This window comes from Leclercia adecarboxylata, from assembly GCF_023639785.1.
Taxonomy (GTDB): Bacteria; Pseudomonadota; Gammaproteobacteria; order Enterobacterales; family Enterobacteriaceae; genus Enterobacter; species Enterobacter adecarboxylatus_D.
In genome coordinates, this window is record NZ_CP098325.1 from 3432548 (window position 1) to 3490218 (window position 57671).

Genomic DNA, 57671 nt, shown 5'->3' on the forward strand with positions numbered 1-57671 from the left:
AAGCGCATTTACCGTACCAATGACATCGAACTCCTGACGCGAACAGGTCGGGCAGGCGATAAAGTTGATGCCACGGGAACGAATACGCAGAGATTTCAGAATGTCAAAACCGACCTTAATCTCTTCCACCGGATCGGCAGCCAGGGAGACGCGCAGGGTATCGCCGATGCCTTCGTTCAGCAGCAGACCGAGGCCAATGGCTGATTTCACTGCCCCACTGCGTGCGCCACCGGCTTCGGTGATCCCGAGGTGCAGCGGCTGGTCGATCTGCTTCGCCAGCAGACGATAGGATTCGACGGCAAGGAAAACATCAGAGGCTTTCACGCTGACTTTGAACCGATCGAAGTTCAGACGATCGAGATGATCCACATGGCGCATCGCGGATTCGAGCAGCGCCTGCGGCGTCGGCTCGCCGTATTTTTCCTGCAGATCTTTTTCCAGAGAACCGGCGTTCACGCCGATGCGGATAGGGATGTTCTTGTCGCGGGCGCAATCCACCACCGCGCGGATACGCTCTTCACTGCCGATGTTGCCGGGGTTGATACGCAGGCAATCGACGCCGTATTCCGCCACCTTCAGCGCGATACGGTAATCGAAGTGAATATCGGCCACCAGCGGAACAGAGACCTGCTGCTTGATGAGCCTGAAGGCTTCTGCCGCATCCATCGTTGGCACGGAAACGCGAACAATGTCCGCGCCTACGCGTTCTAATGCTTTGATCTGATTGACCGTCGCTTCCACATCCGTGGTACGGGTGTTGGTCATCGACTGAACGGCGATGGGAGCACCATCGCCAATTGGCACATTCCCGACGTAAATACGTTTCGATTTTCTACGTGGAATAGGAGCCTGGTTATGCATGAAAAATCTCCCGCGTTGCCTGTCCGTTACTTACTGTGCTGCTGATTGTTCGGCATTTACGGTCAGACGCGCAACCTGGTTAGTTCTGATAAAACGGCTCAGATCGACAGGTTTACCCTGGAACTGGATCTGGACCGCAGCCGGTGCACCAATCTTGAGTTTATACGGCGCCTGGCCAGTCAGATTTAAATTACCGTCTTTACGCTGCAGGCCGCTGAACAGCTTTTTGCCCGTGGCATCGGTCACTTCCAGCCAGCAATCGGCGGTGAAGTTCATCACCAGCGCATTCGGGTCGGCAGGAGCCGCTGCAACGCCTGCCGGATCGGAAGGCAATGTCTGGGTGGCGTCTGCCGTCGCTGCAGGTGCGGTTGCAGGTGCAGCGTCAACGTTGGCCTGAGATGGCGAAACCACTGCGTTGTCTGCAGATGCCTGCGCCGATTGATCGGCGGCTGGCGCAGTAGTCTGCGCCGTTGCCGTATCCTGAGTGCCGGCTGCTGGCGCCTGCGTTTCGCTGGCGGTCGCAGACGCATCGGTATTCAGTGGGATGCTCTGAGCGCCATCGCCTGCTGAATTGTTCAGCTCGGCTGAGGTCTGATCGGCCATGGTGGTGATCTCTTCCTGCTGCGCCTTGTGGTTCTGCCACCACCATGCGCCCGTCAGGCCGATCACCACAAACAGCACCAGCCAGGTAAAGCTCATCAGCCAGCCATCACGTTTTTTACGGCGTTTGCCCAGTGAAAAACTCTGCATCGGCGCGACTTTCGCCGCTCTGACCGGTGCCTGTTTTTCCATCATTGGCAGCAGTTCATCTTCAGGGATATGCACCAGTTTCGCATATGAGCGGATATAACCACGCAGAAACGTTGAAGCAAGATCGGCAGGTGCCTTATCTTCTTCAATATCGCGGACCGTGGAAACTTTCAGACATAAGCGTTCCGCAACAACTTGCTGGCTTAGTCCGAGTTGTTCACGGGCGTTGCGAAGACGAACGCCAGTGGATAGTGCTGCATTTTGGTCGTGAGTGGCTTCAGTATTCATTCGCTACAACTACTGGTACGTGAAAAATGAGGATCCTGGCGCCGGTGAGTCACAATGCCACCCGCACCGCGAAACTTCTGGTCAGTTAACCTTAGTAAGACAGCACAAACCTGCCAGGTTTCATTGACAGAAGCGGCTTGTCAGTGAGGCTAAACTGTTGTTGCATCGTTACATACTGCCTCAAAGTCATATAAAACGCACCGTAATTATTACCCATATACCGGCGCAATGACTGTTTATTCGCATCCGTAGCCGCCACGGCGCAATTAACGCGCCGTGACTGCATAATAATTACACGGACTTGATGGCGATGGCGTCGCCCTGCATACGTTTACGCAGCGTACGCTTGGTACGGTCGATAACGTCGCCGGCCAGCTGACCGCAGGCGGCATCGATATCATCACCGCGGGTTTTACGCACGATAGTGGTAAAGCCATACTCCATCAGCACCTTGGAGAAACGGTCGATACGGCTGTTTGAGCTGCGGCCATACGGCGCACCCGGGAACGGGTTCCATGGGATCAGGTTGATCTTGCATGGCGTGTCTTTCAGCAGTGCAGCCAGCTCGTGAGCGTGCTCGGTACCGTCGTTGACGTGATCCAACATGACGTACTCAATGGTGACGCGTCCCTGGTTGGCGTTGGACTTCGAAATGTAGCCACGAACCGAGTTCAGGAAGGTCTCGATATTGTACTTCTTGTTGATTGGGACGATCTCATCGCGGATGGTGTCGTTTGGCGCGTGCAGCGAAATCGCCAGCGCAACGTCAATCATGTCGCCGAGCTTGTCCAGCGCAGGCACAACACCAGACGTGGAGAGCGTCACGCGACGTTTGGACAAGCCAAAACCGAAGTCGTCGAGCATGATTTCCATGGCCGGAACCACGTTAGTCAGGTTCAGCAGCGGCTCGCCCATCCCCATCATTACCACGTTGGTGATCGGGCGGGTACCGGTCACTTTTGCCGCACCGACGATTTTCGCCGCGCGCCAGACCTGGCCGATGATTTCCGAAACGCGCAGGTTACGGTTAAAGCCCTGCTGTGCCGTAGAGCAGAACTTGCACTCCAGCGCACAACCGACCTGGGAGGAGACGCACAGGGTCGCGCGATCGTCTTCCGGGATATAAACCGTTTCAACGCGCTGATCGCCAACCGCAATCGCCCACTTGATGGTGCCATCAGCTGAGCGCTGCTCTTCCACCACTTCCGGCGCACGGATTTCGGCCACTTCTTTCAGCTTGTTGCGCAGCACTTTATTGATGTCAGTCATGTCATCAAAGTTGTCGCTGCAATAGTGATACATCCATTTCATCACCTGGTCGGCACGAAACGGCTTCTCGCCCATCTCTTTGAAGAACTCGCGCATTTGCTGACGGTTCAGGTCCAGCAGGTTGATTTTTCCATTTTTATTGGGAACCGCAGGAATGACGACTTCGGAGGTGTTAACTAATTCAGACATAATATTTTCCGGCCTCGTTGTTACACGTTATGGCCCGTGGAGGGTTGAAAAGAAACGCCCCGGAAAGCGGTCTGCTCGTCCGGGGCGTTGTATTGTACAAAGTCTGGTGCAGGGATGCCACGTTTGCACGCGGCATTTACGAAAATAATGTGTAAACGAAACCGTTAGATTAACGGGTACGTGGACACACTTCGCCTTCTGCGAAGAAGTAAGCGATTTCACGTTTAGCAGACTCTACGGAGTCGGAACCGTGGGTGCCGTTCTCGGTGAAGCTGTCAGCGTAATCTGCGCGCAGGGTACCTGCCAGCGCGTTGTCCGGGTTGGTTGCACCCAGCAGGTCGCGGTGACGCTGAACGGCGTTTTCGCCTTCCAGTACGGAAACCACGATTGGGCCAGAGGTCATGAACTCAACCAGGCCGTCGAAGAATGGGCGACCTTCGTGCTCAGCATAGAAACCGCGAGCCTGCTCAACGGTCAGATGCAGCATTTTAGTACCAACAATTTTGAACCCTGCCGCTTCAAAGCGAGCAAAGATGCTGCCAATAACGTTTTTTGCCACCGCGTTTGGCTTGATGATGGAAAAAGTACGTTCAATAGCCATGATTACCTCTGTGATTTGTTCTGTTGTTTTGCATTCATGCGAAATATATGGCGCGGATTATAATGAGCATTGGCGCCATTGCCTATGGATGCATGTAACATTTTTTTAAAATAAGACGAGTTTTAACAACAGATCGTTGCCGAAACGCGTTTTATTCATTGCAGGATGAAATCCACGGTCGCCACCTGCCCCGCCTCATCCATCACCAGCAGCTGATAATCCCCTGCCTTTTCAAGACGCAGCGTGTACATCCGCCCCTGAACATTTAGCGGCTCGCCGTTGAGAAACCACCAGCGCGGTCCGTCACTGCCGCTGACCTGCACGGGCAGCGAGACCTGCGGCTCACCCGGCAGACGCTTAATCACCGCCCCCTGACGGATGCCCGATAGCAGCAGCGGCGCCGGAAAGGTTTGGTTCAGCGGTGGGCAGGCAGTTGATGCAGGCGGAATACGCGCAGCCCGCCGCTCCGCCTGGGGCAGCCACGGCTCCAGCGGCAGCGGCCAGACGTCCACGCTCTTTTCCTGCGCCTGCGGGCAGTCTGCCGCTACGCGTTTGCCGCTGTTATCGAGCCAGACCGGGAAACGAATGCCGCGAATCCCCTCCTGCTCCGGCAGTAACAGCGTTGGCGGCTGGCTTCCTTCAAGCAGCCACGTCGAAAGACGACGGCGACAGTTGCTGTCCCCGTCAGGCAGCGACTGCCCACCCGGCCAGCAGATCACCCCGCGGGACACCGAGGCCGGACGGGGATCGCGCGGCAGACGTGCCTCATCCAGCGCCGAGCGCGACTGCAGCAGATTATTAACCTGATTTAACACCGGTACGGCGCTGGCAAAACCAAACTGTCCGGCCACCGGGGTGCCGTCCGGCCTGCCGGTCCAGATGCCGATAACGTATCGCGCGTTCAGCCCTATCGCCCACGCATCACGATAGCCATAGCTGGTGCCGGTTTTTACCGCCAGCGGTACCACCTGCGCAAGGGCGCTGTCCGGCAGCGGCTGCGCCTCGTTCGCCAGAATGCGCCGGATGATCCACGCCGCGCCGGGCGACATTAAGGGCCGTTCGAGCAGCGGATCGCCAGGCTGTAAACGCAGTTTTCCTGCGCGGCCCTGCCGGGCAAAGGCGCTGTACGCTGCGGCGATATCCTCGAGACGCGCCCCGGCGCCCCCCAGGATCAGTGAAAGGTTAGGCTGCGCGCCAGCAGGGAGAAGAAGCGGTAATCCGGCGTTACGCAGCATTCCGGCAAATTTCTTCGGCCCGTAGGCCTCCAGCACCTGGACGGCGGGCAGGTTCAGGGATCGCACCAGCGCTTCGCTCATGCTGATTGGGCCGTGAAAGCCGCTGTCAAAGTTACCCGGACGATAGTCGCCGGTGCGTCGCGGCACGTCCTGCAGCAGCGAGGCCGGGTGGATCAGCCCGTCATCCATCGCCAGGCCATACACAAAGGGCTTCAGCACCGATCCCGGCGATCGGATCGCGCCGATCATATCCACATGGCTGAAACGGCTGTCGTCGTTGATGTCCACCGATCCTACCCAACCGCGCACCTTCATATTGGTATGATCCACGACGATCATCGCCAGCGAACTGCGGGGGGCCAGGCGTGACTTCCAGTTCAGCGCCAGCTCTTCCAGCTGGCGCTGTAGCGTGGCATCCAGGGTTGTCACCACTTTGCTGTCGCGGCTTTTGCCCAGCATCATGCGCGAGAACAGCGGCGCGAGCTGTGGCATCTGCCGGGGCGCCAGCCAGACGGGTTCTTCCTGCGACTCCTTCACCTGGCGAGCAGACCACACGCCCTGCGATGCCATGCGGTTGAGGACTTTGTTGCGCGCCGCCTCGGCACGCTGCGGCCAGCGGTCCGGGCGTAAACGGCTCGGCGCCTGGGGCAATACGGCAAGGAGTGCAGCTTCGGAGTAACTCAACTGCGCAGGGGATTTTCCCAGATAGACCCAGCTTGCGGCGCCCACGCCCTGGAGAGTGCCACCAAACGGGGCGCGATTGAGATAGAGCGTCAGTATTTCACGCTTTGAGAGGTGCCATTCCAGCTGGAACGCCCGCCAGAGTTGACGGACTTTCCCCCCCAACGTACGGGAATGGGGATCCAGCAGCCGCGCCACCTGCATGGTCAGCGTACTGCCACCGGAGATCACCTTCCCGGCAATGAGATCCTGCCAGGCCGCGCGCAGTACCGAAAAGGGATTTACGCCCGGATGATCCCAGAACCAGCGATCTTCATACTGGATCAACGCCTCAAGATAGCGGGGCGAAACCTCTTCGATGGTGACCGGATAACGCCAGATCCCCTCGCGATCGGCAAATCGCCACAGCGGGATGCCTTTCTCGTCCACCACCACGCGAGCCGGGTTGACCTCGTGTAACGGCAGCGGCCACAGGCGATCGGCGGCGATGACGCCGCCCCATAGCAGAAGAAGCACTCCCACCAGCCACAGCCAGCGGGAGCGTAACAGCGCGCGAACCTGCACTTTACGGAACGACAATCAGCGGGCCGCTGGCCGCACCCGTTGCCCGCCACTGCGGTACGTACATCGATTCCACCATCGGCACAGGGACCGCATAGGTTCCCGGGGTAACGGCGCGGGCCAGATAGACCAGCGTTACCGGCTGGCCTTCATTTACCGGCACGGCGGCAACAAAGCGGTCATCGCGGAACTCCATATGCTGGATATCGGCCTGCTGCATCTGGCTGAGCAGGTTTTGTACCTCGCTGCCGCTCTCCTGCAGGCTGGCGCTGCTGCTGGCGAGGTTCTGGTTTTCCAGTTCCAGCCCGGCGGGCAGGAGATCCACCACCAGCGCATCCGGCACGTTCTGGGTGGCGGTCACGTTCAGCCAGACCAGCACCAGCTCGCCGCTTTTCAGAGAAGAGAGCGACTTGCTGCTGCCGTCGGTGGCCAGGATCTGCCGTTCAATTTTCAGCACGTTCGAGGCGGGCTGCGGGGCGTATTGTGGATAGCCGCTGCTGTCCAGACGCACCCACAGCGGTGCGGTACCGGTGTTAGTCACCTGCAGTGACGCCAGCCGATCGGCGTCGAGATTTTGCACCTGCGGTTTATCACCCCGCATATCGCCCTCTTTAAGCGATGTCGTGGCCTGCCACGCTCCGGTCAGATTCTGCACGGAACGCCCCGCCAGGAACAGCGCGTTACTCTCCTGAGTCGAGAGCCAGCGCTGACTGAACGCCTGCTGAGACAGCGCGTTCAGCAGCGTGTTCTGGGCATCCGGCAGCAGTTTGTACTCTTCGAGCAGGCTGAGCATCATCGCGTTATCACGAAGCGGGCTGCCGTAATCGGCCAGCCAGTTTTGCGTCTCGCTACGCGGCGTTTTAATGGCCAGATCCAGCGCCTGCTGGCTGCGTGGTGCATCCCCCATCAGCTTCAGCGCCATTCCAAGCTGCATCAGCGGCAGGCCCGATTTGGCCTGGGCATGACGCTCCCAGATTTCGCGCAGCGCCCCCAGCGGGGCTTTCTGCTGGCGTGCCAGCACCAGCGCCGCATAAGCCTGAACGGCGAACTTGCTGCCCTGAGTATCTTCGCTGTAACGAATCGCCATCATGCCCGGATCCTGGAGGTAGCGCAGCAGGCGGTTGTTGGCGTTGGTGATGGCATCAGCCGGCACGCTGTAACCCTGCTCTCCCGCACGCACCAGAAAATCGGTGACGTAGGCAGTGAGCCAGTACTCTTCCGGCCCGTTTTTATCCCACAGCGCAAAACCGCCATCATCACGCTGCATCTGCAGCAGACGGGAAATGCCGATCTCAATTGCCGCCCGACGCTTATCATCACTGTCGCCCTTAATGCCCAGCGCATTCAACTGGGCGGCACTGGTATAGAGCGACGGGAACAGGCCGCTGGTGGTCTGCTCCAGGCAGCCATACGGATAGGCCTGCAGCTCCCGGATATAGCGGGCAAGGTTAAGCGGCGGCTTGCCGCTGAGTAAAAGCTGTCCCTGCAGGGTTAACGGTGAGAAATCAGCAAAGTGCTGAGCCGGTACCTGCCAGCTTTCGCCCGGATTGAGCATTGTGCCGGTATTGACCGTTTGCGCCGGGAACGCCGGACGCACGCCGATTTTCCAGCTCTTCTGCTGCGGGGCAATGTTTTCGCCGGGCAGCGTCAGGCCGCTCACCTGGGCGATGATTTCGCCCTCGCCGTAACCGTCCAGCGCCCGCACCGGGATATACAGCGTTACGCGTTCACCCGCGTCCAGCTGGACCGGCTGCGGCTGGGCCCCTTCCAGCGCCAGGTTGCCGCCCGCTGTCAGGGCTAAGTTCAGGGTTTGCTGACGATCGGTAAGGTTAGTCAGATCCAGCGTCAGCCTTGCGTTATCGCCGCTGGCCAGGAAGCGCGGCGTGTTCAGCTCGGTGATAACCGGCGCTGCGACAATAATTTTGCTTTCGCTGCTGCCAAAATCGTCATCCGTCCAGGCCTGCGCCATCAGACGCAGCTCGCCGTTGAAGTCGCCAATAGGTAACGAGACGGTGCCCTCCCCGTTGGCATCCAGCTCTACCGGCTGCGCCTGCTGAGCAATAATCGTGACATGGTTAACAGGTGGTTTGCCACCACGCTTGAGCTCATCGCCATCGCCGCCAAAGCGCAGCGAGGCCAGACGGCCCTGGCCCTCAATCACCTGGCCATAAATATCGTAGATGTCCGCGCCATAGCGCTTCTGACCGAAGAACGCCTGCCACGGATCGGGGGTGACGTAATCCGTAATATTGAGTACGCCGCTGTCCACCGCCGACACCAGCACGTTGACTTTCTGCGGGGCCGCCCCCTCCTTAACGCTGGCTTTAACCTTGACCGCCAGCGTCTGGTTCGGGCGCATTTTAGGCGGATTTTCCAGGACAATGCTCAGGCGACGGCTCTCGTCACCCATGGGCAGGTGCAGCAGCCCTACCGCACGTTTTGGCGTGGCCGATTTGGATTTATCGCCAGGGCGAACCACCAGCGTGGAGAGGTAGAGATCGTGGCGTTTCCAGGCGTTATCCACCGGGATCGTCATATCCAGCCCCTCGGCAGGAACGTCGATCTCTTTCCACCACAGCGGCCCTTCGCTGGATTCGATCATCGCGTAGCCTTTACCTGCCGCCGGAGCGGCAATGTGCAGCCTGATGGTATCCCCCGGCTGGTAGGCCGGTTTATCCAGCTTCATGGTAACGCGGTCCGGACGCGCGGCCCCGGAGCCGTCGCTGTTGTCCTGCCAGCTGTAGCCTGCCCAGAAGCGAACGCTGCTGACTGCATCATCAGGGGCTTTAACCTCCAGACGATAGGAGCCCCACTCTACCGGGAAGCTTACTTTCCCGGTTTCGTCCGCGGCCAGATCCAGCGCCTGCTCACCTTCAATCAGATCTTTTTGATTAAACTGCGACTGCCAGCCCTCGCTTTCCGACCAGTTCCAGGAGTAGTCCCGGCGCTCGCGGATCAGGCGAACCTGCAAACCGGAGACGGCCTTTTTCGCCCCGCTGGCATCAGCATAGACGATATCGAACCCGGCCTGGCTGTTCTCCTCGACAATCGGCTGGTTGACGGTGGTATCGGTGCGGTAGTCATAGACCGCTTTGCTGGCGAACTGCGGACGGATGCCCGGCAGGGTAGCCGCCGGCCAGACCGCCTGCTCCGCCCGGCGGGTCACCGGACGTCCGCCGGATTCCAGCAGGCTGGCCTGCAAAATAACCTGCAGCGGGGAGTGGGTCTCTTTCCACTGGCTTTCGCTGGTCACCTGCCCGCGCCCCTGTTCGTTCAGGGTCAGCTGCACTTCGTCCAGGCTACGGCTCAGGTTCTCTTCGGCGATATCGCCGAACTGGAAGCCCGGCAGTGCGGCCACGGCCTCACGCAGCGGACGTAAGTACATCTGCCCCTGCAGGCTGTTGCCGTTAGCAGGGGCGCCATACAGGTAATAACCCGTCACGTCGAAGGCGATATCATCCTGCGGTGCCACCGGGGCTTTTTGCCCGGCGATATTCAGCGCCATGCGCTCCGGCATAAAGTCTTCGACGTGGAAATCCCACATCCGCTGCTGGTTATCCCCGGTACTGGCGCGCACGTGCCACATCCCGGTTTGCGCCCCGCTATCGAGCTGATAGTTAAAGCGATAGAGGCCGTTTTCCGGCTGGCTGACCACCGTGCGGGCCACCTGTCCGTCCGGGCGCAGTACCTCCAGCTTGACGGGCTGGTCGGGGAGCGGCTTGCCGTCGCTGTCACGCAGCAGGCCGTTGAGGATCAGCGTTTCACCTGGTCGGTAGAGATCCCGCGGGCCAAACATAAAGAACTGTTTGCTGAAGCCCGGCGCGCCGGAGATGGCAAACTCCGCCAGATCCAGCGCCGGAAGCGTTAGATCCAGCATCGTGGTCTGCCCGTCTTTACGGGCGAGAAGCAGCGCGGCCTCTTTGTCGGTCTGCAGCGTCGCGTGGCCGTCGGCGTCGCTGGTCGCCTGGGCCAGCGTCTGCCCTTTATCGTTAAGCAGCTGCACCTCAATGGCCGACTGCGCCGCCCCGTTCTCCAGGCTCTGGGTAAAGATATCCAGCCGGTTATGGTAGCGGTGCGCGGAGAGGCCAATGTCGCTGAGGGTAAAGAGCGTGGCGGCGTTGCTGTAGTTATAGTGTCCAGCCTGATTCATTACCGCGATATAGACCCCCGCCTGCTGTAACGGCTTGATGTCCGCCAGCGGCAGCAGCAGTTTTTCGCGCGTGTTGCGCGCCGGGTTAAGGTCGAAGCGGCCGGTGTAGACCAGCTCGGCCATCTTCAGCAGATTGTCGGATTCCCAGTTGGTGAGCGAGCTGCGGTACTCCCACTGGCTGACAAAGGCGGCCAGAGATTCCGGTTTGATCCGGTAGAAATTCACATCGACGTTATTCACGTTCAGCGCCATTACCGGCAGCCCTTCTACCACCTTACCCGGCAGCAGCGAGCCGCGGCTGGCAAAGCCTACGCTGGGTTCAATATCGCGGGTAGTAAGGGTCTTTTCGATATCGCCGCTCAGGGTCGCTTTATTCAGCCCCAGCAGAGCGCTTTCGACGGTGACCACCAGGTTGCGATTCGGCTCCAGGTGACGCAGGCGCAACTCCTTCAGATTCGGTGCCAGCTCCCAGGCCCCATCGACCTTGCCACTTTTTTTGTCGACCACGTGAACCGTGCGGGCGAAATCCTGGGCGGGATCGAGGGGGACGGAGAAGGTCAGCACCAGGGCGGCTGCACCGTCCAGCTGAACTTCAGACGCATCCAGCAGGGACAAGGCTTTACCCTGGCTTTGTGCTGCCAGTTTTTCCAGCGTGGCGCCGTCAGGCTTCACCGGTACAGCCGGTTGCGTGGTGGAGGCGGCTGCGGCGGCGGGTGCCTGTGGTTTGGGCATATCGTCACTGTTATCACAGCCGACAAGCGCAAGTGAGGTGAGCAGCGCTAATGAAAGTGCGGCGAAGCGAAACGGTTTCATCCTTTATCCCTGGCCTCGCGGGCCTGTTGGTCGTCGTCGGGTTAATTATTATCCGCAAGTTTCATTAATACAAAAGCGTTCAGTTCAATTATGGATAGCGCCTCGCAACTTCATGACTGGCGAAAAAATCCAGCTGTTACGGCGATCACAGCGCCTAACGTTACATGTAACCTTTTACGTCATTTGTTTTTAAAACAATAAGATAGCTGGATAAACAAGCGTTTACCCTGCTAGTTTTATTATCAGACGCACCCTGAGTGCGCGGTTCAATAAGAGAGAACGTTATGAAACGAGCCGTGAACGCCCTACAAAATTTCGGAAAATCATTATACGGACCGGTACTCATCCTGCCGATTGTCGGCCTGTTTATCGCCTTTGGAAATGTGCTGGGTAACGGTGCCCTTGCCGGGTATCTGCCGTTCCTCGGCCATCCGCTGGTCCAGAGCATCGGCCAGCTGATCGCCAAATCCGCCGTCTCGGTGCTGGTTAACCTGGCCCTAGTGTTCGCCGTGGGGATCCCCATTGGGCTGGCGACCCGTGACAAAGGTTACGCGGCGTTGATCGGCCTTGTCACCTTTGTGGTGTTTATCAACGCCATGAACGTCACGCTGCAGCTGCAGGGAGCGCTGGCCCCCGCGGACCAGATGAAAGCCGCCGGGCAGAGCATGGTGCTGGGCGTGCAGGTGCTGGAGATGGGCGTGTTTGCCGGGATCCTGACCGGTGCGCTGTCGGGCTATCTCTATAACAAATACTCCGGCGTGCAGTTTAACGGCGCCATGGCGATCTACTCCGGCCACTGCTTCGTCGCCATCATTATGCTGCCGGTCTCGATGCTGCTGGGCGTGGTGATGAGCGAGCTGTGGCCGTTCGCCCAGGATGGTATCAGCGCTGCGGCGTTAGCGATTAAAGGAGCCGGGCCGTTTGGCGTAGCGGTTTACGGCTTCCTGGAGCGCATCCTGGTGCCAACCGGTCTGCATCATCTGGTCTATACCCCATTCCTCTATACCGAACTGGGCGGGACCCAGGAGGTGTGCGGCGCCACCTATCAGGGCGCGCGTAACATCTACTTTGCCGAGATGGCCTGCCCTGACGTGAAGCAGCTCAGCAGCACCGTGGTCTGGGATGCCCGCGGGATCAGTAAGATGTTTGGCCTGCCTGCCGCCGCGCTGGCAATGTACGTGACCGCGAAACCGGAGCGTAAGGCCGCGGCGAAAGCCATTCTGATCCCGGCGGCGCTCACCTCGTTCCTGGTGGGCGTTACCGAGCCGATTGAGTTCTCTTTCCTGTTCGTTGCCCCGCTGCTGTTCGTGGTGCACGCGGTGCTGACCGGGATCGGCATGATGCTGTTTTACCTGCTGGGCGTTCACGCTATCGGCGCTAACGGCATTATCGATTTTGTTCTCTATAACCTGCCGCTGGGTACGGAGAAATCCAACTGGCCGATGTACATCCTGGTCGGGCTGATCATGTTCGCCCTCTACTTCGTTATCTTCCGCTTCCTGATCCTGCATTTCCGTATGAAGACGCCGGGGCGCGAGGAAGAGGACCAGGAGACACGTCTGTACAGCAAACAGGAGTATCAGGCGAAAGGCAGTAACGACGGCTTAGGCGATGCGATCATCGTCGGCCTCGGCGGGCGCGGCAATATCGATGTGGTGGATAACTGCTACACCCGCCTGCGCGTCACGGTTAAGGATGTCGCCATCATCGACGAGCCACGGCTCAAGGCGACGGGCGCGAAAGGCGTCATCAAGCAGGGCAATAACGTTCAGGTGGTCTACGGGCTGCATGTCAAAAAAATGCGAGAAGCGGTCGAGACGATTCTCTGAAGGAGACAACTATGTTTACACCCCCATTTATTCTCTCTATCGCCGGTGGCGGCAGCACCTATACGCCAGGGATTGTAAAAAGCCTGATGGTGCGGCTGGAGGATTTCCCACTGGCGGAAATTCGCCTCTACGACATTGATGCCGGGCGGCAGGACACCATCGCCCCGGTGGTAGAGAAGGTGATCCGCGATCACAGCCAGAGCATCAAATTTACCGTCACCAGTGACCCGGAAGTCGCCTTCAGCGGGGCCCATTTCGTCTTCGCCCAGATGCGCGTCGGTCAGTACAAAATGCGCGAGCAGGATGAGAAGATCCCGCTGCGTCACGGCGTTGTCGGCCAGGAGACCTGCGGCCCTGGCGGGCTGGCGTATGGATTACGCACTATTCTGCCAATGGTTGAGCTGATCGACATGGTCGAGCGCTACGCCCACGAAAAAGCGTGGATCGTGAACTACTCCAATCCGGCGGCCATCGTCGCGGAAGGGGTGCGCCGCCTGCGCCCGGAAGCCCGGGTGCTGAACATCTGCGATATGCCGGTGGCGGCGATGCGTAACATGGGGGCCATTCTCGGTGTGGATCGCCACAAGCTGGAGGTGGATTACTTCGGCCTGAACCACTTCGGCTGGTTTACCCGCGTGCTGGTGGATGGCGAGGACAAACTGCCGGAGCTGCGTCGCCATATCGCTAAATTCGGTCTCCTGACGGAAGATGCGGCCAAAACCGACCCGCAGCACTCCGATCCTTCATGGGTGAAAACCTGGCGTAACATCAAGCCGATCATGGACAACTTCCCGGAGTATCTGCCGAACCCGTATCTGCAGTACTACCTGATGCCAGACCAGATCGTTGAGCACCAGAATCCGGACTATACCCGCGCCAACGAAGTGATGAACGGTCGCGAGAAAAAGCTGTTTGCCGCTGCCGAAGAGTATAAGCGTACCGGGATCCTGCCGGATGCCTTCCACGTCGGCGTCCACGGCGAGTTTATCGTTGAGGTCGCTCGCTCGCTGGCGTTCAACCTGCGCCAGCGCCATCTGGTGATGGTGGAAAACCAGGGGGCAATCGTCAACCTGCCGTACGACGCGGTGGTGGAAGTCCCGGCCTATATCACCAGCGAAGGCCCGGAACCTGTCCGTATCGGCCAGGTGCCGCTGTTCCACCAGACTCTGCTGCAACAGCAGCTGGCCTCGGAACAGCTGCTGGTGGAAGCCACCATCGAAGGCAGCTACGAAAAAGCGTTGCAGGCATTCACCCTGAACCGCACGGTGCCGACCATGGAGCACGCCAAAGCCATTCTGGATGAGATGATTGAGGCCAACCGTGAATACTGGCCTGCGCTGCAGAAAGCGTGGCAGGACGGAGAAGCGGTGAAAAAATAAGGGCTTGCTCGCGAGTTGAACGTGGTTCGCTTGTCGGTGTCAGAAAAAACACCGACAATCCATTACTGGATTCATTTATGGAGGCAACCATGTCCACCTCATATTTTGTCGCTGCCGACTGGCTGATTGAGCACAGTGAAGATCCTGAAGTCCAGATCCTCGACGCGCGCATGGCGCCGCCAGGACAGGAGCATCGTGACGTACCAGCGGAATACCGCGCCGGGCATCTGCCGGGGGCGGTATTTTTTGATATCGAAGCCCTCTCCGATCACACCTCTCCCCTGCCGCACATGATGCCGCGCCCGGAAGCCTTTGCAGTAGCCATGCGCGAGCTGGGCGTCAGCCACGATAAGCACCTGGTAATTTACGACGAAGGGAATCTCTTCTCCGCGCCGCGTGCGTGGTGGATGCTGAAGACCTTTGGCGTGGAGAAAGTGTCGATTCTGGCAGGCGGCCTTGCGGGCTGGCAGCGGGCGGAGTTACCTCTCCAGCAGGGCGATGTCTCCCTGCCGGACGGCGATTTTGAAGCCACCTTCGATGCCGGGGCCATCAGGCGTGTCACCGACGTGCTGCTGGCCAGCCACGAACAGACCGCGCAAATTGTTGATGCCCGCCCTGCCCCGCGCTTTAACGCCGAGGCCGACGAGCCGCGTCCCGGCCTTAAGCGCGGCCATATTCCCGGCGCGCATAATGTGCCCTGGGGCGATCTGGTGTTTGAGGGCGAACTGAAAACGACCGACGAGCTGCGCGAGATTTTCGCCCGTCAGGGGGTGGATCTGCATCAGCCGATTGTTGCCAGCTGTGGTTCGGGCGTGACTGCCTGCGTGGTGATCCTGGCCCTGGCCACCCTCGGCAAAACCGACGTCACGCTCTACGACGGCGCGTGGAGTGAATGGGGCGCCCGGGACGATCTGCCGGTTGAACCGGCGTAATAATGGATAACCGTCTGGCGACACTGTTAACGCGCGGGGAGTCATTAACCCGCGCAGAGTATCGCGTGCTGGCCCATCTGACCGGGCATCCGCTGCTGGTGGGCCACATTACGGTGCGGGAGCTGGCACAGGCGACCTTCGTCTCTACCGCCACCATTATGCGCCTGTGCCGCAAGCTGGGGTTCAGCGGCTTTAGCGAATTCACCTGGCACTGCAAGCAGCTGCTGAGCGATACGCCGCACATCACCGCCGAAACCCGCCAGCCTGCGGAACTGCCCGCCCTGTTTAATCAGTTCATCGCCAACTATCAGCAGACCTTTCAGTGGGCGACGGCGGAAAAGCGCCGTCATTTTGCTGAACTGCTGCGGGAGAAAGAGCGTTTCTTTCTTTACGGCGCGGGCTTTTCCTACCTGTTTGCCGAGTATCTGACTAAAAAACTGCAGGTGCTGGGCAAGACGGCGTTTATCTCCGGCCCAGGCGACAGCCGCAATATATTCCTCAGCAATGCCTCGCGCTATCAGGTGTTCATCGCGGTGTCGCGCAGCGGTGAGACGGAACAGGTGCTGGATAAGGCGCGGATCGCGCAGAACGTAGGAATGACGGTGGTGGCCTTTACCCGCGCGTCGGCGAATACCCTGGCGGGGATGGCGGATCTGCATTTTGCGCTGTACGACGAAGCGGTACATTTCGCTGCCGAAGCCGCAGGGGTGACGTCGTTTGAGTCGAACCTGGTACTGCTGATGGATTTACTGCTGCTGGAGACAACGGGGTGAAAGCTCACCCCGTAGAGGTTCAGATAATGCGGTTGTTTTTGAAATCGCGCAGGAAACCACCCCAGCGGCGCTCATAGAACGGCGTAATGTGTTCGGTAATGAAGTGGCTGATGCCCTTCTCCCCTTTTACCACCCGGCAGATATCGATTGGCTCGTCGCCCGGCAGGGTGTCGGTCGCCACGCTGCCCGCAGCCTGAATGATCTCTTCAATCTCGCCATCCGCCTCAATGCCAATCAGCAGGACCGGCTGTTCATCAGCCTGCTCTTTGATGGAGCAGAGAAACGCCCGTTTTACCGGCTTGAGGGTCTGGAAAAGCTGGGTCAGGGAGTCGATCATCTGCGCTGGCGGCTCGGCCACCTCAGACAGCAGCAGTGATTCCCCGCCCTCCAGCACCTCCTGGGTACTGAGCGGGTTGCCCTCTTCGCCAATCAGATGGCTGATTTCGCGCGGGGTGAACTCTTTCCCGGTCGGCAGTTTGGCATTGAGAAACAGGGTTTCGCCCAGCGTCATCTCAAACAGCGTGCGCACCGGCATCACCACAAACGCCTGTTCATCTTCAACGGCTTGCTGTAAGGCTGCAAGGGAGGAGAAGAACGGGATCACCGAGGTGCCGTCATCTTTTTCCCAGTGCAGCAGATCCAGCGCGCTGTCCTCAACAACCTGTTCACCTTCCGCAGCCGTACCGGGCACCCAGACGGTGGACTCCAGCAGGGTGCGGAAAAATGCCGGACGATGGGCGGGCTCGGTGGCCGCTTTCTCCAGCAGGGTTTCTAATTCGTTTTTGGTTTCTGACATAGTTTGCTACTTCACACTTGCCCGGCGGCGCTACGCTTGCACGGGCCTACGGGTTTTGTAGGCCGGGTAAGCGTAGCGCCACCCGGCAAAAAAGATTATTCAGCCGTCAGCAGGTTCGCAATAGTACGCACACCCAGACCGGTGGCGCCTGCTGACCACTGCTCAACCGCGGCTTTACGGTAGGTGGCGGAGCAGTCGATGTGCAGCCAGCCTTCACGGTAGTTCTCAACGAAGTGCGACAGGAAACCGGCGGCGGTGCTCGCCCCTGCCGGGTAGGCTGCGCTGGCGGTGTTGTTCAGCTCGGCAAAGTTCGACGGCAGCTGGCTCCGGTGGAACTCGGCCAGCGGCAGACGCCAGAACGGTTCGTTCTCGGCGGCGGCGCTCGCCAGCAGGCGGTTTGCCAGCTTATCGTCGAAGCTGAACAGCGCGTGGTAGTCGTTACCCAGCGCGGTTTTTGCTGCCCCGGTCAGGGTTGCCATATCGATGATCAGCTCAGGTTTCTGTGCAGACGCATCGATGAGGCCATCCGCCAGCACCAGGCGGCCTTCGGCGTCGGTGTTCATCACTTCGACGTTCTTGCCGTTGCGGTAGCGAATGATGTCGCCGAGCTTAAAGGCGTTACCGCTGACCATGTTGTCCGCGCAGCACAGGTAAAGCTTCACGCGTTTGTTCAGGCCGCGGGTGATGGCAAAGGCCAGCGCCCCGGTGATGGTGGCTGCGCCGCCCATGTCCGACTTCATGGAGTCCATGAACGCGCTCTGCTTCAGGCTGTAGCCGCCGGTGTCAAAGGTGATACCCTTCCCGACCAGGCAGGCGAACACCGGTGCCGCTTTATCACCGGTTGGGTTGTAGTCCAGCGCCAGCAGTACCGGCGGGCGCTCGGAGCCACGGCCGACGGTGTGGATGCCCATGTAGTTCTGCTCGCGCAGATCTTCGCCTTTGGTGATGCGGTAAGACATGTTGTCGCCCGCCACGCCGCACAGCAGATCCACCGCGCGCTGCGCCAGCTGTTCCGGGCCCAGCTCTTCCGCCGGGGCGTTGATGGTATCGCGCACCCAGTCGATGATTTTCAGGCGGCTTTCCAGCTCGGCTTTGCCGGCTTCATCGAGGTTTGCCCACTCGATTTTACGGCTGCCTTTCGGCCCTTTGTAGCCCGCCCAGAAGGCCCAGCTGCGATCGGTGTCCCAGCCAACGCCTTCCAGTAACACATGTTTGATGCCCAGACCGTCAATTTTGCGCGCCGCGCGCTGGATCAGGCCTGTATCGTCGCTGCCATTCAGGTGCAGGGTAATGCCGTCGTTATTAATGCTGTAAGTGGCTTTTTCACCCCAGCGCGCATCGGCAGGCTGAGTAGAGAGCGTAATCTTCATCGCTTCGGTCATTTTATTTTTCCTTATTAGCAACAAGCAAACGGGCCGCCTGAAGGCAGCCCGTTACGTTTTTATTCTGCTTCGTCCAGCCAGACTAACAGAATCGCCTCCAGAATTTTTTCATTGGATGCGTTGGGATCGTCGTCAAACTCCTCCAGATCGCAAATCCACTGATGCATATCGGTGAAGCGTACGGTCTTCGGATCGAGATCCGGGTTGGCGTCGTACAGCGCCTCGCCGATTTCACGGCTGTCTGTCCACTTCAGTCCCATATTAATGCTCGCGTGCGTGGTTAAGCGTATAACGCGGAAGTTCGACCACCAGATCTTCATCGGTGACGCGTGCCTGACAGCTCAGGCGGCTTTCCGGCTCCAGACCCCATGCTTTATCCAGCATGTCGTCTTCATCTTCCGTGCTCTCCGCCAGGGAGTCAAACCCCTCGCGGACGATGCAGTGGCAGGTTGTGCAGGCACAGGATTTTTCACAGGCGTGTTCCACTTCGATACCGTTGCGCAGGGCAACGTTAAGGATGGTTTCGCCGGTCTCAGCTTCCAGAACTGCGCCATCCGGACAGAGGTCCGCATGTGGCAGAAAAACAATCTTTGGCATATTAAACCTCGTCCACGGAGTGGCCTTTCAGCGCGGTACGGACAGACTGGTCCATACGGCGAGCGGCGAACTCCTGGGTTTGTTTATCAACGTTTTTAATCGCTTGTTCTATGGCGTCGGTGTCATCGCCTTCGGCTACCGCAATCAGATGTGCGACGGCGTCGTCAATGGCCTGACGTTCAGCGGCGCTTAGCAGCGCGGCATCAGCAGTGAGTGCGCTGTTCAGGCTTTCCAGCACGCGTGCGGCTTCCACTTTCTGTTCGGCCAGCATACGCGCCTTCACATCCTGTTCGGCGTAGCTCATTGAATCCTGAATCATGGTGGCGATCTCGTTATCGGTCAGACCGTAGGACGGTTTCACCTGAATGGAGGATTCGACACCGGTCGATTTTTCCATCGCCGTGACGCTCAGCAGGCCGTCCGCATCTACCTGGAAGGTGACGCGGATATGCGCTCCGCCCGCAGGCAGCGCCGGAATGCCGCGCAGCGCGAAACGCGCCAGCGAACGGCAGTCCTGAACCAGCTCGCGCTCGCCCTGCAGCACGTGGATGGACATCGCGGTCTGGCCGTCCTTAAAGGTGGTGAACTCCTGCGCGCGCGCCACCGGAATGGTGGTGTTACGCGGGATCACTTTCTCCACCAGGCCGCCCATGGTTTCTAAACCAAGCGACAGCGGGATGACGTCCAGCAGCAGCATTTCGCTGTCCGGCTTGTTGCCGACCAGAATATCGGCCTGGATAGCGGCGCCAATGGCAACCACTTTATCCGGATCGATGGAGGTCAACGGCGTGCGGCCAAAGAACTCGCCTACGCGCTCACGCACCAGCGGAACGCGGGTTGAACCGCCAACCATGACCACATCCAGCACCTCTTCTGCCTCCACGCCCGCATCTTTCAGCGCGCGACGGCAGGCCAGCAGAGTACGTTTCACCAGCGGGGCAATCAATTCATTGAACTGCTCGCGGGTGATGTCGCCTTTCCAGCCCGCAACCTCAACGGTGACGGAGGCGGCATCGCTGAGGGCGATTTTGGCAGCAATAGCAGCATCCAGCACCTGACGTTGCACACGCGCATCACTACGATCGTTTATGCCCGCCAGCGCACAGATATGATCCGCCAGCAGATGGTCGAAGTCGTCGCCGCCAAGGGCAGAATCGCCACCGGTGGCCAGCACTTCGAACACCCCGCGGCTCAGGCGCAGAATAGAAATATCAAAGGTGCCGCCGCCAAGGTCGAAGACCGCGATCGTTCCTTCCTGACCGGAGTCCAGGCCATAGGCAATCGCCGCAGCGGTCGGTTCGTTGAGCAGGCGCAGCACGTGCAGGCCCGCCAGACGCGCGGCGTCTTTGGTGCCCTGACGCTGGGCGTCATCGAAATAGGCCGGAACGGTGATCACGACGCCATCGAGTTCGCCTGAAAGCGTCGCAGTCGCGCGGGCGGCCAGCGCCTTGAGGATATCGGCAGAAACGCGGATCGGGTTCAGTAATCCCGCGGCGGTGGCGATCATCGGCAGGCCATTTTCACTGGCCTGGAGCTGATACGGCAGATGCGGGTAACGGCTCTGGATATCCGCCAGCGAGCGGCCCATCATTCGTTTTACCGAGCTGATGGTATTGGCTGGATCCTGAGCGGCGTTGGTGCGGGCATCATAGCCCACGCTGTGGCCCTGGGACTGATAGTGGACCACAGAAGGCAGCAGGTGCTGACCCTGCGCATCCGCCAGCGTTTCAGCCTGGCCGCTGCGCACGGTCGCCACCAGCGAGTTGGTGGTGCCTAAGTCGATGCCCACCGCCAGACGACGCTGGTGCGGTGCGGCACTTAAGCCCGGCTCACTAATTTGTAATAAGGCCATAATCGCTTCCGAAATTAAAAATCGAGCAGCTTTTCTTCGAGTTGTTCAGCGCTGCTTCGCAGTTTATCGAGAAAACGCAGCTTGCGTACACTGTCCGCCGCCACGTCCCACGTCTCGTTATTCAATTGGTCAACCATCTGCTGATGGCGGGTATCAAACATGCCTTTTACGCGCTTAATAAAGCGCTCAAGACGGGCTTCGTCTTTGGCGTGTTCGATCTCATCCAGCTCTTCGCGAAGCTCCAGCTGTTCCATCAGGAACGCGGTGTCGCGAACGGTGTGTTGCTCACTGGAGAGGTCAAACCCGTGGCGCGACAGCAGATATTCTGCCCGGCTCAGCGGGTTGCGCAGGGTTTGCCACGCCTGATTGATGGTCGCAGAGTGCTGCACCGCCGCCAGTTGTTCCGCCTGCGTGCCGCTGGCGAATTTATCCGGGTGATACTGACGTTGCAGATCCTGGAAACGGGCCGCCAGCGCCTGAGTATCAATTTCATACCCGGCTGGTAACCCAAAGAGGGTGAAGTAATCCATAACAATCTCAGGGTTAGCTGATTAAAGCAAACCCCACACACAGCCTGGCTGCGGTGGGGTTAACAGGTGATGCGCAATTATACGTGGAAGCTTTCGCCGCAGCCGCACTCGTCTTTCACGTTCGGGTTAGTAAACTTAAACCCTTCGTTGAGGCCTTCTTTTACAAAGTCCAGCTGAGTGCCGTTCAGAAACTGCAGGCTTTTACCATCGACCACCACCTTCACGCCTTTGTCTTCGAACACGGTATCTTCCGCCGCGGGTTCGTCAACAAACTCCAGTACGTACGCCATACCGGAACAGCCGGAGGTGCGTACACCCAGTCGCAGGCCAAAGCCTTTGCCACGGTTTGCCAGAAAGGAGCTTACTCGCGCGGCAGCGCTGTCGCTAAGGGTAATCGACATAACAACCTCAACTAATTATTTTGCTTCACGTTTGCTTTTGTAATCCGCGATTGCGGCTTTGATCGCATCTTCCGCCAGGATAGAGCAGTGAATTTTTACCGGCGGCAGTTCGAGCTCATCAGCAATATCGGTATTTTTAATCGCCTGCGCTTCGTCCAGAGACTTGCCCTTCACCCACTCGGTGACCAGGGAGCTGGAAGCGATTGCAGAACCGCAACCGTAGGTCTTGAAGCGCGCGTCTTCAATGATACCTTCATTGTTGACTTTAATCTGCAACTTCATTACGTCGCCACAGGCTGGTGCACCCACCATGCCGCTGCCCACGCTGTCGTCGCTGTTGTCGAAAGAACCTACGTTACGTGGATTCTCGTAATGATCGATAACTTTTTCGCTGTATGCCATGCTGAATTCTCCTTATAAACCGATTAGTGATGTGACCATTCAATGCTGTTCAAATCCACGCCTTCTTTGAACATTTCCCACAGTGGAGAAAGTTCACGCAGACGGCCAATAGAGTTGCGAACCAGTTGGATGGTGTAGTCAATCTCTTCATCGGTAGTGAAACGACCTAAAGAGAAACGGATAGAGCTGTGTGCCAGTTCATCAGTCATGCCCAGCGCACGCAGTACGTAGGACGGCTCCAGGCTTGCGGAGGTACACGCAGAACCGGAAGAGACGGCCAGGTCTTTCAGCGCCATGATCAGCGACTCGCCTTCAACATAGTTGAAGCTGACGTTGAGGATGTTCGGTGCGCCCTGCTCGAGATCGCCGTTCAGATAGACTTCTTCCATATCTTTCACGCCTTCCCACAGACGGTTGCGCAGCGTACGCAGGCGCGCCATCTCGGTTTCCATCTCTTCTTTGGCGATACGGTAGGCTTCACCCATGCCCACGATCTGGTGAACAGGCAGGGTACCGGAACGCATGCCGCGCTCGTGACCGCCGCCGTGCATCTGGGATTCAATGCGGATACGTGGCTTACGACGCACGTACAGCGCGCCGATACCTTTCGGGCCATAGATTTTGTGGCCGGAGAAGGACATCAGATCCACTTTCAGCTGGCTCAGATCGATAGGCAGTTTGCCCACGCTCTGGGTCGCATCAACGTGATAGATGATGCCGCGCGCACGGCACAGTTCGCCGATAGTCGCGATATCCTGCACCACGCCGATTTCGTTGTTCACGTGCATGATGGAGACCAGAATGGTGTCGTCACGCATTGCCGCTTCGAGCTCTTTCAGGTCGATGATACCGTTGCGCTGCGGCGCGAGGTAGGTGACTTCAAAGCCTTCACGCTCGAGCTGGCGACAGGTGTCCAGCACGGCTTTGTGTTCGGTTTTGCTGGTGATGATGTGCTTGCCTTTTTTCTGATAGAAATTAGCTGCACCTTTGATCGCCAGGTTATCGGATTCGGTTGCGCCTGAGGTGAAAACAATTTCACGCGGATCGGCACCAACCAGCTCAGCAATCTGATTACGGGCGATATCGACCGCCTCTTCAGCATGCCAGCCAAAACGGTGTGAACGGGAAGCCGGGTTACCAAAGTTTCCGTCCAGGGTCAGACACTGCATCATTTTCTCGGCAACACGCGGGTCCACCGGCGTGGTTGCGGAGTAATCGAGATAGATCGGTAATTTCATTGCTCTTTAAACTCCGTACATCGCTTCAATGCAAGGAATCAGGCAACCGGCTGGATGTACGACCGAGTACACGGGGCGAGTCTTCGCCCCGGCCTGATTCTGAAATACTTTTTTTTATTAGGCGCGCAGTTTAACGTCGATTGCGTCTTGCGCGCGGGTGCTGCGTTGTGAATCGTGGCTATGCTGACGACCAGATACATCCAGAACTTCCTGGTTGTTCACCAGTTCACCGAGGGTGATGTTGTTCAGGAAGCCGGTCAGACGGTCGCTCAGATCGCGCCACAGCGCGTGAGTCAGGCACTTATCGCCGCCCTGACAGCCGCCTTTACCCTGGCAACGGGTCGCGTCGACGGATTCGTCAACTGCGCTGATCACTTCGCCAACAGCAATACTGCCCGCGTCTTTACCTAACAGATAACCACCGCCAGGACCGCGAACGCTGGAAACCAGGCCATTCTTACGCAGTCGGGAGAAAAGCTGTTCCAGATAAGAGAGGGAGATTCCCTGACGTTCAGAAATATCAGCCAATGGAACCGGGCCCGCTTCGGAGTTGAGCGCAACGTCCAGCATCGCGGTCACGGCATAACGCCCTTTAGATGTCAGTCTCATGTCTTACTTAACCTCAAACTCGCCCCTGCCCGGGGTTTTTTATTGTAAAGTGGGGGTATTGCATAGCAGGGCCAAGTCTGACATTCCTGACTAAAATGGTCAACTATTTACTTGACTGTTTTAGTCAGGTATTTAACCTTCTGTGCGTTCAGCTGTTTTGCCGGGTGGCGCTTCGCTTACCCGGCCTACAGGACCGTAGGCCCGCGCAAGCAACGCGCCGCCGGGCAACAACGCGCACCCTTACTCTTTATTCTTCTGCTCAATCGACGCCAGAATACCGCGCAGGATGTTCAGCTCCTGGCTTTCCGGACGTGCGCGAGTAAAGAGGCGACGCAGGCGGTTCATCACCTGCCCCGGATGGTCGGGGCGGATGAAGCCGGTGGCGAGCAGAGTCTGCTCCAGATGACCGTAGAAACGCTCCAGATCGTCCACCAGCGGGTACGGCGTCTCTTCATGTTCAGCCGGAAGCTCTTTTTCCTGGGTCGCCAGCCAGGCCATGCGCACTTCATAGGCGATGACCTGTACGGCCATCGCCAGGTTCAGCGAGCTGTACTCCGGGTTAGCGGCAATGGCGACGTGATAGTGGCACTTCTGCAGCTCTTCGTTGGTCAGCCCCACGCGTTCGCGGCCAAACACCAGCGCTACCGGCGCGTGCTGCCCTTCGCTGATGCTCTTCAGGCCGCATTCACGCGGATCGAGCATCGGCCAGGGCAGAGTGCGTGAACGCGCGCTGGTGCCCACCACCAGGCTGCAGCCCGCCAGGGCTTCATCCAGCGTGTCGACGATCTGGGCATTGCCGATCACGTCGCTGGCGCCTGCCGCGAGGGCGATGGCCTGAGAGTCGGGTTTAACCAGCGGGTTAACCAGCCAGAGGTTGGTTAAGCCCATGGTTTTCATAGCGCGGGCTACGGAGCCCATGTTGCCGGTATGCGATGTTTCGACCAGCACGATTCGGATATTTTGCAGCATAATTTTTCTGAGTTTGAAGAATATTCGGTGATGTTATCATAAACGAGAGACATATTCCGATCCCGCTGCTATACTCTGCGCCGTTTTCGTTTCCCCGTTCTTTAACATCCAGTGAGAGTAACCGATGCAACATCCAATGTTGACCATCGCCGTGCGCGCAGCGCGCAAGGCGGGTAATGTAATTGCCAAACACTACGAAACGCCAGATTCCGTAGAAACCAGCCAGAAAGGCAGCAATGACTTTGTGACCAATGTCGATAAAGCCGCAGAAGCGGTGATTATCGAAACCATTCGCAAATCTTACCCGCAGCACACCATCATCACCGAAGAAAGCGGTGAGCATGAGGGCGAAGATCAGGATGTTCAATGGGTTATCGATCCACTGGATGGCACCACCAACTTCGTTAAACGTCTGCCACACTTCTCCGTTTCTATCGCCGTACGCATCAAAGGCCGTACTGAAGTGGCGGTGGTTTACGATCCAATGCGTAACGAACTCTTCACCGCGACCCGCGGTCAGGGCGCTCAGCTGAACGGCTACCGTCTGCGCGGCACCAACGCTCGCGACCTCGATGGCACCATCCTGGCGACCGGCTTCCCGTTCAAAGCTAAACAGCACGCCCCTGCCTACATGAAAATTCTGGGTAAACTGTTCACCGAGTGCGCGGACTTCCGCCGTACCGGCTCCGCTGCGCTGGACCTGGCCTACGTTGCCGCTGGCCGCGTTGATGGTTACTTTGAAATTGGCCTCAAGCCGTGGGACTTCGCCGCTGGCGAACTGATCGCCCGTGAAGCAGGCGCGCTGGTATGTGATTTCACCGGTGGCCACAACTACATGCTCTCCGGCAACATCGTTGCGGGTAACCCACGTGTGGTGAAAGCCATGCTGGCGAACATGCGTGACGAACTGAGTGAAGCGCTGAAGCGTTAATTCCCGATAACCGCACCACGCGGTTCCCTCTCCCTGTGGGAGAGGGTCAGGGTGAGGGCATCAGGCCGCATCCCATTAAAACGGCCTTAGTCCCCGCCCCACCGGCACCGCACTGACCCACATCGTGACCGCCGCGACCAGCAATACCACGCCTCCCGCCAGGGCCAGCGTCGTCCATCCTACCTGTCGCCACAGCACCGGCGTTTTATTGCCGCTGAGCCTGACCGCCAGCTGACGAAAACCGTGTACCAGCAACGCCAGGGACGAAATGGTCAGCCCTGTTCCCGCCGCCATCGCCAGCGCCGAGGCCACGCCCCAGCTGAACACGCCGATCACCTTACTGAACAGCAAGACCATAATGGCCCCGGAGCAGGGCCGCATCCCCATCGACAGAATAATCATCAGCCGCGCCCGCCAGTCGTCAGCGCGCTGGATCTGCGTTGGCGTAGGCAGATGTTGATGCCCGCAGCCGCAGTTGGCGTCGTGCACATGGTGTGGGGTAAAGGCTTTGAAGGTGGGTTTGCGCAGCAGCGCGCGCAGTTTTTTCAGCGCCCGCCAGCAGAGCATCAGCCCCAGCACGCCCACCAGCGCGTAGCTGCCCTTCTCCAGCCAGAAGCTGCTCATATGCAGATCCCGGGCCGGAAGCCGCAGAAGCAGCAACACGCCCACCACCAGACCGATCGCTACGCCGCCCTGTAATAAAGACGAGGCCAGGGTTAAGCCGATGCTCGATTTCAGTTTAGAAGGGTGAGTCGCCAGCCAGGTGGTAATGACGATTTTGCCGTGACCCGGCCCCAGCGCGTGCAGTACGCCATAAAGGAAGCTGAAGATGAGCAGCGAGCCACCCGCCGCCGTCGGGTTATCGGCCACCGCCTTCAGCAAACCGCTCATCTGCTGGTTAACATCCCGCTGCCAGAGAATGCTCTGGCGCATCACCTGCGGCCACGCCTGCCACAGCCACACGGCCCCGGCCACAGAGAGAACGAGAAACAGCACCAGCGGCCAAAGATGCCATCCGCGACGTAGAGGTATTACTGACATTGTAAGGTCACCGTCTGGGCAAACTGTTTACCGAGATCCATATCTTCCGGGGGGGCGTCGTCTTTATCCAGCGAGCTGGCAAAGTTGAGCGTCTCGTCGCTGGGCTCGGGAGTACTGACGCTGAGAGCGCACTGACTTTGCAGGGCTTCCGGCAGGGTCACGTCGCTATCCTCTGCGTAGCTCATGTCGACGTAGTAGGAGGGATCGAAGGTCGAGAAAGTGTACTTTTGCCCGGCCAGCGGCTGAGGCTTCGCCAGGGGGAGGATAAAGGTCAGCACTGCCTGGTGATTGACGCGGCTCATACCGTACTGGATAGGACGATTAAGGAATTTTACCTTCTCTCCGTTATGCCAGAACTCGGTGAAGTAGTGCTGACCGAGCACGTTGGCCATCACCTCCGCCGCCAGCTTTTTCCAGATTTCATCCCCCGGCCTGGCGTTTCCGGCATCATACAGAAGGTCTGCTGATGTTAATTCGTCCATCGTCCAGCGCATTTTCAGGCCGGTTACCTGCTCGTCTTTCACCATAATCTGCGTTTTCAGGGTGATAAAGCTGTGAGGGTGCGCGGCGGCGGCAAAAGATAAAACCGCCAAAAAAAGCGCAGTTGCGCTGCGTTTAACTATTTGCATCTCTTCCTCACGTCAAAAATTCTGTGATGTTCACCCGGATTCCTGAAGGAAAGCCCGCAAATCCATGCCAGGGCGTACATCCTTTAACTATTCTTATCGAACACTCTAACTGGAACCCGACAGATGATGACGACACTTGAAATGCCATCTGCACTTTCCAGTTCGCAGCGCCGCTGTCAGGTTCTGTTGATGCTCTATGTGCCAGGTTTCCGCGCCACCGTGCAACGCATCGGTGAAATTAACGGTGTCGATGATACCATTGCCCGGCAGGATATCGCCGAGATGCGCACAGAGATCCAACGCTACCATCAGCTCGACATTGCGACTCAGCATGATGGCTGCTACCTGCTTGAAGGTAGCCACCTGAACCAACGTTTATGCCTGTTACACTGGCTGCGCCGGGCGTTACGCCTCTGCCCCCACTTTATCGCGCAGCAGTTTACCCCATCTCTTAAAATCGCGCTAAAACAGCTTGGCATTGCCCGCACGTTATATGACGACACCAATCTGCGGGCGCTGGTGAATTTCTGCTCCCGCCGTCTGCAACGCCAGTTCGAATGCCGTGACGCGCAGTTTTTACAGCTCTATCTGCAGTACTGCCTGCTCCAGCACCAGCTGGGCCAGAGTCCGGCGTTTTCAGAGGTTCAGCGCAACTGGACCCAGTCGCGCAGCGAGTATCTGATGGCGCAGGAGATTGTTCGCCACTGGCAGCGCCGCGTGGTGCAGGTGCCCCACGCCGACGAGCAACTTTTTCTTGCCCTGCTGTTCATGATGCTTCGCACCCCCGATCCCCTGCGCGATATGCACCAGGAAGATGAGCGACTGCGACGAGCCATTACCCGGATGATCGCGCGCTTTCGTGGACACACGGGGATGCGTTTCAGTGACGAGCAGGGGCTGACCGACCAGCTCTATGTTCACATCGCCCAGGCGCTGGACCGATCCCTGTTTGGCATTGGGATCGACAACAGCCTGCCGGAGGAGATCTACCGTCTCTATCCGCGCCTGATGCGTACCACCCGGGAGGTGCTGTTTGAGCTGGAAGCGGAGTTTGGCCTGCGTTTCTCCGAGGAGGAGGCGAGCCTGGTGGCGGTGATCTTTGGCGCCTGGCTGATGCAGGAGAGCGATCTGCATGAAAAGCAGGTGGTTTTACTGACCGGAGAGGATAAGGCGTGCGAGGAGCTGATTGAACAGCAGCTTCGGGAGCTGACCCTGCTGCCGCTGAACATTCGCTACGTGACGTTACAGGCTTTTCAGAAGGACGGTGCCCCGCGCGAAGCGGCCCTGGTGGTGACGCCGTACACCACCGCCCTGCCGCTGTTCTCGCCGCCGCTCATCCACGCCGTGGAGACGTTGAATGCGCAGCAGCAGGAACATATTCGCGCCATGCTGGAATCTTAGCGCGCGGCAACCCGCGGACGCAGCAGAACCGCGGGCAGCGCCACCAGCGCCATTACCCAGAAGACCCCGTGGCCGAGATGCTGATACAGGAAACCGGCAAACACGGTCATGATCGCAATACTGCCTCCCATCGCCACCGCCGAGTAAACGGCCTGCAGGCGGATCACCTCGCTGCCTTCCCGCGCCGAGATATAGCGCATCGCCGCCAGATGGCATACCGTGAAGGTGCCGCAGTGCAGGATCTGGGCGACAATCAGCCACGGCAGTTCGGTGGTCCAGCCCATGATCCCCCAGCGTATAACGCCGCAGACGGCAGACAACAGCAGCAGATCCCGGGCGCCGAATCGGCGGAACAGCCGGTTGCTGAGGGCAAAAATGATCACTTCTGCCACTACGCCCAGCGACCAGAGATAACCCACGGCAGACGCCGAGTACCCCGCCCCCTGCCAGTAGATGGCGCTGAAACCATAGTAGGCGGCATGCGCCCCCTGCAGCAGACAGACGCAGGCCAGGAAACGCCAGCTCTGGGCGACAAGCGACCGCCAGGCCGGCCAGCCCGCGCTCTCCTGATGCCGGCTCTCTCCCTGCGGCATCACCGAAGGTCGCAGCAGCATGCCGAGCAGCATCGACAGAATGCCAACGCTCAGCAACGCCAGAATGGCGCGATAGTCGTACAGGCTGACCAGCTTGCCGACCAGCGCCGAGCCAATCACAAAGGCAATGGAGCCCCAGAGCCGCACCCGGCCATAGTCCATGGTGATCTGTTTCTGCCAGGTGTTGGCCAGGGCATCGGTGAGCGGCACCAGCGGCGAGAAGAAGAGGTTAAAGCCCACCATCACCACCATCAGCCAGGCAAACTGCTGGCTGATCCAGAAACCTGCCATAAAGACGAGGGTGAGCAGCGCCAGCACGCGCACGGCTTTAATTAACAGAGAGGGATCGCTGACCCGGGGTGCGATGAGAAGGCTACCGAGAAAACGCGCCACCAGGCCCGAGCCCAGCAGAAGACCAATCATCTCCGGCGTAAGGCCAATACCCTTGAGCCAGACGCTCCAGAATGGCAGAAAAATACCGTAGCTAAAAAAGTAGGTGAAATAGCTGAGCGCCAGCCAGCGTGTGGAATGCAAAACCATGAATCCCTCCCGTTTTGGAGGCGATAGTCTGGCGGTAAAAACCGGCTGGCGCAAGCGGGTATTAACAGCTGATTAACAGCTCTGGACGGCACTTTTGACGGCAATTTCCATCGCGAAGTGGCTGCTCTCTCCCTGGCCTAATGCCACCAGCCCAGGCTGCCCGGCCATATGATGGGCATTGACCGGATGGCTCTGGGGCTCCAGGCATAAGAATGATTTACCCGACATTCTGAACAGCATCAGCCACGGAGTTTGCGCTCTGATTGTGATATTCATCACATCACGTGTAATGGTCGCCACGCCGTTCCAGCCAGAATAGCCGACGTTCAGCCAGCGATCCCCACCCTGCCGGGGCGTGCTGAAATCATTTTCGGGCGGGATATCGCCCTGCCACGCCAGCGGCAAATGGTGCTCCCCCTCCGGCCAGTAGCCGCTGGCTGAAAATTGCAGGTGGCTTTGCGCATCAAAACAGAACCAGGGATGAAAGCCCAGGCCGTAGAGCATTGGCTCCTGGCCGAGATGGGTGAGCGTCAGCGCCGCACGCAGTACGTTCTCGCGCAGCTGATACCGCAGCTCCACCCGATAATCAAAGCCGCACGCATGCTGGCTGCGCAAGGTCAGCAGACATTCCGTGCCGGTGAGTGAAGCCACCTCCCAGCGCGACTGCCAGCCGTCGCCGTGGAGGAAGAAGCGCTCATCAACCGGGCTTTCAGGCAACAGGATTTCCCGTGCCTTAAACCTGAAACGATTCCCCGCCACCCGGTTTGCCAGCGGCAGCATCGGAAACAGCGCGCTGTCCCCTCCATCCCATAACACCGGCTGACCGCAGGCCAGGGAAAAGAGCTCCTGTAACCCGCCGCCCTGCGGGTTGACGCGCATCCGCAGATGCGCGTTCTCTATCAACAGTAAGTCCATCAGTGGGCGCGCTCGGCACTGCCTGCAGACGCCACTTTGCCGTGCTGTTTCTCCAGCTGTTCCTCAAGCGCTTCCAGGGTTACGCCTTTGGTCTCCGGCACTTTACGCAGAATGTAGAGATACCCTGCCGCACAGATCACCCCGTAGAGCAGGAAGCTGCCCGCCGCACCCAGCCCGGCATTGAGCAGTGGGAAGGTGTAGGTCAGCAGGAAGCAGGCAATCCACAGCGCCAGCGTGCCCATCGACATCGCCAGGCCACGCACGCGGTTGGGGAAGATCTCCGACAGCAGCACCCAGGTGACCGGGGCAAGCGTCAGGGCATAGATCGCAATCGCCGCCAGCACCAGCAGCAGAACCGGCCAGCCCATTATGTTCATGGCGTAGGCGCTGGCAATCAGCACGTAGATAATGGTCAGGCCCGACGCCCCCAGCAGCATCAGCTTGCGGCGGCCAATCTTGTCCACCAGCGGCAGTGCCGCAAGGGTAAAGACGAGGTTAATGATGCCGGTGGCAACAATTGATTTCAGGGTGTCGTTGATATCAAACCCGGCGGAGGCGAAGATCTCCTGGGCATAGTTGAAGATCACGTTGATCCCGCACCACTGCTGGAACATCGCCAGCACCATGCCGATGATGACGATGGGTTTAACCGAAGGCTGTAACAGCGTGGAGAAGGCCACTTTCTGGCTGTCTTTTGCCAGGGTGTGAGCAATCTCGTTCAAGGTCTGGCTGGCGTACTCCGCGGTGCCGATACGCTCCAGCATGGCGCGGGCACGCTCTGGCTTACCGGCCTTCATCAGCCAGCGTGGGGATTCCGGCACAAAGAACATCAGCACCAGAAACGCCAGAGCCGGAACCAGCTCCGCACCAAACATCCAGCGCCAGCCGGTTTGACCGTTCCAGGTCTGGACGATAGCCTCCTGCGTGGCGCCTGCCGCTACCGGCTCGGCAATCATCAGGTTTACCAGCTGGGCTGCCAGCACGCCCACCACGATGGTCAGCTGGTTGATGGCCACAAAGCGGCCACGCTTTTCCGCCGGGCTGACTTCGGCGATGTAGAGCGGACTCAGGGCGGAGGCCAGGCCGATCCCCACCCCGCCTACGATGCGGTAGAACACGAACATATCAAAACTGCCTGCCGCCGCCGTGCCCCACGCCGAGGCGCTGAACAGCACCGCCGAGAGGATAAGCGGACGCTTGCGGCCAAATTTATCGGCACACCAGCCGGAGATCAGGGCCCCGAAGATACAGCCCACCAGCGCGGAACTCATCGCCCAGCCGGACTGAGCCGGGTCGGTAATGGAGAACCAGGCCTCATAGAAGGGTTTGGCCCCGCCAATCACCACCCAGTCGTAGCCAAACAGTAATCCACCGCAGGCGGCGACCAGACAGATTGTCCAGACGTAGCCCATTTTCAGTTGTGTCTGCGCGCTATTATTCATGTTGATTCCTCTTTAAGGGAAACGCAGGGTACAGAGGGTAACAGGTGGGTCTCCCCACCTGCGAGGTCGGTTAATGGAAAATGCCCGTGGCCTGCGCATGCTGAATCAGATGCGCTTTGTCATGGGCCGGATGGCGTGCCAGTAAGGCACCCAGCTGGCGTTTGCAGGCGGCGATATCCCCCAGCCCCGCATAGCCCAGCGCCTCGATGAACAGGCAGTGCTGCTGATGCTGATGACCGGCTGGGGTATCCAGCACCACCAGATCCGGCAGCGACACCGCAAAGAAATCCGCCTCCGGCACGCCATCGCGATGGGCTTCCACCCAGGCCAGGAAGCCCCGGAAATGACGATCCGCCGCCGCGCTGTCGCCCAGCTGGCGCAGCGCCATCCCCTGCCAGAAGAGGTAATCTGCGGGCTGATCGTTGTAGTAGCGTCCGGCATCCAGGGTCGAGCCGCCCTCTGCCGCCCGGGCAAAGCAGCGCTGCGCGTCGGCCTGCGCATCAAGTTGCGCGTGGCAATACCCCAGCAGATACCAGATATCGTTATCGGTCTGGCCCGGCAGGCGCCCCTCGCCCAGGTTGTGCGGATAGCGCAGCGCCGACTGCAACAGCGCTATCGCGTCGCGAAACTCACCGCGCCCGATGTGCTGTAAAGCCTGGTGCTGCTGGTTGAGCAGATACTGCCCGGTCACTTTACCTTCCCCGCCCTCCCACGGATGGAACTGACGCTCCCGCAGCACCTGCGCCGCAAGGCTATAGCGCCCGGAACAGTTCCATAGGCTCAGCAGCTCCGCGGTGAGATCATCGCGCTTCAGGACCACATTTTCCCGCCCGGTGAGCATGGCGAGACGCTCCGCCACCGGCTGGCCGGTAAGCTTATTGAGATAATCAAGCTCGAACAGGAAGCGGGGATTCTCCGGCTCCAGCGCCACGGCGCGCTGCAAGTATTGTTGTGCCAGGGCCAGGTTATGCTGTTTATTCCAGGCGTAGATCCCCAGCAGGCGGTGCGCGGGCGCAAACTGCGGCGCCTGCTTCAGGGTAAATTCCCAGCAGCTCACCGCGTCGTCATAGCGGCGTTTGCTGTACCAGAAGCAGCCCAGCAGATAGCGGGCAAAGGGATCGTCCTGCAGGCTTTGCAGCATCTGCACTTCATCAAGAGCGTTCGGGAAACGGACCCGCCTGGCCTCGCACTGGCGCGCCGCCGCAATATAGCGGGCACGGCTTGCGGGCTCGTCGCTCAGCGCGGCCCGCCACAGCTGAGGCAGGGTCTCCTGGCAGTCGAGCAGATCCAGCATCTCGCGGGCGGCGTCAGGCATGCCCATGGAGGTTAACCAGCCGGCCAGCACGCAGGCATTGGCCCCGCGACGACCGGTGACCTGCAGCAGCTTGTCACGTGCAGCCTCGTCCCGGCTGATGGCCCAGCGCGCATAGTGCAGGGCGTAGCTCAGCGGGTGGGTGTGCAGGCAGCCCTGGATGTACTCCAGCGCGGCGTCGTCACCCTGAATCTCCGCCAGCGCGAGCGCTTTCAGCCCCATCGCCAGATTGTTACCGGCATTGATGCCCAGGCTGATATCGACTTTTTCCAGCGCGTCGGCAGTATTCCCGCGCTTCATTGCCAGCCGCGCCAGAGACCAGAAGGCCGCGTCACGGCAGTTGCCGCTCCAGGAGGCTTTGTAGTAGTGATCCCATGCGGCATCGTCCTGCCCCTGCCGCTCCAGCGCCGTCGCCAGCAGCTGGCTGGCTTCGCCATCGCGCGGGTTCTTATTCAGACGGTGGGCGCGAACCAGCGCGGCTTCAGCGCAGCGTTGCGCCAGCGCCCAGTCGGCGCGATTGAGGGCCAGGGTACCCAGCGCCACGTTGTTGCGGTAGTCGTGGGCATCCAGCGCCAGCGCCCGGCGGTAGTAATCCTCCGCATAGCGGCTGGCGTGGTTGTACTGCTCCAGATGCTGCCCGATAAAATAGAGCTCATCGCTGTTGCCGATCGCCTCCGGCATCGCTGGCGCGGTGGCCGGATCCGGCAGCGGCGTCTCCTGCGGGATGTGTTCCAGATAGTGCAGTAGCGTGCGGCCCGCAGAGTCTTTTACCCGCAACGTTAAGCGCTGCGGCCAGGTATCCGGCAGCGCATGCTGCCAGCTTTCACCCGGCATCAGGGTCAGCTGCGTCTCCAGGACGGACTGGCCGTCGGCGGTCAGTTCGAGGCGCACGTCGTTCAGCGGTGCGATGGCGTAAACGCCAAACTGAAGCTGCTGCTCGCGGCGTTCAAGCTTCAGCGCCAGGTCGGTACTGGCGTTGTGCACCTGGCCCAGCTCGCTGTAGGGCAGGAAATTCTGGACGAAGATTTTCTCTTCATAAGGGGCAAGCCAGGTGAAATCGGGCTGGTTATCGGTAAAGACCCCGGTCATCAGCTCGATATAGGGGCCGTTTTCATCGGTGAGATTGCGATCCCAGGCGCGGCCAAAATCGTCATGGCCCCAGCTCCACTGCTTTTTGCCCGGCGAGACGTGATGATCGGCCACGTGCAGCAGGCCGCCCCGCTCGCCGTGATGGTATGCCCCGACAAAGTCGTAGTCCGATTTTTCGGCCATGTACGACGTCGGAACCGGGACATTTTTGTAGCGGGAGATATCCACCCCCGCCGAGTAGTCGACTTTATAGTAGGTTCCGGTGGCGATGGGAAAAGCAGAGACTGCGCGCTTGCCGTGGTCAAACACCGCCGTGACGTCCGGCGGGAAGACGCTCTGATGATCGTCCCCGCCCTTCACCGCCGGGTTCGCCCACCACAGGAAGTGGCGCGGCGTGGCGTTGCCGTTGAAGACTTTACCGGTGATCTCAATCAACGCCCGGTCAGGATAGAGGGTGAACCCGGTCATCACCTGCAGGCCGCGCATCGGCTCGGCCTCGCCCATCCAGACGGTTTGCGCCCCGTTATCCTGCTGCTGGAAAGTGACGTCGACCGGCATAAAGGTGGTCGGACGGTGGTGTTGCGGCCAGTTAAATTCGATCCCGCCGGAGATCCACGGCCCCAGCAGCCCCACCAGCGCCGGTTTCACCACTTCGTTGTAGTAAACGAAATCCCGCTGCTGAACTTTGTCATATGCCCGATGAATACGTCCGCCCAACTCCGGCAGCAGCATGATGCGGATATAGTCGTTTTCCATCCACACGGCCTGGTAGTCGCGGCTTTCCCGAACGCCGGTCAGGGTATCCGTCACGCCATAGGGGTAGACCGCACCAGAGGAGCCCTGGTAGACGCGCTTCTCCAGAAACATCGGGTTGGTATCTTCCGCGCCGGTGGTCCACGTCGGTAATGCGACGGTCTCCCGCCAGACCTTCACTGCTCCAGACATATTCACTCTCCAGTAAACAAATAACAGTAAAAAACGATAAGATGGCAGTGTAGAGAGGAATTCGGCGCGCTGATTGCGTAATGCTCACGCAATAAAATTAACGGAGTTTAGTGAATGCAGGTATCCGGTCTGAACAATACCAGCGTGCGACAGCATAACCGCCGCACCATTATGTCGCTGGTCTGGCGTTACAAACGCCTGAGCAAATCGCAGCTGGCCCAGTACACCGGGCTCTCTATTCCGGCGGTGAGTAAGATTCTGGATGAGCTGGTCGCCGACAATAAGCTGGGGCATTCCCGTGAAAATCTCAGCACCCGGGGGATGAACAGCGGCCATTACCAAATCCCGGATGATGGGCCATTGATACTTTGCATGAATGTTAGCCCCACCAGCATAGAGAGCCAGCTGATCGACGCCCGCATGTTGCCGCAAGGGGAATTTCGCTGGACCGACGTCAACGCGCAGACGCCGGAGGCGCTGTTGCAGGCCATTGAAAACCTGTGGCAGCAACAGCGCAAACGGTGGCCGGGGCAGCGGATCAATCTGGCATTAGGCATCCACGGCCAGGTTGATACCGCTACCGGCGTGTCGCAGATCATGCCCCAGGCGCCGTGGAAAAAACCGATTGAAATTAAGTATCTGCTGGAGGAAAAACTGGGCATCACGGTGAGGGTGGATAACGACTGCGTGATGCTGGCCCTGGCGGAGAAATGGCAAAATCCGGACAACCGCGACGATTTTTGCGTCATTAACGTCGACTACGGCATCGGCTCCTCCTTCGTGATTAACGGCCAGGTCTATCGCGGGACGCTCAACGGCAGCGGGCAAATCGGACACACCATTTTCGATCGCGACGGCGTGGCCTGCGCCTGCGGGCGATACGGCTGTCTGGAAACGGTCGCGTCGTTATCCGCCCTGAAAAAGCAGGCACGCTTATGGCTGAAATCCCAGCCCGGCACCCTCGGCCTTGACCCGGATGCACTTACCAGCCTGCAGTTGATTGAAGCCTGGCGGCAGGGAGATGAGAGGATCCAGCGCTGGGCAGACGAGGCTGCCAATGCCATCGGGCTGACGCTCTACAACCTGCTCAACATCCTTAACATCAATCAAATCTGGTTCTATGGCCGCAGCTGCGCCTTTGGTGAACGCTGGCTGGAGACCATCAACCGCCAGATTGGTTTTACTCCGTTCGATCACGGCGACGCGGTGCGTAACCGGCAAACGGAAATCGCCTTCGGGGGCTTAACCCGGCAGCAGCAGATTATCGGTATCGGGTATCTGTTTGTTGAAGATGCGCTGGCGGCAGGCTAACGAAAAACAGGCTGAAATGCCGGGAATTTAAATCATTCTGATGGCTGATTTCTGAAGAAAACCTGAATGGCGGGCCGGCATTTTGTGTATTAGCTTTAAGATAAATCCCACCCACAGCGAGCCTGCCATGAACACATTACGGTATTTCGATTTCGGTCAGTCCCGGGCACTGATCCTGTTGATTGCCCGCCTCGCCCTTATCGCTCTGTTTATTATTTTTGGCGTACCCAAGATGTTCGGCTTTGACGGCACGGTGCAGTATATGGAGAAGCTGGGCGCGCCCATGCCGATGCTGGCCGCCATTGTGGCGGTGATCATGGAAGTGCCTGCCGCCATCCTGATCGTGCTCGGCTTCTTTACCCGTCCGCTGGCGGTGCTGTTTGTCTTTTATACCCTGGGGACGGCGGTGATTGGTCACCACTACTGGGATATGAGTGGCGATGCGGTGATGCCGAATATGATTAACTTCTTCAAGAACATCAGCATTGCCGGCGGGTTTCTTCTGCTGGCGGTCGCCGGGCCGGGCGCCATCTCTATCGACCGGCGCTAGCCATAAAAAAAGGCCGCGAAAGCGGCCTTTTTGTTCTGCACAACAGACTTATGCGTAAACCGGGAAGCGAGCGCAGATATCCAGCACTTTCGCTTTCACGCGTTCGATAACGGCTTCGTCGTTGATGTTGTCCAGCACGTCACACATCCAGCCAGCCAGCTCTTTCACTTCCGCTTCTTTAAAGCCGCGGCGAGTCACAGCCGGAGAACCGATACGGATACCGGAGGTCACAAACGGGCTCTTCGGATCGTTTGGTACGCTGTTTTTGTTCACGGTGATGTTGGCGCGGCCCAGGGCAGCGTCAGCTTCTTTACCGGTCAGGTTTTTATCCACCAGATCCAGCAGGAACAGGTGGTTTTCAGTGCCGCCAGAAACCACTTTGTAACCGCGGTTCAGGAACACTTCCACCATCGCTTTGGCGTTTTTAGCAACCTGCTGCTGGTAAACCTTGAACTCTGGCTCCATCGCTTCTTTCAGCGCCACGGCTTTTGCCGCGATAACGTGCATCAGCGGGCCGCCCTGCGCGCTTGGGAAGACGGCGGAGTTCAGTTTTTTATACAGATCTTCGTCGCCACCTTTCGCCAGGATCAGGCCACCGCGTGGACCTGCCAGGGTTTTGTGGGTGGTGGTGGTCACGACGTGGGCGTGTGGAACCGGGTTAGGGTAAACGCCTGCGGCGATCAGACCGGCAACGTGCGCCATGTCCACGAACAGGTATGCACCGATGCTGTCTGCGATTTCACGCATTTTTGCCCAGTCAACCACACCGGAGTAAGCCGAGAAGCCACCGATGATCATCTTCGGTTTGTGCTCTTTGGCCTGCTTCTCCATGTCTGCGTAGTCGATTTTACCGGACTCATCGATACCGTAAGGGATGATGTTGTACAGTTTGCCGGAGAAGTTAACCGGGGAGCCGTGAGTCAGGTGGCCGCCCTGCGCCAGGTTCATACCCAGAACGGTATCGCCCGGCTGCAGCAGTGCGGTGTAGACCGCGAAGTTAGCCTGGGAGCCAGAATGCGGCTGCACGTTCGCGTAGTCAGCGCCAAAGAGTTCTTTCGCACGGTCGATGGCCAGCTGTTCAACAACATCGACATACTCGCAACCGCCGTAGTAGCGCTTGCCCGGGTAACCTTCAGCGTATTTGTTGGTCAGCTGAGAGCCCTGCGCCTGCATGACGCGCGGGCTGGTGTAGTTTTCGGAGGCGATCAGTTCGATGTGCTCTTCCTGACGTACTTTTTCCTGCTCCATAGCCTGCCACAGTTCGGCATCATAATCGGCAATGTTCATTTCACGCTTTAACATCCGCATCTCCTGACTCAGCTAACAAGTAAATTTTGGCCTGAAAAGGCAGTCCTGATGGACGACGGGCAACAGTATAACTGATTAGCAGAGTGATAACAGGTCTTGACAAACGATTTTACGCAAACGTTTACCTGCCCGCCACGCAAGGGTTTGAGGAATAACGCCCTCGCCCCGCAAAACGGATTTCTTTTCAGCTTTGTGATGCAGTTAATTCATGTTGCAAAGAACCATTTACAACGCAGGGTTATTTTTTATAAGATGCATTTAAAATACATCATTAAAGTAACATTTAAGGAAGCTGCTATGTTAGACGCTCAAACCATCGCTACCGTGAAAGCCACCATCCCCCTGCTGGTTGAAACCGGTCCTAAACTCACCGCCCATTTCTACGATCGCATGTTCGCGCACAACCCGGAGCTCAAAGAGATTTTCAACATGAGCAACCAACGTAACGGGGATCAGCGTGAGGCGCTGTTTAACGCCATTGCCGCCTATGCCAGCAATATCGAGAACCTGGCGGCGCTGCTGCCGGCGGTGGAAAAAATTGCCCAGAAACATATCAGCTTCCAGATCAAACCCGAGCAGTACAACATTGTTGGCGGCCACCTGCTGGCGACCCTGGACGAAATGTTCAGCCCGGGCCAGGAGGTGCTGGACGCATGGGGTAAAGCCTACGGCGTGCTGGCAAACGTCTTTATCAACCGTGAAGCGCAGATCTACAGCGAAAACGCCAGTAAGAACGGTGGCTGGGAAGGTACCCGCGCCTTCCGTATCGTGGAAAAAACCCCGCGCAGCGCCCTGATCACCAGCTTTGAATTCGAGCCGGTCGACGGCCAGCCGGTGGCCGACTATCAGCCAGGCCAGTATCTGGGCGTGTGGCTGAAGCCAGAGGGCTTCCCGCATCAGGAGATCCGCCAGTACTCCCTGACCCGCAAGCCGAACGGTAAAAGCTACCGTATTGCGGTGAAACGTGAGGAAGGCGGCCAGGTTTCAACATGGCTGCATAACGAAGCTAACGTCGGGGATGTGGTGCATCTTGCCGCGCCAGCGGGCGATTTCTTTATGGCCGTTGAGAGCAATACGCCGGTCACGCTGATCTCCGCCGGTGTCGGCCAGACACCGATGCTGGCGATGCTGGATACCCTGGCGAAAGCGCAGCACGGCGCGCAGGTTAACTGGTTCCACGCCGCGGAAAATGGCGAAGTGCATGCGTTTTCTGATGAGGTGAAAACCCTTGCGGCGGGTCTGCCCCGCTTCAACGCCCACACCTGGTATCGCCTGCCGTCTGAGGACGACCGTGCCGCAGCGCGCTTCGACAGCGAAGGCCTGATGGCGTTAAGCCAGCATGAAGGTCTGCTCAGCGCACCGGAGATGCAGTACTACGTGTGTGGTCCGGTGGCGTTTATGCAGTATGCCGCGGCGCAGCTCATTGAGCTGGGTGCGAAGAAAGAGAACATTCACTACGAGTGCTTCGGCCCGCATAAGGTGCTGTAATGCAAAAAGCCCCTCTTAGGAGGGGCTTTTTTTTCCGGCTATGCGGGGGATTAAATCGCCGCGTCGTCTTCTTCGCCGGTACGGATACGGATCACGCGCGACACATCAAAGACGAAGATCTTGCCGTCACCGATTTTGCCGGTCTGGGCGGTGCGGATAATGGTATCCACGCAGGTTTCCACGATGTCGTCCGACACCACGATTTCAATCTTTACCTTCGGCAGGAAATCAACCATGTATTCCGCGCCACGATAGAGCTCAGTGTGGCCCTTCTGACGACCAAAGCCTTTCACCTCTGTCACCGTCATGCCGGTGATGCCTACTTCTGCCAGCGCTTCGCGTACATCATCCAGTTTGAAAGGTTTAATAATCGCATCAATCTTTTTCATGGTGGTCCTTAAACTTATGCCTGTCAGCTGCCTCGTAATCGGTTGCTCACAGTATCATATTCAGGCGGAATTTAGGGTATCACTCTTTAAAATCGTTTGCTTCCAGCTCATGGCGCGACAGCAGCTTATAAAACTCGGTGCGGTTACGCCCGGCCATGCGCGCGGCATGGGTGACGTTGCCTTTGGTGATCTGCAGTAACTTACGCAGATAGTTAAGCTCAAACTGGTTGCGGGCCTCAACGAAGGTCGGCAGGGCGGTGTTCTCCCCCTCCAGCGCCTGCTCCACCAGCGCATCGCTGATCACCGGTGAGGAGGTCAGCGCCACGCACTGTTCAATGACGTTCACCAGCTGACGCACGTTGCCGGGCCAGCTGGCGGCCATCAGCCGCTTCATGGCGTCAGTGGAAAACGCCCGCACAAAGGGTTTGTGCCGCTCGGCGGACTGGCGCAGCAGCTGGGTGGCCAGCAGCGGGATATCTTCTGCCCGCTCCGCCAGCGCCGGGATCTTCAGGTTGACCACATTGAGGCGATAGAAGAGATCTTCGCGAAACTCGTTACGCGCCATCGCCTTGGGCAGATCCCGGTGCGTGGCGGAAATAATGCGTACGTCGATGTCGATATCGCGGTTACTGCCGAGCGGCCTGACCTTGCGCTCCTGCAATACGCGCAGCAGTTTGACCTGCAAGGGGGCGGGCATATCGCCAATTTCATCGAGGAACAGGGTGCCGCCCTCCGCCGCCTGGAACAGCCCTTCCCGGCTGCTGACCGCGCCGGTAAAGGCCCCGCGGGCATGGCCAAACAGCTCAGACTCCAGCAGCTGTTCCGGCAGCGCCCCGCAGTTGATGGCGATAAAGGCTTTTTTACCGCGCGGGCTTGCGTTGTGAATGGCCTGGGCGAGGATCTCTTTCCCGGTGCCGCTCTGGCCGTTAATCAGCACGCTGACGTCAGACTGCGCCACCATGCGGGCCTGCTCCAGCAGACGCAGCATGATCGGGCTGCGGGTGACAATCGCCTCCCGCCACGTCTCGTCCCCGGACGGCGCAGCGTGTTCCAGCGCATCATCAATGGCTTTGTACAGCGCGTCTTTGTCCACCGGTTTGGTGAGGAAGCTAAAGACCCCCTGCTGGGTGGCCGCCACCGCATCGGGGATGGAGCCGTGGGCGGTGAGAATAATCACCGGCATACCGGGCTGGAGCTTCTGGATCTCGGTAAACAGCTGCATACCGTCCATTTCATCCATTCGCAGATCGCTGATGACCAGATCGATCTTCTCGCGCCCCAGCACCTTCAGCCCTTCCTGACCGCTTTCGGCAGTCGCAACGCTGTAGCCCTCGCTTACCAGACGCATGCCCAGCAGCTTCAGCAAACCAGGATCGTCATCCACCAGCAAAAGATGCGCAGGTTTTCGGCTTGTCATGGCTTTACGTCCTCATGTTTCGGGGCATCGCTGTTTGGCTCTGTTGCATCACCCTCGGTGCCGGCGGGCGACGTGGCACTCTTCGGTGCATCCGGCAGATAGTTACTGACCGGCTTACGGGTGGAGAGCTGACGTTCAATGTCGGTCAGGTTCTCCAGCTTCCGGGTGGTGGTATCCAGCTGCGTGCGCAGATATTGCTGCTGCTGGCGCAGGGTGTCCAGTTCACCGTCGGTGGACTGCTGCAGCTTGCCGTAGCGGGAACGCTCCTCTGCCAGCTGCAGCTGTAACACCTGCCCGTGGCGCCATAGCTGATACAGCGGGCGCACCTGGGCCGGGATCTGCGGGCTCAGCGCATCCAGCCGGGTGGTTAACTGGCGACGCTCCACCGGGTTAATTTTGGCATTCGCCAGCAGAAGCCCGCGCTTAAAGCTCTCCTGCCAGGTATCATCGCTCCAGCCCCGGGCTTCTGCACGCGCGGCGGCAGGTGAGAGACGATCCGCGCAGTCCATGCCGCGCAGCCAGTAAAGCGGGTTGCTGTCGGTCTCCTGACCGTGCAGCTGCCAGATATTATTGCAGTCGGTAGACAGGAAGTCCGCCAGCTGATGCTCAGGCAATTTTTCATCCTGCTTGCCGCTGATGGCGCTGATCGGCGCGTGGTTAACGCACCCGGCCAGCAGCAGACAGGGAAGGCTCAGGCGGATAAAGTGACCGGAAAACACCGCGTTAATGGCGCGGGAAAAGACGTGTGACATACTCACCAGACTTAGATTCATTTTAGTGATTTATCCGACTCAAGCGGCAGTTCGATGCGAAAGCACACATCGGTATGGTCGTCAGTGACAAGATTAAGCTCTCCCTGCATACGACGAATGCAGTCGCGGGCGATGCTCAGCCCCAGGCCGCTTCCCTTAACCGCCCCTTTGCGTTGATGGCTACCCTGAAAAAAGGGTTCAAAGATCATCGCCTTTTCATCGTCGGGGATCGGGCTTCCGGTATTGGCGACATCGATACAAACCCGTGAGCCGCGCGTAAAACTGCGAATATAAATGGTACCGGATTCAATACCATAGTGCACCGCATTGGAATAAAGATTATCCAGCACGCTCATCAGCAGCATCGGTTCGGCTAAACAGGCGGGCGTCGCCAGCGACAGTTCAGTATGCATCATTTTAGCCCGTGCAGGCAGGCTATGGGCCGAGAGCACCATGTCCACCAGCGGCGCAAGCTCCACGCGCTCAAGCTCCGGCATGCCGTCGGCCAGTTTACGGTTGTAATCCAGCAGTTGCTCAATCAGCTTCTGCAGATTACGGCTGCTGGCATCGAGGATCTCGACAATCTCCCTTTGCTCCGGCGTCAGCGGCCCGGCAACCTCGTCGGCCAGCAGTTCGGTGCCCTCACGCATGCTGGCGAGGGGCGTTTTCAGCTCGTGGGAGATGTGGCGTAAAAACTGGTGGCGCTGGGATTCCAGCCACGACAGCCGCTCGGAAAGCCAGATGATGCGTTGCCCGACAGAACGTAACTCGCGCGGGCCGGTAAAGACCACGGTATTGCCCAGCGAGCGCCCCTCCCCCAGGCGGTTGATCATCCGCTCAATGCCCTTAACCGGGCCGATGATCATGCGGGTGAAGAGCAGGACTAACCCCAGGCTGACCAGAAAAAGCACCAGCGCCTGCCAGCCAAAGAACTGGCCGCGCTCGGCGATCTCCTGCTGGAGCTGCTGTCCACGGGAGAAGATCACCGAGCGGGTCGTCTGTACCATCTCGGTGTTGGCGCTGGCAAAGGCCTCCAGCCGTAAGGCGGACTGGGCATCAGGCCCGCTGTTGATGCACTGCAGCTGGGACAGAGCATTAATATCCTGGCGCAATGTCTGGTAGAGCTTGTCGTCGGGCAGAACACCGGCGTGGGCGTCGAGCATTTCGCTGTAGCGTTTACGCTGGTTCTGATAGACCCGCGCCAGGGTTCGGTCGTCGAGGACGCAGTATTGCCGGTAGCTGCGCTCCATCTCCAGGGCGGCATTGGTCATCGCCTCGCTGCGGCGGGCATCAATGAGGGTGGTTCGGTTAGTGAGTGCCGCCTGCGCGCTGAGCGCATTCAGGCTCTGCCATGCCTGCCATGCCAGCACCAGCAAAGGCAGCAGGATCAGCAGGAAGGCCATCATGACTAACTGTCGTAAGGAGCGAGGGAAAACAGGCCAGCGTTTCAACGCATTACTCTCTGTCGCAAGGGGGTAAGTGGATGCTAGCCGGACAGGCTTTCAGATACAACAAAGCCGGGTTAAAAACCCGGCTTTGTTGTGGAATGAGGCGGTGCCTAACTCGACGTTTCGCCCTGGGTCTGATAAAGCAACGCTATGATCAGTAGTTGGACGGCAGGCACCTTTTTGTGCGTCATTCGTAGTTTATGTAGCGCGTCCCGAAGGGGCTGACATAAGAGGGTGAATGAGCCACTGGTTATTATTATGCAACAGATGTGCCACAATGCAAATATAAATATTAATCCGCTGAAAAATAAGAATTTTTATGGGTATTCACAGTAATTTCTCAGGGTATGATTTTCAGGCTATCTGTCGCTGATTAGCAACACCCTGACCGGGTTCTTATGAGGTCTATATAAATCAATAGGTTAAGTGTCGCTTTTTGGCGACACCGCGAGATGTGAGTTGTCGCACATTTGCGACACTTGAAGATCTGCCGGGCGGCACTACGTTTGCCCGGCCTACAAAATCGTCCCAAGCTTTGTAGGCCCGGTAAGCAAAGCGCCACCGGGCACAACAGCGATAACTTAACCCAACTGCTTACGCGCGTTGCGGAAGATACGCATCCACGGGCTGTCCTCGCCCCAGTTCTCCGGGTGCCAGGAGTTGCTGACGGTACGGAACACGCGCTCAGGGTGCGGCATCATCACGGTTACGCGACCGCTTTCGCTGGTCACCGCGGTGATCCCGTTGGCAGAGCCGTTCGGGTTTGCCGGATAGTTTTGCGTGACCTTGCCGAAGTTATCGACAAAGCGCAGCGCCACCAGCCCTTTGCTCTCCAGCTCGGCCAGATGGGCGGCATTACGCAGCTCAACCTGCCCTTCACCGTGGGATACGGCGATTGGCATCTGCGATCCCACCATGCCCTGCAGCAGCAGAGATGGGCTCTGGGTCACTTCCACCAGGCTGAAACGCGCTTCGAAGCGATCGGACTGGTTACGCACAAAGCGCGGCCAGGCTTCGCTGCCCGGGATCAGCTCGCGCAGGTTAGACATCATCTGGCAGCCGTTACAGACGCCCAGCGCCAGCGTCTGCGGACGGTGGAAGAAGGTTTCGAACTCATCGCGGACGCGTTCGTTGAAGAGGATGGATTTCGCCCAGCCTTCGCCCGCGCCCAGCACGTCCCCGTAAGAGAAGCCGCCGCACGCCACCAGCGCCTGGAAATCAGCCAGGCCGGTGCGGCCTGCCAGCAGGTCGCTCATGTGCACGTCGATAGCATCGAAGCCTGCACGGTGGAAGGCAGCCGCCATCTCAACGTGCGAGTTCACCCCCTGCTCACGCAGCACGGCCACTTTCGGACGTGCGCCCTTCGCGATATACGGCGCAGCAATGTCTTCGTTGATGTCGAAGGAGAGTTTCACGTTCAGACCCGGATCGTTGTCGTTGGCTTTCGCCTCGTGCTCCTGATCGGCGCACGCCGGGTTGTCGCGCAGACGCTGCATCTGCCAGGTGGTTTCTGCCCACCACATACGCAGCGTGGAGCGGCTTTCGGCAAAGACCGTCTGGCCATTGGCGTCGATAACAAAACGATCCCCGCTCACCGCTTTACCCAGATAGTGCACGCAGTCGCCCAGACCATGCTGCGCCAGCAGCGCTTCTACCGCGTCGCGATCCGCAGCACGCACCTGAATCACCGCGCCCAGCTCTTCGTTGAACAGCGCAGCCAGACGATCGTCGCCCAGGGAGGCGATGTTTGCCTCAATGCCGCAGTGGCCTGTGAAGGCCATCTCCGCCAGGGTAACCAGCAGCCCGCCGTCGGAACGGTCGTGGTAGGCCAGCAGTTTACGCTGTGCAACCAGCGCCTGAATGGCGTCATAGAAGCCTTTCAGCTGTTCCACATCGCGCACGTCTGCCGCTTTGTCGCCCAGCTGGCGATAAACCTGCGCCAGCGCGGTGGCACCCAGCGCATTGTGGCCTTTACCCAGGTCGATCAGCAGCAGGGCGTTGTCTTCGGTAGAGAGCTGCGGAGTGATGGTATGGCGCACATCTTCCACGCGGGCGAAGGCGGTGATCACCAGCGACAGCGGCGAGGTCATCTCGCGCTGCTCGCTCCCTTCCTGCCAGCGGGTTTTCATCGACATGGAGTCTTTACCCACCGGGATAGTCAGGCCGAGAGCAGGACAGAGCTCTTCCCCCACCGCTTTAACCGCTTCGTACAGCCCGGCGTCTTCGCCCGGGTGACCGGCTGCGGCCATCCAGTTGGCGGAGAGCTTGATACGTTTAATGTCGCCAATCTGGGTGGCGGCGATGTTGGTCAGCGCTTCGCCTACAGCCAGACGGGCAGAGGCAGCGAAGTCCAGCAGGGCAACCGGGGAGCGTTCGCCCAGCGCCATCGCTTCACCGTAGTAGCTGTCGAGGCTGGCGGTGGTCACCGCGCAGTTCGCCACCGGTACCTGCCACGGGCCAACCATCTGATCCCGGGCAACCATACCGGTCACGGTGCGGTCGCCGATGGTGACGAGGAAGGTTTTCTCCGCCACGGACGGCAGATGCAGCACGCGGTTGACCGCGTCGGCAACGGTGACGCCCTGCAGGTCGAGCGCTTTACCGCTCGCTTTGCGGGACTCAACGTCGCGGGTCATCTTCGGCGTTTTACCCAGCAGCACGTCCAGCGGCAGATCAATCGGCTGATTGTCGAAGTGGGTATCGCTTAAGGAGAGGTGCATCTCTTCGGTGGCTTCGCCGATCACCGCGTACGGCGCGCGCTCGCGGCGGCACAGCTCGTCAAAGAGCGGCAGCTGCTCTGGCGCCACGGCCAGCACATAGCGTTCCTGAGATTCGTTACACCAGATCTCCAGCGGGCTCATGCCTGGCTCATCGCTCAGGATGTCGCGCAGGTTGAAGCGTCCGCCGCGGTTGCCGTCGCTTACCAGCTCCGGCATGGCGTTGGACAGACCGCCCGCGCCCACGTCGTGAATAAAGAGGATCGGGTTGGCATCGCCCAGCTGCCAGCAGCGATCGATCACCTCCTGGCAACGACGCTCCATCTCCGGGTTATCACGCTGAACGGAGGCAAAATCGAGATCCGCATCAGACTGACCGGAAGCCATAGAAGAGGCTGCCCCGCCGCCCAGACCGATGTTCATCGCCGGGCCACCCAGGACGATCAGCTTAGCGCCAACAACGATCTCGCCTTTCTGCACGTGATCGGCGCGAATGTTGCCGATCCCGCCTGCCAGCATGATCGGCTTGTGGTAGCCACGCAGCTCTTCGCCGTTGTGGCTGTCCACTTTCTCTTCATAGGTACGGAAATAGCCGTTCAGGGCCGGGCGACCAAATTCGTTGTTAAAGGCCGCGCCGCCCAGCGGGCCGTCGGTCATGATGTCCAGCGCGGTAACAATACGCTCTGGCTTACCGAAATCTTCTTCCCACGGCTGTTCAAAGCCCGGGATACGCAGGTTGGAAACGGAGAAACCGACCAGACCCGCTTTTGGTTTTGCTCCACGGCCGGTTGCGCCTTCGTCACGGATTTCACCGCCGGAACCGGTCGCGGCACCCGGCCACGGCGAGATCGCCGTCGGGTGGTTGTGGGTTTCGACCTTCATCAGGATGTGCGCAGGCTCCTGATGGAAGTCATAGCGCCCTGCTTCGCGATCGGCGAAGAAGCGGCCCACCTCGGAACCTTCCATAACCGCAGCATTGTCTTTGTAAGCCGACAGCACGTGGTCAGGGGTTTTCTCCATGGTGTTTTTGATCATTTTGAACAGCGACTTCGGCTGCTGCTCGCCGTCGATAACCCAGTCGGCGTTGAAGATCTTGTGGCGGCAGTGCTCAGAGTTAGCCTGCGCGAACATATAGAGTTCGATGTCGTTTGGATTGCGGTTCAGCTTAACGAACGCATCCTGCAGATAGTCAATTTCATCTTCTGCCAGCGCCAGGCCTAAACGCAGGTTAGCGTCAATCAGGGCCTGACGGCCTTCGCCCAGCAGATCCACACTCTGGACCGGCGCAGGCTGGTGGTGAGAGAAGAGCTGCTGCGCGTCGTCGAGAGAGGTAAACACGCTCTCCATCATACGGTCGTGTAGCTCTGCTGCCACGGCTGACCACTGGGCGTCCGTCAGGCTGGAGGCCTCAACGTAATACGCCACGCCACGCTCCAGACGGCTAATCTGGCTCAGACCACAGTTATGGGCGATGTCGGTTGCTTTAGAAGACCAGGGGGAGATGGTGCCAGGGCGAGGCGTGACCAGCAGAAGTTTACCGTTCGGGGTATGGCTGCTCAGGCTTGGGCCATACTTCAGCAGGCGTTCCAGTCGGATGCTCTCGTCTGCCGATAAAGGCGCGGTCAGGTCAGCAAAATGGACATACTCAGCGTAAATATTGCTTACCGGAAGGTCGGCCGCCTGGAAACGTGCCAGCAGTTTGTTGATACGGAAGGCAGACAGTGCAGGCGAACCACGCAGAATTTCCATCATAAGTCTCTCGTCTTCGAAGCGCCGGAGGCGCTTACAGTGTGCGCAAGGGGGGAAAACGGGCGCCATTATAGTGGATCCTGCGCGCCGACGAAACCGTTTGCGTCGTAATAAAATCGTCGTTGCCATTTAGCAACAAATGTTGCGGCACCTGCTAATAAGTTGCCAAGTGGCGTAACTTTGCGCAAAATGCCGCGGAATCTTTGGTAAGACTTGCTTTAACTGTGGCCCATACTAACCAAAATAATACACAGCATATAGAATCAACTTATTGAAAAAATTAAAGATCAATTATCTGTTCATCGGCATCGTCACCCTGCTGCTGGCAGCGGCCCTGTGGCCATCAATCCCCTGGTTCGGTAAAGCCGAAAATCGCATCGCCGCCATCCAGGCGCGGGGGGTGCTGCGCGTCAGTACCGTCGTCTCCCCCCTCACCTACAGTTCGATAAACGATAAAGTCATTGGGCTGGATTACGAACTGGCGCAGCATTTTGCCGACTACCTGGGTGTGAAGCTGAAAGTGACGGTCCGCCAGAACATCAGCCAGCTTTTTGACGACCTCGATAATGGCAATGCCGACATGCTGGCCGCGGGCCTTGTCTATAACAGCGAGCGCAGCAAAAACTATCAGCCCGGTCCTACCTATTACTCTGTTTCCCAGCAGCTGGTCTATCGCGTGGGCAGCCTGCGACCGCGCACCCTTGCCAACCTTACCGCCGAGCAGCTCACCATCGCCCCCGGGCATGTGGCGATTAACGATCTGCAGGCGCTGAAAGAGAAAAAATACCCCAATCTCAGCTGGAAGGTCGATCCGAAGCTGGGCACCACGGCGCTGCTGCAGCAGGTGACGGACGGGAAACTGCCCTACACCATCGCCGACTCGGTTGCCATCAGCCTGTTCCAGCGCGTCCATCCGGAGCTGGCCGTGGCGCTGGACGTCACCGACGAGCAGCCTGTCACCTGGTTCAGCCCGCTCGACGCTGATCAGACGCTCTCCGCCGCGATGCTCGATTTCTTCAATGGGATGAATGAGGATGGCACTCTGGCGCGTCTGGAAGAGAAGTACCTCGGCCATGGCGGCGATTTCGACTATGTCGATACCCGCAGCTTCCTGCGGGCGGTGGATAACGTTCTGCCGGAGCTGAAACCGCTGTTTGAGAAGTACGCTCAGGAGATTGACTGGCGACTGCTGGCCGCTATTTCGTATCAGGAATCCCACTGGGATGCGCAGGCCACCTCGCCAACCGGGGTGCGCGGCCTGATGATGCTGACCAAAAACACCGCCCAGAGCCTGGGCCTGACGGACCGTACCGATGCCGAGCAGAGCATTAGCGGCGGCGCGCGCTACCTGCAGGATATGATGGCTAAAGTGCCGGAGAGCGTGCCGGAAGAGGAGCGGATCTGGTTCGCGCTGGCGGCCTATAACATGGGGTATGCCCATATGATCGACGCCCGCGCGCTGACGGCGAAGACCAAAGGGAATCCCGACAGCTGGTCAGACGTAAAGCAGCGCCTGCCGCTGCTGAGCCAGAAGCCGTATTATAACAAGTTAACCTATGGCTACGCCCGTGGCCATGAGGCGTACGCCTACGTAGAGAATATCCGCAAATACCAGATAAGCCTGGTGGGGTATCTGATAGAAAAAGAGAAAGAGGCGCAGGCGGAGCAGCAGCTGGCGCAGGCGTATCCGGTGGTATCACCGGATGAGCTTACTCAGCCGATAGCTTCGATTCTGCCTTTTGCTGCTTTTTCTGCTGACGCCGCATTCGAAAGAAGTCACTTAGCATCGCCGAACACGCTGGTGCCAGCACCTCTCCAATAACCTTGACCTGATGATTCATGCCAGGGTGACTAAGCACATCCAGCAGCGAACCTGCCGCGCCGGTTTTTTCATCCCGCGCGCCATACACCACCGTGCCGATCCGGCTGTGGATCATTGCCCCGGAGCACATGACGCAGGGTTCGAGGGTGACATACAGGGTGGTATCCAGCAGGCGGTAGTTTTGCAGCACCAGCCCGCCCTGGCGTAAAGCCATAATTTCAGCATGGGCGGTGGGATCATGGCGACCAATCGGGCGATTCCAGCCCTCGCCAATCACCTGATTGTTGTGCACCAGCACGGCACCGACCGGGACTTCGCCTTCATCCCAGGCGCGTTGGGCAAGCTGGAGCGCGTGGCGCATCCAGTATTCATGATTGAGTTCAGGGTCGGACAACGCAGCATACTCCAGTCTGAAAAGCGGGCGCATTATACACACCCGCTATGCATAATCACAAAATCATTCCAGTTGCTGAAGTTCGCCCATCGGCGTGACCCGCCAGCGGTGCTGGCAGAAGTAGAGCAGCGGGTTGTCCTGTTTGCTGTCGCTGTAGCCGCTGTAGAGTCGCAGCGGAGTGCCGATTTTTTTCTCCAGCTGCACCACCTTCTCGTGACCGAGGCAGCGCATGGTCAGCACCCAGCCGCCCCAGGCGCGGCCAGTCTGGGTGGCGATCAGGTTGACGCGCGGCAGCCAGGGGGTATCAAAATAGACCTGCTCCACCAGCGACTGCGGCGAGCCGGTGATCAGCCAGATATCGGCATCGTTGGCGTCCAGGTAATTTGTCAGCCGATCCTGCACCACCGGAAACGCGGTAACATGCTCGCGAAACCAGCTGACAAACTCTTTCTCCAGCTGTTTCAGCCGGGCTTCGCTATGGCCGAAGGTGCAGCCCCACAGCAGCAGGCTCATCGGCCAGCGGGCGGCGCGCCCTTTCACCAGCAGCGCGCAGCCCACGATGGGTAGCAGAGGCAATACGAGCAGGGCATTCAGGGGCTGTCGGCGCAGTAAATAGCGCATAAAGGTACCGAACATATCCTGCTGATGCAGCGTTCCGTCCAGATCAAAAAAGACAACGCGACGCTCGTTATTTGCCAAACCTTACTCCTCTGGATCGTTGAACCCTAACAGCCAGGTAAACAGGAACCCGGCGATCACCGCTACCAGATAGCCTAACAGATAGAGCATGACTTTTCCGGTCACGATGGTTAATGCCAGGGGTAAACCGGAAATTCCAAAGGTAATCACGGTAGCCACTTTCCAGTAACTGATCAGCGCCCCGCCGATCGCGCCCCCCAGACAGGCACCGATAAAGGGCTTGCCCAGCGGCAGGGTGACGCCGAAGATCAGCGGCTCGCCAATGCCCAGCAGCCCGACCGGCAGCGCCCCTTTGATCACCTTTTTCAGGCGCGCATTGCGCGTTTTCATCAGCACCGCAATCGCCGCGCCGATCTGCCCCACCCCGGCCATCGCCAGAATAGGCAGCAGGGCGTTATAGCCGTGAGCCTGTACCAGCTCAACGTGGATCGGCACCAGACCCTGGTGTAACCCCGTCAGCACCAGCGGCAGGAAGGTGCCCGATAGCACCGCGCCCACCAGGAAACCACCGCGATCGATAGCCCAGGAGGCACCGTGAGCAATGGACTCAGAGATCCAGCCACCCAGCGGCTGCAGGGCGATAATCGCAATGCTGCCGGTGATAAGGGTGGTCAGCAGCGGGTTGAGGATCAGCTCCAGCGAGCCCGGCAGGGCGTTGCGCAGCTTTTTCTCGATCCAGCACATCAGCACCACCACCAGCAGCACGGCAATCACCCCGCCGCGCCCCGGCTGCAGCGCTTCACCAAACAGGGTGATCTGCGCCAGCTGCGGGCTGGAGAGAATGCCGGCCATTACCCCACCCATTGCCAGCGAGCCGCCAAACACTTTGGCGGTATTCACCCCGACCAGAATGTTCATGATGGCGAAAACCGCGCTGCCGAAAATGCCGAGGATCCCGAGCAGGTTTGGATAGTGCGTCGCAAAATCCCCGACAATGTCCGGCCGTTTGAGAATATTGATAATCCCGGTGATCAGCCCCGAGGCAATAAACGCCGGAATAATCGGAATAAAGACGTTAGCCAGCAGGCGCAGCGCATCGCTCATCGGGGCTTTATATCTGGCCCTGGCCTGCGCCTTAGTGCGTTCGGCATCATCGATCGCCGCCCCGCCCATCAGCGAACGCATGGCGTCCACCACTTGCGCGGCCTTGCCGGGGCCAACAATCAGCTGATGCTGCTCCCCCTGCTTAACATAGCCGCTGACGCCGGGCAGTTTTTTCAGCCGCGCCAAATCGAGCTTGTCGTCATCCTGAACTTCCACCCGTACCCGCGTCATGCAGTTTTCCAGACGCAGTATATTTTTCTCTCCGCCGATCCCCGCAAGAATACCGCTGGCGAGCGCTGCTGTTTTTTCCATGTACGCCTCTTTAGTTTTCTAATGCCGCACGTAAGAATCCCTGATGGGCATCAAGCCTGGCGCGCGCCGCCTCGGCATCCAGCCCGCTTAAGATCATCAGAATGGCCGGTTTGACGTCATACCCGGTCTGGTGCAGAACCTGTTCCGCCTCTTCGCGGGAGGTCCCCGTGGCTTCGACCACCATGCGGCACGCCCGGTCGATGAGCTTCACGTTAGTGGCTTTCATGTCCACCATCAGGTTCTGGTAGACCTTGCCGAACTTCACCATCGCCCCGGTGGAGATCATGTTCAGCACCAGCTTTTGCGCCGTGCCGGATTTCAGGCGGGTGGAGCCGGTTAACGCCTCCGGGCCCACCACCGGCGAGATGGCGATCGTCGCCACCTGGGCAATGGGTGAGCCTGGATTACAGGAGATGGCCACGGTGGTGCAGCCGGTCTGGTTGGCATACTCCAGGCCGCCAATCACATACGGCGTGCGCCCGGAAGCTGCGAGACCGACCACCAGATCCTGTGCGGTCAGGTTGAGGGCTTTGAGATCGTCCTCACCGAGCTGTTTGCTGTCCTCAGCCCCTTCCACCGCTTTCAGCAGCGCCCCAGGACCACCGGCAATCAGGCCGATCACCAGGCCATGCGGCACGCCAAAGGTCGGTGGGCACTCAGAGGCATCCAGCACTCCCAGGCGTCCGCTGGTGCCTGCGCCCATATAGATGATGCGCCCGCCTGCTTTCAGCGCGTCTGCAGCGGCATCCACGGCTTTTGCCACCTCGGGCAATGTCTCTTTCACTGCCTGCGCGACCAGCGTATCCTGTTGGTTAAAGCGATGAACAAGGTCAAGTGTGGAGAGTGCGTCCAGGTCCAGGGTTTGTGGGTTGCGGGATTCTGATACCAGTGAGCCGAGATTCATTTTTTGTACCTCAAGAATTTTTAATTCATAATAGACACATTATAATGGAATATAAAATTCATTCAGGCGAGCAGTATTCGCAATTGCTGCAGTCATCACATTTCGCCAGGAGTCCGTATGAACTGTTTAATTCGTATCCGCCAGCGCTACGCGGGTTTTGCCCAGAGCGATAAAAAACTCGCGGATTTTTTACTCTCTCAGCCCGATCGCGCCCGCCATTTAAGCTCCCAGCAGCTGGCAAGCGAGGCGGGAGTGAGCCAGTCCAGCGTGGTGAAATTCGCCCAGAAGATCGGTTTTAAAGGTTTTCCGGCATTAAAACTGGCGCTCAGCGAGGCGCTGGCCAGCAACCCGAATCCGCAATCCATGCCGGTCCATAACCAGATCCGCGGCGACGATCCGATGCGACTGGTAGGCGAAAAGCTGATCAAAGAGAACGTGGCGGCGATGCACGCCACCCTCGACGTTAACAGCGAAGAGAAACTGCTGGAGAGCGTGGCCATGCTGCGCGCGGCGAGACGGGTGATCCTCACCGGTATCGGCGCCTCCGGGCTGGTGGCGCGCAACTTTGGCTGGAAGCTGAATAAAATCGGCGTGATTGCAATTGTCGAGCAGGATATGCACGCCCTGCTGGCCACCGTGCAGGCGATGGAGCCTGACGATCTGCTGCTGGCCCTCTCCTACTCCGGGGAGCGTCGCGAGATCAACCTGGCCGCCGATGAAGCGCTGCGCGTGGGCGGTAAAATTCTGGCGATAACCGGCTTTACCCCCAATGCGCTACAGCAGCGGGCCACGCGCTGTCTGTACACCATTGCCGAAGAGCAGGCCACCCGCAGCGCGGCGATCTCGTCCACCAGCGCCCAGATGATGCTGACCGATCTGCTGTTTATGGCGCTGGTTCAGCAGGATCTGGAGCACGCCCCGGAACGCATTCGCCACAGTGAGGCCCTGGTAAAAAAACTGGTTTGAGCAGGGAATGAGCGTATAATGCCCGCCCTGTTTGTGTTGTTTCTGAGAATTTCCTGATGGCGCTGTTAATCACCAAAAAATGCATCAATTGCGATATGTGCGAACCCGAATGCCCTAACCAGGCAATCTCTATGGGAGAGAGCATTTACGAGATTAACAGCGACCGTTGCACCGAGTGCATTGGCCATTATGAGACGCCAACCTGCCAGAAGGTGTGCCCGATCCCCAATACTATCCTGAAAGATCCGGCACATCCTGAATCGGAAGAGCAGCTGTGGGATAAGTTCGTGCTGATGCACCACGCCGATAAGATTTAACTTTCGACGATCACCGTAGCGCAGGCGTAATGGCGCTCATCCGCCAGCGTGACATGCATATGCACCACACCCAGCTTTTCCGCCAGCTTTAACGCCTCGCCCCACAGCCTGAGGCGTGGTTTGCCCAGCTCATCGTTAAACACTTCAAACTGATTGAATGCCAGACCGTTGCGGATCCCGGTGCCGAAGGCTTTTGCCGCCGCCTCCTTCACCGCAAAGCGTTTGGCAAGAAAACGCACCGGTTGCTGGTGCGTTTCCCAGATGGCCCACTCGTTATCGCTGAGCACCCGACGGGCAAGGCGATCGCCGCTCCGGGCAATCACCGCTTCAATACGGGCGATCTCAACGATATCCGTGCCTAAGCCAAGGATAGCCATTACTTGCGGGCTTCCTGCATCAGGCGTTTCATCTCAGCCACCGCCTCTTTCAGGCCGCTCATCACCGCGCGACCGATAATCGCATGGCCGATGTTCAGCTCGTGCATCTCCGGGATCGCCGCAATGGCTTTGACGTTGTGGTAGGTCAGACCGTGACCGGCATTCACCTTCAGGCCGAGACCGGCCGCATAGGTTGCCGCTTTGGCGATGCGATCGCGCTCTTTGGCCTGAGTGGCTTCGTCTTCGGCATCGGCGTAGCAGCCGGTGTGAATCTCAATGAACGGCGCACCCACGTCGGCTGCGGCTTTGATCTGCGCTTCATCGGCATCAATAAACAGCGACACGAGGATCCCGGCATCGGCCAGGCGTTTGCAGGCATCACGCATTTTATCCAGCTGACCGGCCACATCCAGCCCACCTTCGGTGGTCACTTCCTGGCGCTTTTCCGGCACCAGGCAGCAGAAATGCGGTTTCGTCTCAACGGCAATCGCCAGCATCTCTTCGGTGACCGCCATCTCCAGATTCATGCGGGTGTCCAGGGTCTGACGCAGGATGCGCACGTCGCGATCGGTGATATGACGGCGATCTTCGCGCAGGTGCACGGTAATGCCATCGGCCCCCGCCTGTTCGGCGATAAAGGCCGCCTGGACCGGATCAGGATATGCAGTACCGCGTGCATTGCGCAGCGTGGCAATGTGGTCAATGTTGACGCCTAAGAGTAATTCAGCCATGACAATCCTCGGTTTTCTTTTGGTTCGCTTCCCCCTTTTACAGGGAGGGGGACATACGTTAACGCTTCGGCATAAACTGCCGGAATAATTCGCGGCTCTTTAAGGGCTTGCCACCAAGATACGGCTTGAGCGCAATACGGGTAAAGCGTTTTGCCGCCCGAAGGGTGCTGACGTCAGGAAATTCGCGTTCAGCCAGCGCCCGAAGATCCCGCCCGGTGAAGGTATTGTTGTCGATGACCACGCTGGCGATAAAGCCCTTCTCTTCACGATAACGGTAGGTCATGGCGTCTTCGACCGGCTCACCGGTGCCCGCACAGTGCAGAAAATCAACGCCGTACCCCAGATGTCCGAGCAACGCCAGCTCAAACCGGCGCAGCGTTGGTTCCGGCGATCCCGTGATGCCCGCCAGCGCCTGGAGACAGTGCAGATAGTCGAAAAAGAGTTCAGAGAAGCGGGTCTCATGTTCAAGTACGCGCGTAATGAGCTCGTTAACATACAGACCGCTGTACAGCGTAATACCAGAGAGGGGGAGCGCCAGAGAGACGGCTTCAGCACTGCGCAGGGTTTTCACTTCCCCACGCCCGCCAAAGCGGACCAGCAGCGGGGTGAAAGGCTGCAGAGCGCCCTTCAGATTAGAACGTTTTGAACGTGCGCCTTTGGCAACAAGGCGCACGCGGCCTGACTCTTCCGTGAAGACGTCCAGCATCAGGCTGGTTTCGCTCCAGGGGCGACTATGGAGAACGAAGGCGCGCTGCCAACCTTCCATCATACTCGTCTTGAGTTATTGGTCTTCGCCGTAACCGAGGCTGCGCAGAGCACGCTCATCATCGGCCCAGCCAGATTTCACTTTCACCCACAGTTCCAGGTGAACCGGGGCTTCAAACATCTCCTGCATATCCTTACGGGCCTCGATACCGATGGTTTTGATTTTGGCCCCTTTATTGCCAATCACCATCTTCTTCTGCCCTTCGCGCTCAACGAGGATCAGCCCGTTGATGTCGTATCCGCCGCGCTCGTTAGACTGGAAACGCTCGATTTCCACGGTTACCGA

49 protein-coding genes (2 of these 49 running past the window's edge) are annotated in these 57671 nt (G+C 58.8%); 12 read left to right on the forward strand and 37 right to left on the reverse strand.

Annotation, left to right across the window (positions count from 1 at the left end; translation table 11 throughout):
- The 6 genes from ispG to NB069_RS16285 all read right to left on the reverse strand — a co-directional run.
- Positions 1 to 861: the 5' portion of a flavodoxin-dependent (E)-4-hydroxy-3-methylbut-2-enyl-diphosphate synthase gene (ispG, locus tag NB069_RS16260; protein WP_250585210.1), read on the reverse strand. The gene continues 258 nt to the left of window position 1, outside the view; the window shows 861 of its 1119 coding nt (coding positions 1–861); its start codon is at positions 859 to 861; the stop codon falls past the left edge of the window.
- Between the two features lie 30 nt (positions 862 to 891).
- The gene (gene rodZ, locus NB069_RS16265; RefSeq protein ID WP_250585212.1) at positions 892 to 1899 is read right to left on the reverse strand and encodes a cytoskeleton protein RodZ; all 1008 of its coding nucleotides are present in this window, start codon (positions 1897 to 1899) and stop codon (positions 892 to 894) included.
- A gap of 291 nt (positions 1900 to 2190) precedes the next feature.
- On the reverse strand, positions 2191 to 3357 hold the full coding sequence (locus NB069_RS16270) for a bifunctional tRNA (adenosine(37)-C2)-methyltransferase TrmG/ribosomal RNA large subunit methyltransferase RlmN (protein WP_250585214.1): 1167 nt from the start codon (positions 3355 to 3357) through the stop codon (positions 2191 to 2193).
- Positions 3358 to 3526: 169 nt separating this feature from the next.
- Positions 3527 to 3958, reverse strand: a complete 432-nt coding sequence (gene ndk / locus NB069_RS16275) for a nucleoside-diphosphate kinase (protein WP_039029721.1) — start codon at positions 3956 to 3958, stop codon at positions 3527 to 3529.
- Between the two features lie 155 nt (positions 3959 to 4113).
- Positions 4114 to 6453, reverse strand: a complete 2340-nt coding sequence (gene pbpC / locus NB069_RS16280) for a peptidoglycan glycosyltransferase PbpC (protein ID WP_434543589.1) — start codon at positions 6451 to 6453, stop codon at positions 4114 to 4116.
- Entirely contained in the window at positions 6440 to 11398 is a 4959-nt protein-coding gene (locus NB069_RS16285) for an alpha-2-macroglobulin family protein (RefSeq protein WP_250585217.1), read from the reverse strand. Before NB069_RS16285 ends, pbpC begins: the two co-directional genes overlap by 14 nt.
- A 284-nt stretch (positions 11399 to 11682) precedes the next feature.
- Between NB069_RS16285 and NB069_RS16290 the strand changes: the two genes are divergently transcribed.
- From NB069_RS16290 to NB069_RS16305, 4 genes are all read left to right on the forward strand, one after another.
- The gene (locus NB069_RS16290) at positions 11683 to 13227 is read left to right on the forward strand and encodes a PTS transporter subunit EIIC (RefSeq protein ID WP_250585219.1); all 1545 of its coding nucleotides are present in this window, start codon (positions 11683 to 11685) and stop codon (positions 13225 to 13227) included.
- 11 nt (positions 13228 to 13238) lie between these two features.
- Positions 13239 to 14606 (forward strand): 6-phospho-alpha-glucosidase, encoded by a 1368-nt coding sequence (locus NB069_RS16295; protein WP_250585221.1) that lies wholly within the window; start codon positions 13239 to 13241, stop codon positions 14604 to 14606.
- An 89-nt stretch (positions 14607 to 14695) separates the two neighbouring features.
- Complete coding sequence (gene sseA / locus NB069_RS16300) at positions 14696 to 15538, forward strand: 3-mercaptopyruvate sulfurtransferase (RefSeq protein WP_250585222.1); 843 nt, start codon at positions 14696 to 14698, stop codon at positions 15536 to 15538.
- A gap of 2 nt (positions 15539 to 15540) precedes the next feature.
- Positions 15541 to 16311 (forward strand): MurR/RpiR family transcriptional regulator, encoded by a 771-nt coding sequence (locus NB069_RS16305; RefSeq protein ID WP_250585225.1) that lies wholly within the window; start codon positions 15541 to 15543, stop codon positions 16309 to 16311.
- A 19-nt stretch (positions 16312 to 16330) separates the two neighbouring features.
- Here NB069_RS16305 and sseB read toward each other — a convergent pair whose 3' ends face one another.
- The 11 genes from sseB to trmJ all read right to left on the reverse strand — a co-directional run bounded on the left by sseB (position 16331) and on the right by trmJ (position 25087).
- On the reverse strand, positions 16331 to 17107 hold the full coding sequence (gene sseB / locus NB069_RS16310; RefSeq protein WP_250585227.1) for an enhanced serine sensitivity protein SseB: 777 nt from the start codon (positions 17105 to 17107) through the stop codon (positions 16331 to 16333).
- A gap of 95 nt (positions 17108 to 17202) precedes the next feature.
- Positions 17203 to 18489, reverse strand: coding sequence for an aminopeptidase PepB (gene pepB, locus NB069_RS16315; RefSeq protein ID WP_250585229.1), 1287 nt, complete (start codon positions 18487 to 18489; stop codon positions 17203 to 17205).
- Between the two features lie 59 nt (positions 18490 to 18548).
- A complete protein-coding gene (gene iscX / locus NB069_RS16320; protein ID WP_032613119.1) occupies positions 18549 to 18749 on the reverse strand; it encodes a Fe-S cluster assembly protein IscX in 201 nt (66 codons plus the stop codon).
- Position 18750: 1 nt separating this feature from the next.
- On the reverse strand, positions 18751 to 19086 hold the full coding sequence (gene fdx, locus NB069_RS16325) for an ISC system 2Fe-2S type ferredoxin (RefSeq protein WP_039029728.1): 336 nt from the start codon (positions 19084 to 19086) through the stop codon (positions 18751 to 18753).
- Position 19087: 1 nt separating this feature from the next.
- A complete protein-coding gene (gene hscA, locus NB069_RS16330; RefSeq protein ID WP_250585231.1) occupies positions 19088 to 20938 on the reverse strand; it encodes a Fe-S protein assembly chaperone HscA in 1851 nt (616 codons plus the stop codon).
- Between the two features lie 14 nt (positions 20939 to 20952).
- On the reverse strand, positions 20953 to 21468 hold the full coding sequence (gene hscB / locus NB069_RS16335; RefSeq protein WP_138369753.1) for a co-chaperone HscB: 516 nt from the start codon (positions 21466 to 21468) through the stop codon (positions 20953 to 20955).
- Positions 21469 to 21545: 77 nt separating this feature from the next.
- Entirely contained in the window at positions 21546 to 21869 is a 324-nt protein-coding gene (gene iscA, locus NB069_RS16340) for an iron-sulfur cluster assembly protein IscA (RefSeq protein ID WP_039029731.1), read from the reverse strand.
- 15 nt (positions 21870 to 21884) lie between these two features.
- On the reverse strand, positions 21885 to 22271 hold the full coding sequence (gene iscU, locus NB069_RS16345; RefSeq protein WP_004866383.1) for a Fe-S cluster assembly scaffold IscU: 387 nt from the start codon (positions 22269 to 22271) through the stop codon (positions 21885 to 21887).
- 23 nt (positions 22272 to 22294) lie between these two features.
- Positions 22295 to 23509 (reverse strand): IscS subfamily cysteine desulfurase, encoded by a 1215-nt coding sequence (locus NB069_RS16350; RefSeq protein WP_250585233.1) that lies wholly within the window; start codon positions 23507 to 23509, stop codon positions 22295 to 22297.
- Positions 23510 to 23626: 117 nt separating this feature from the next.
- Positions 23627 to 24118 (reverse strand): Fe-S cluster assembly transcriptional regulator IscR, encoded by a 492-nt coding sequence (gene iscR, locus NB069_RS16355; protein ID WP_008502158.1) that lies wholly within the window; start codon positions 24116 to 24118, stop codon positions 23627 to 23629.
- Between the two features lie 240 nt (positions 24119 to 24358).
- Positions 24359 to 25087: a tRNA (cytosine(32)/uridine(32)-2'-O)-methyltransferase TrmJ gene (gene trmJ, locus NB069_RS16360; protein WP_250585236.1), complete on the reverse strand. Its 729-nt coding sequence runs from the start codon at positions 25085 to 25087 to the stop codon at positions 24359 to 24361.
- A gap of 124 nt (positions 25088 to 25211) precedes the next feature.
- Here trmJ and suhB point away from each other — a divergent pair, with 124 nt between their 5' ends.
- Complete coding sequence (gene suhB / locus NB069_RS16365) at positions 25212 to 26018, forward strand: inositol-1-monophosphatase (protein ID WP_250585238.1); 807 nt, start codon at positions 25212 to 25214, stop codon at positions 26016 to 26018.
- Positions 26019 to 26093: 75 nt separating this feature from the next.
- Here suhB and NB069_RS16370 read toward each other — a convergent pair whose 3' ends face one another.
- Positions 26094 to 27059 carry a nickel/cobalt transporter gene (locus NB069_RS16370; RefSeq protein ID WP_250585240.1) on the reverse strand — a complete coding sequence of 322 codons (966 nt, stop codon included), beginning with the start codon at positions 27057 to 27059 and terminating at the stop codon, positions 26094 to 26096.
- Positions 27050 to 27688 carry a DUF1007 family protein gene (locus NB069_RS16375; protein WP_250585242.1) on the reverse strand — a complete coding sequence of 213 codons (639 nt, stop codon included), beginning with the start codon at positions 27686 to 27688 and terminating at the stop codon, positions 27050 to 27052. Before NB069_RS16375 ends, NB069_RS16370 begins: the two co-directional genes overlap by 10 nt.
- 123 nt (positions 27689 to 27811) lie before the next feature.
- Here NB069_RS16375 and csiE point away from each other — a divergent pair, with 123 nt between their 5' ends.
- Positions 27812 to 29089, forward strand: a complete 1278-nt coding sequence (gene csiE / locus NB069_RS16380) for a stationary phase inducible protein CsiE (RefSeq protein WP_250585243.1) — start codon at positions 27812 to 27814, stop codon at positions 29087 to 29089.
- On the opposite strand, the gene NB069_RS16385 is transcribed toward csiE, so the two are convergent.
- From NB069_RS16385 to NB069_RS16400, 4 genes are all read right to left on the reverse strand, one after another.
- A complete protein-coding gene (locus NB069_RS16385; protein WP_250585245.1) occupies positions 29086 to 30222 on the reverse strand; it encodes a 3-phenylpropionate MFS transporter in 1137 nt (378 codons plus the stop codon). The two genes, csiE and NB069_RS16385, sit on opposite strands and share 4 nt — an antisense overlap.
- 72 nt (positions 30223 to 30294) lie before the next feature.
- Positions 30295 to 31140, reverse strand: a complete 846-nt coding sequence (locus tag NB069_RS16390; RefSeq protein WP_250589532.1) for an aldose 1-epimerase — start codon at positions 31138 to 31140, stop codon at positions 30295 to 30297.
- Positions 31137 to 32579, reverse strand: coding sequence for a sugar porter family MFS transporter (locus tag NB069_RS16395; RefSeq protein WP_250585247.1), 1443 nt, complete (start codon positions 32577 to 32579; stop codon positions 31137 to 31139). The genes NB069_RS16390 and NB069_RS16395 overlap by 4 nt, the downstream gene beginning before the upstream one ends.
- 70 nt (positions 32580 to 32649) lie before the next feature.
- The gene (locus tag NB069_RS16400) at positions 32650 to 35925 is read right to left on the reverse strand and encodes a DUF5107 domain-containing protein (protein ID WP_250585249.1); all 3276 of its coding nucleotides are present in this window, start codon (positions 35923 to 35925) and stop codon (positions 32650 to 32652) included.
- A 114-nt stretch (positions 35926 to 36039) separates the two neighbouring features.
- Here NB069_RS16400 and NB069_RS16405 point away from each other — a divergent pair, with 114 nt between their 5' ends.
- Entirely contained in the window at positions 36040 to 37236 is a 1197-nt protein-coding gene (locus tag NB069_RS16405; RefSeq protein WP_250585251.1) for an ROK family protein, read from the forward strand.
- Positions 37237 to 37363: 127 nt separating this feature from the next.
- Positions 37364 to 37786, forward strand: a complete 423-nt coding sequence (locus tag NB069_RS16410) for a DoxX family protein (RefSeq protein ID WP_250585253.1) — start codon at positions 37364 to 37366, stop codon at positions 37784 to 37786.
- A 48-nt stretch (positions 37787 to 37834) separates the two neighbouring features.
- Here the strand turns inward: NB069_RS16410 and glyA are convergent, their stop codons facing one another.
- A complete protein-coding gene (gene glyA, locus NB069_RS16415; RefSeq protein WP_250585255.1) occupies positions 37835 to 39088 on the reverse strand; it encodes a serine hydroxymethyltransferase in 1254 nt (417 codons plus the stop codon).
- Between the two features lie 303 nt (positions 39089 to 39391).
- Here glyA and hmpA point away from each other — a divergent pair, with 303 nt between their 5' ends.
- Positions 39392 to 40582, forward strand: coding sequence for an NO-inducible flavohemoprotein (gene hmpA / locus NB069_RS16420; RefSeq protein ID WP_250585257.1), 1191 nt, complete (start codon positions 39392 to 39394; stop codon positions 40580 to 40582).
- A 50-nt stretch (positions 40583 to 40632) separates the two neighbouring features.
- On the opposite strand, the gene glnB is transcribed toward hmpA, so the two are convergent.
- The 5 genes from glnB to purL form a co-directional block, all read right to left on the reverse strand.
- A complete protein-coding gene (gene glnB, locus NB069_RS16425; RefSeq protein ID WP_039029746.1) occupies positions 40633 to 40971 on the reverse strand; it encodes a nitrogen regulatory protein P-II in 339 nt (112 codons plus the stop codon).
- 79 nt (positions 40972 to 41050) lie between these two features.
- Positions 41051 to 42388, reverse strand: coding sequence for a two-component system response regulator GlrR (glrR, locus tag NB069_RS16430; RefSeq protein ID WP_250585259.1), 1338 nt, complete (start codon positions 42386 to 42388; stop codon positions 41051 to 41053).
- Positions 42385 to 43161, reverse strand: coding sequence for a two-component system QseEF-associated lipoprotein QseG (qseG, locus tag NB069_RS16435; protein WP_250585262.1), 777 nt, complete (start codon positions 43159 to 43161; stop codon positions 42385 to 42387). Before qseG ends, glrR begins: the two co-directional genes overlap by 4 nt.
- Positions 43158 to 44591: a two component system sensor histidine kinase QseE/GlrK gene (gene qseE / locus NB069_RS16440; protein WP_250585264.1), complete on the reverse strand. Its 1434-nt coding sequence runs from the start codon at positions 44589 to 44591 to the stop codon at positions 43158 to 43160. Before qseE ends, qseG begins: the two co-directional genes overlap by 4 nt.
- Positions 44592 to 45169: 578 nt before the next feature.
- Positions 45170 to 49057: a phosphoribosylformylglycinamidine synthase gene (gene purL, locus NB069_RS16445; protein WP_250585266.1), complete on the reverse strand. Its 3888-nt coding sequence runs from the start codon at positions 49055 to 49057 to the stop codon at positions 45170 to 45172.
- Positions 49058 to 49325: 268 nt separating this feature from the next.
- Between purL and mltF the strand changes: the two genes are divergently transcribed.
- On the forward strand, positions 49326 to 50876 hold the full coding sequence (gene mltF, locus NB069_RS16450) for a membrane-bound lytic murein transglycosylase MltF (protein WP_250585268.1): 1551 nt from the start codon (positions 49326 to 49328) through the stop codon (positions 50874 to 50876).
- Here mltF and tadA read toward each other — a convergent pair.
- The 4 genes from tadA to murQ are packed head-to-tail and all read right to left on the reverse strand — an operon-like array spanning position 50764 to position 54229.
- A complete protein-coding gene (tadA, locus tag NB069_RS16455; RefSeq protein WP_250585270.1) occupies positions 50764 to 51303 on the reverse strand; it encodes a tRNA adenosine(34) deaminase TadA in 540 nt (179 codons plus the stop codon). The two genes, mltF and tadA, sit on opposite strands and share 113 nt — an antisense overlap.
- Before the next feature lie 30 nt (positions 51304 to 51333).
- On the reverse strand, positions 51334 to 51969 hold the full coding sequence (yfhb, locus tag NB069_RS16460) for a phosphatidylglycerophosphatase C (RefSeq protein ID WP_250585272.1): 636 nt from the start codon (positions 51967 to 51969) through the stop codon (positions 51334 to 51336).
- A gap of 3 nt (positions 51970 to 51972) precedes the next feature.
- Positions 51973 to 53325, reverse strand: coding sequence for a PTS transporter subunit EIIC (locus tag NB069_RS16465; RefSeq protein ID WP_250585274.1), 1353 nt, complete (start codon positions 53323 to 53325; stop codon positions 51973 to 51975).
- Between the two features lie 10 nt (positions 53326 to 53335).
- Complete coding sequence (gene murQ / locus NB069_RS16470) at positions 53336 to 54229, reverse strand: N-acetylmuramic acid 6-phosphate etherase (RefSeq protein ID WP_250585276.1); 894 nt, start codon at positions 54227 to 54229, stop codon at positions 53336 to 53338.
- A 117-nt stretch (positions 54230 to 54346) separates the two neighbouring features.
- Between murQ and NB069_RS16475 the strand changes: the two genes are divergently transcribed.
- Entirely contained in the window at positions 54347 to 55195 is an 849-nt protein-coding gene (locus NB069_RS16475; protein ID WP_039029756.1) for a MurR/RpiR family transcriptional regulator, read from the forward strand.
- A gap of 56 nt (positions 55196 to 55251) precedes the next feature.
- Positions 55252 to 55512 carry a YfhL family 4Fe-4S dicluster ferredoxin gene (locus NB069_RS16480; RefSeq protein ID WP_039029757.1) on the forward strand — a complete coding sequence of 87 codons (261 nt, stop codon included), beginning with the start codon at positions 55252 to 55254 and terminating at the stop codon, positions 55510 to 55512.
- On the opposite strand, the gene acpS is transcribed toward NB069_RS16480, so the two are convergent.
- The 4 genes in view from acpS to era are tightly spaced (at most 58 nt apart) and all read right to left on the reverse strand, a layout consistent with a single transcriptional unit that may run on beyond the window.
- On the reverse strand, positions 55509 to 55889 hold the full coding sequence (gene acpS / locus NB069_RS16485) for a holo-ACP synthase (protein WP_250585278.1): 381 nt from the start codon (positions 55887 to 55889) through the stop codon (positions 55509 to 55511). The two genes, NB069_RS16480 and acpS, sit on opposite strands and share 4 nt — an antisense overlap.
- Positions 55889 to 56620 carry a pyridoxine 5'-phosphate synthase gene (pdxJ, locus tag NB069_RS16490; protein WP_250585280.1) on the reverse strand — a complete coding sequence of 244 codons (732 nt, stop codon included), beginning with the start codon at positions 56618 to 56620 and terminating at the stop codon, positions 55889 to 55891. The genes acpS and pdxJ overlap by 1 nt, the downstream gene beginning before the upstream one ends.
- 58 nt (positions 56621 to 56678) lie before the next feature.
- Complete coding sequence (gene recO, locus NB069_RS16495; protein WP_250589533.1) at positions 56679 to 57386, reverse strand: DNA repair protein RecO; 708 nt, start codon at positions 57384 to 57386, stop codon at positions 56679 to 56681.
- Positions 57387 to 57401: 15 nt separating this feature from the next.
- Positions 57402 to 57671 carry the 3' portion of a GTPase Era gene (gene era / locus NB069_RS16500; RefSeq protein WP_250585282.1) on the reverse strand. Its footprint extends 636 nt past the window's final position, so the window shows 270 of its 906 coding nt (coding positions 637–906); its start codon lies beyond the right edge, outside the window; its stop codon occupies positions 57402 to 57404.

Excerpts from the sequence above, each read along its gene's own strand:
- NB069_RS16400 (WP_250585249.1), bottom strand. The coding sequence starts at position 35,925 with ATGTCTGGAGCAGTGAAGGTCTGGCGGGAGACCGTCGCATTACCGACG.
- ndk (WP_039029721.1), bottom strand. The coding sequence starts at position 3,958 with ATGGCTATTGAACGTACTTTTTCCATCATCAAGCCAAACGCGGTGGCA.
- hscB (WP_138369753.1), bottom strand. The coding sequence starts at position 21,468 with ATGGATTACTTCACCCTCTTTGGGTTACCAGCCGGGTATGAAATTGAT.
- tadA (WP_250585270.1), bottom strand. The coding sequence starts at position 51,303 with ATGCGCCCGCTTTTCAGACTGGAGTATGCTGCGTTGTCCGACCCTGAA.
- NB069_RS16350 (WP_250585233.1), bottom strand. The coding sequence starts at position 23,509 with ATGAAATTACCGATCTATCTCGATTACTCCGCAACCACGCCGGTGGAC.
- hscA (WP_250585231.1), bottom strand. The coding sequence starts at position 20,938 with ATGGCCTTATTACAAATTAGTGAGCCGGGCTTAAGTGCCGCACCGCAC.
- suhB (WP_250585238.1), top strand. The coding sequence starts at position 25,212 with ATGCAACATCCAATGTTGACCATCGCCGTGCGCGCAGCGCGCAAGGCG.
- sseB (WP_250585227.1), bottom strand. The coding sequence starts at position 17,107 with ATGTCAGAAACCAAAAACGAATTAGAAACCCTGCTGGAGAAAGCGGCC.
- NB069_RS16375 (WP_250585242.1), bottom strand. The coding sequence starts at position 27,688 with ATGCAAATAGTTAAACGCAGCGCAACTGCGCTTTTTTTGGCGGTTTTA.
- murQ (WP_250585276.1), bottom strand. The coding sequence starts at position 54,229 with ATGAATCTCGGCTCACTGGTATCAGAATCCCGCAACCCACAAACCCTG.
- csiE (WP_250585243.1), top strand. The coding sequence starts at position 27,812 with ATGATGACGACACTTGAAATGCCATCTGCACTTTCCAGTTCGCAGCGC.
- sseA (WP_250585222.1), top strand. The coding sequence starts at position 14,696 with ATGTCCACCTCATATTTTGTCGCTGCCGACTGGCTGATTGAGCACAGT.
- trmJ (WP_250585236.1), bottom strand. The coding sequence starts at position 25,087 with ATGCTGCAAAATATCCGAATCGTGCTGGTCGAAACATCGCATACCGGC.
- glrR (WP_250585259.1), bottom strand. The coding sequence starts at position 42,388 with ATGACAAGCCGAAAACCTGCGCATCTTTTGCTGGTGGATGACGATCCT.
- qseG (WP_250585262.1), bottom strand. The coding sequence starts at position 43,161 with ATGAATCTAAGTCTGGTGAGTATGTCACACGTCTTTTCCCGCGCCATT.
- NB069_RS16295 (WP_250585221.1), top strand. The coding sequence starts at position 13,239 with ATGTTTACACCCCCATTTATTCTCTCTATCGCCGGTGGCGGCAGCACC.
- NB069_RS16285 (WP_250585217.1), bottom strand. The coding sequence starts at position 11,398 with ATGAAACCGTTTCGCTTCGCCGCACTTTCATTAGCGCTGCTCACCTCA.
- pepB (WP_250585229.1), bottom strand. The coding sequence starts at position 18,489 with ATGACCGAAGCGATGAAGATTACGCTCTCTACTCAGCCTGCCGATGCG.
- glyA (WP_250585255.1), bottom strand. The coding sequence starts at position 39,088 with ATGTTAAAGCGTGAAATGAACATTGCCGATTATGATGCCGAACTGTGG.
- acpS (WP_250585278.1), bottom strand. The coding sequence starts at position 55,889 with ATGGCTATCCTTGGCTTAGGCACGGATATCGTTGAGATCGCCCGTATT.
- iscR (WP_008502158.1), bottom strand. The coding sequence starts at position 24,118 with ATGAGACTGACATCTAAAGGGCGTTATGCCGTGACCGCGATGCTGGAC.
- hmpA (WP_250585257.1), top strand. The coding sequence starts at position 39,392 with ATGTTAGACGCTCAAACCATCGCTACCGTGAAAGCCACCATCCCCCTG.
- recO (WP_250589533.1), bottom strand. The coding sequence starts at position 57,386 with ATGGAAGGTTGGCAGCGCGCCTTCGTTCTCCATAGTCGCCCCTGGAGC.
- iscA (WP_039029731.1), bottom strand. The coding sequence starts at position 21,869 with ATGTCGATTACCCTTAGCGACAGCGCTGCCGCGCGAGTAAGCTCCTTT.
- NB069_RS16475 (WP_039029756.1), top strand. The coding sequence starts at position 54,347 with ATGAACTGTTTAATTCGTATCCGCCAGCGCTACGCGGGTTTTGCCCAG.
- NB069_RS16410 (WP_250585253.1), top strand. The coding sequence starts at position 37,364 with ATGAACACATTACGGTATTTCGATTTCGGTCAGTCCCGGGCACTGATC.
- NB069_RS16465 (WP_250585274.1), bottom strand. The coding sequence starts at position 53,325 with ATGGAAAAAACAGCAGCGCTCGCCAGCGGTATTCTTGCGGGGATCGGC.
- NB069_RS16405 (WP_250585251.1), top strand. The coding sequence starts at position 36,040 with ATGCAGGTATCCGGTCTGAACAATACCAGCGTGCGACAGCATAACCGC.
- NB069_RS16370 (WP_250585240.1), bottom strand. The coding sequence starts at position 27,059 with ATGTCAGTAATACCTCTACGTCGCGGATGGCATCTTTGGCCGCTGGTG.
- pdxJ (WP_250585280.1), bottom strand. The coding sequence starts at position 56,620 with ATGGCTGAATTACTCTTAGGCGTCAACATTGACCACATTGCCACGCTG.
- NB069_RS16480 (WP_039029757.1), top strand. The coding sequence starts at position 55,252 with ATGGCGCTGTTAATCACCAAAAAATGCATCAATTGCGATATGTGCGAA.
- rodZ (WP_250585212.1), bottom strand. The coding sequence starts at position 1,899 with ATGAATACTGAAGCCACTCACGACCAAAATGCAGCACTATCCACTGGC.
- NB069_RS16305 (WP_250585225.1), top strand. The coding sequence starts at position 15,541 with ATGGATAACCGTCTGGCGACACTGTTAACGCGCGGGGAGTCATTAACC.
- NB069_RS16385 (WP_250585245.1), bottom strand. The coding sequence starts at position 30,222 with ATGGTTTTGCATTCCACACGCTGGCTGGCGCTCAGCTATTTCACCTAC.
- NB069_RS16270 (WP_250585214.1), bottom strand. The coding sequence starts at position 3,357 with ATGTCTGAATTAGTTAACACCTCCGAAGTCGTCATTCCTGCGGTTCCC.
- glnB (WP_039029746.1), bottom strand. The coding sequence starts at position 40,971 with ATGAAAAAGATTGATGCGATTATTAAACCTTTCAAACTGGATGATGTA.
- iscX (WP_032613119.1), bottom strand. The coding sequence starts at position 18,749 with ATGGGACTGAAGTGGACAGACAGCCGTGAAATCGGCGAGGCGCTGTAC.
- NB069_RS16395 (WP_250585247.1), bottom strand. The coding sequence starts at position 32,579 with ATGAATAATAGCGCGCAGACACAACTGAAAATGGGCTACGTCTGGACA.
- iscU (WP_004866383.1), bottom strand. The coding sequence starts at position 22,271 with ATGGCATACAGCGAAAAAGTTATCGATCATTACGAGAATCCACGTAAC.
- purL (WP_250585266.1), bottom strand. The coding sequence starts at position 49,057 with ATGATGGAAATTCTGCGTGGTTCGCCTGCACTGTCTGCCTTCCGTATC.
- NB069_RS16290 (WP_250585219.1), top strand. The coding sequence starts at position 11,683 with ATGAAACGAGCCGTGAACGCCCTACAAAATTTCGGAAAATCATTATAC.
- fdx (WP_039029728.1), bottom strand. The coding sequence starts at position 19,086 with ATGCCAAAGATTGTTTTTCTGCCACATGCGGACCTCTGTCCGGATGGC.